General features: G+C 39.8%; 51 protein-coding genes, 1 tRNA gene and 2 pseudogenes. 17 read left to right on the forward strand and 37 right to left on the reverse strand.

Features of this window, described 5'->3' with window-relative positions:
- The first annotated feature begins 132 nt into the window (after positions 1 to 132).
- From OC529_RS05185 to OC529_RS05190, 3 genes and pseudogenes are all read left to right on the forward strand, one after another.
- Positions 133 to 894, forward strand: coding sequence for an IS110 family transposase (locus OC529_RS05185; protein ID WP_164227069.1), 762 nt, complete (start codon positions 133 to 135; stop codon positions 892 to 894).
- Entirely contained in the window at positions 857 to 1,300 is a 444-nt protein-coding gene (locus OC529_RS11825) for a transposase (protein ID WP_410096435.1), read from the forward strand. Before OC529_RS05185 ends, OC529_RS11825 begins: the two co-directional genes overlap by 38 nt.
- A gap of 80 nt (positions 1,301 to 1,380) precedes the next feature.
- Positions 1,381 to 1,505, forward strand: a pseudogene (locus tag OC529_RS05190) (AraC family transcriptional regulator); the annotation flags it as partial.
- A 51-nt stretch (positions 1,506 to 1,556) separates the two neighbouring features.
- On the opposite strand, the gene OC529_RS05195 reads toward OC529_RS05190, so the two are convergent.
- Positions 1,557 to 2,228 carry a CPBP family intramembrane glutamic endopeptidase gene (locus OC529_RS05195; RefSeq protein WP_112443590.1) on the reverse strand — a complete coding sequence of 224 codons (672 nt, stop codon included), beginning with the start codon at positions 2,226 to 2,228 and terminating at the stop codon, positions 1,557 to 1,559.
- 218 nt (positions 2,229 to 2,446) lie between these two features.
- Between OC529_RS05195 and OC529_RS05200 the strand changes: the two genes are divergently transcribed.
- From OC529_RS05200 to OC529_RS05210, 3 genes are all read left to right on the forward strand, one after another.
- A complete protein-coding gene (locus OC529_RS05200) occupies positions 2,447 to 3,256 on the forward strand; it encodes an HAD family hydrolase (protein ID WP_262081649.1) in 810 nt (269 codons plus the stop codon).
- Between the two features lie 141 nt (positions 3,257 to 3,397).
- The gene (locus tag OC529_RS05205) at positions 3,398 to 4,306 is read left to right on the forward strand and encodes an ATP-binding cassette domain-containing protein (protein WP_262081650.1); all 909 of its coding nucleotides are present in this window, start codon (positions 3,398 to 3,400) and stop codon (positions 4,304 to 4,306) included.
- A 10-nt stretch (positions 4,307 to 4,316) separates the two neighbouring features.
- On the forward strand, positions 4,317 to 5,069 hold the full coding sequence (locus OC529_RS05210; RefSeq protein WP_262081651.1) for an ABC transporter permease: 753 nt from the start codon (positions 4,317 to 4,319) through the stop codon (positions 5,067 to 5,069).
- A 39-nt stretch (positions 5,070 to 5,108) separates the two neighbouring features.
- On the opposite strand, the gene OC529_RS05215 is transcribed toward OC529_RS05210, so the two are convergent.
- From OC529_RS05215 to OC529_RS05250, 8 genes are all read right to left on the reverse strand, one after another.
- Positions 5,109 to 5,987 carry a sensor histidine kinase gene (locus OC529_RS05215; protein ID WP_262081652.1) on the reverse strand — a complete coding sequence of 293 codons (879 nt, stop codon included), beginning with the start codon at positions 5,985 to 5,987 and terminating at the stop codon, positions 5,109 to 5,111.
- Positions 5,984 to 6,685, reverse strand: coding sequence for a response regulator transcription factor (locus OC529_RS05220; RefSeq protein ID WP_262081653.1), 702 nt, complete (start codon positions 6,683 to 6,685; stop codon positions 5,984 to 5,986). Before OC529_RS05220 ends, OC529_RS05215 begins: the two co-directional genes overlap by 4 nt.
- A gap of 189 nt (positions 6,686 to 6,874) precedes the next feature.
- Positions 6,875 to 7,750 carry an N-carbamoylputrescine amidase gene (gene aguB / locus OC529_RS05225; RefSeq protein WP_262081654.1) on the reverse strand — a complete coding sequence of 292 codons (876 nt, stop codon included), beginning with the start codon at positions 7,748 to 7,750 and terminating at the stop codon, positions 6,875 to 6,877.
- Between the two features lie 9 nt (positions 7,751 to 7,759).
- The gene (gene aguA / locus OC529_RS05230; protein WP_262081655.1) at positions 7,760 to 8,845 is read right to left on the reverse strand and encodes an agmatine deiminase; all 1,086 of its coding nucleotides are present in this window, start codon (positions 8,843 to 8,845) and stop codon (positions 7,760 to 7,762) included.
- Positions 8,842 to 9,969 (reverse strand): carboxynorspermidine decarboxylase, encoded by a 1,128-nt coding sequence (nspC, locus tag OC529_RS05235; RefSeq protein ID WP_262081656.1) that lies wholly within the window; start codon positions 9,967 to 9,969, stop codon positions 8,842 to 8,844. The genes aguA and nspC overlap by 4 nt, the downstream gene beginning before the upstream one ends.
- Positions 9,969 to 11,228: a saccharopine dehydrogenase family protein gene (locus tag OC529_RS05240; RefSeq protein ID WP_262081657.1), complete on the reverse strand. Its 1,260-nt coding sequence runs from the start codon at positions 11,226 to 11,228 to the stop codon at positions 9,969 to 9,971. Before OC529_RS05240 ends, nspC begins: the two co-directional genes overlap by 1 nt.
- Entirely contained in the window at positions 11,225 to 12,085 is an 861-nt protein-coding gene (gene speE / locus OC529_RS05245; RefSeq protein WP_000366713.1) for a polyamine aminopropyltransferase, read from the reverse strand. The genes OC529_RS05240 and speE overlap by 4 nt, the downstream gene beginning before the upstream one ends.
- The gene (locus tag OC529_RS05250; protein ID WP_262081658.1) at positions 12,086 to 13,546 is read right to left on the reverse strand and encodes an aminotransferase class I/II-fold pyridoxal phosphate-dependent enzyme; all 1,461 of its coding nucleotides are present in this window, start codon (positions 13,544 to 13,546) and stop codon (positions 12,086 to 12,088) included. It lies immediately after the preceding gene.
- 710 nt (positions 13,547 to 14,256) lie between these two features.
- Here OC529_RS05250 and OC529_RS05255 point away from each other — a divergent pair.
- Positions 14,257 to 14,952 carry a VIT family protein gene (locus OC529_RS05255; protein WP_262081659.1) on the forward strand — a complete coding sequence of 232 codons (696 nt, stop codon included), beginning with the start codon at positions 14,257 to 14,259 and terminating at the stop codon, positions 14,950 to 14,952.
- A 34-nt stretch (positions 14,953 to 14,986) separates the two neighbouring features.
- Here OC529_RS05255 and OC529_RS05260 read toward each other — a convergent pair whose 3' ends face one another.
- From OC529_RS05260 to OC529_RS05270, 3 genes are read right to left on the reverse strand one after another with little or no spacing between them, the layout of a single operon-like run.
- Positions 14,987 to 15,139 carry a hypothetical protein gene (locus OC529_RS05260; protein ID WP_262081660.1) on the reverse strand — a complete coding sequence of 51 codons (153 nt, stop codon included), beginning with the start codon at positions 15,137 to 15,139 and terminating at the stop codon, positions 14,987 to 14,989.
- A gap of 51 nt (positions 15,140 to 15,190) precedes the next feature.
- Entirely contained in the window at positions 15,191 to 17,179 is a 1,989-nt protein-coding gene (locus OC529_RS05265; protein WP_262081661.1) for an ABC transporter permease, read from the reverse strand.
- Position 17,180: 1 nt separating this feature from the next.
- Positions 17,181 to 17,939 (reverse strand): ABC transporter ATP-binding protein, encoded by a 759-nt coding sequence (locus OC529_RS05270; RefSeq protein ID WP_000173358.1) that lies wholly within the window; start codon positions 17,937 to 17,939, stop codon positions 17,181 to 17,183.
- Positions 17,940 to 18,366: 427 nt separating this feature from the next.
- On the opposite strand from OC529_RS05270, the gene OC529_RS05275 reads away from it, so the two are divergent.
- Entirely contained in the window at positions 18,367 to 18,564 is a 198-nt protein-coding gene (locus OC529_RS05275) for a hypothetical protein (protein WP_061439469.1), read from the forward strand.
- A gap of 137 nt (positions 18,565 to 18,701) precedes the next feature.
- On the opposite strand, the gene OC529_RS05280 is transcribed toward OC529_RS05275, so the two are convergent.
- From OC529_RS05280 to OC529_RS05290, 3 genes are read right to left on the reverse strand one after another with little or no spacing between them, the layout of a single operon-like run.
- Complete coding sequence (locus OC529_RS05280) at positions 18,702 to 18,974, reverse strand: PspC domain-containing protein (RefSeq protein ID WP_001085044.1); 273 nt, start codon at positions 18,972 to 18,974, stop codon at positions 18,702 to 18,704.
- A gap of 58 nt (positions 18,975 to 19,032) precedes the next feature.
- A complete protein-coding gene (locus OC529_RS05285) occupies positions 19,033 to 19,482 on the reverse strand; it encodes a SprT family protein (RefSeq protein WP_262081760.1) in 450 nt (149 codons plus the stop codon).
- A complete protein-coding gene (locus tag OC529_RS05290) occupies positions 19,469 to 21,598 on the reverse strand; it encodes a Tex family protein (protein WP_262081662.1) in 2,130 nt (709 codons plus the stop codon). The genes OC529_RS05285 and OC529_RS05290 overlap by 14 nt, the downstream gene beginning before the upstream one ends.
- Positions 21,599 to 21,650: 52 nt before the next feature.
- On the opposite strand from OC529_RS05290, the gene OC529_RS05295 reads away from it, so the two are divergent.
- The 4 genes from OC529_RS05295 to OC529_RS05310 all read left to right on the forward strand — a co-directional run bounded on the left by OC529_RS05295 (position 21,651) and on the right by OC529_RS05310 (position 23,772).
- Positions 21,651 to 21,809, forward strand: coding sequence for a hypothetical protein (locus OC529_RS05295; protein ID WP_262081663.1), 159 nt, complete (start codon positions 21,651 to 21,653; stop codon positions 21,807 to 21,809).
- A 113-nt stretch (positions 21,810 to 21,922) separates the two neighbouring features.
- Positions 21,923 to 22,054 carry an SPJ_0845 family protein gene (locus OC529_RS05300; RefSeq protein WP_000268685.1) on the forward strand — a complete coding sequence of 44 codons (132 nt, stop codon included), beginning with the start codon at positions 21,923 to 21,925 and terminating at the stop codon, positions 22,052 to 22,054.
- Complete coding sequence (locus OC529_RS05305) at positions 22,055 to 22,960, forward strand: permease (protein ID WP_173217521.1); 906 nt, start codon at positions 22,055 to 22,057, stop codon at positions 22,958 to 22,960. It abuts the gene before it with no gap.
- The gene (locus tag OC529_RS05310) at positions 22,957 to 23,772 is read left to right on the forward strand and encodes a TIGR03943 family putative permease subunit (protein WP_050224185.1); all 816 of its coding nucleotides are present in this window, start codon (positions 22,957 to 22,959) and stop codon (positions 23,770 to 23,772) included. The genes OC529_RS05305 and OC529_RS05310 overlap by 4 nt, the downstream gene beginning before the upstream one ends.
- Positions 23,773 to 23,900: 128 nt before the next feature.
- Here OC529_RS05310 and OC529_RS05315 read toward each other — a convergent pair whose 3' ends face one another.
- From OC529_RS05315 to OC529_RS05330, 4 genes are all read right to left on the reverse strand, one after another.
- Positions 23,901 to 24,617 (reverse strand): alpha/beta fold hydrolase, encoded by a 717-nt coding sequence (locus tag OC529_RS05315; RefSeq protein WP_262081664.1) that lies wholly within the window; start codon positions 24,615 to 24,617, stop codon positions 23,901 to 23,903.
- A gap of 4 nt (positions 24,618 to 24,621) precedes the next feature.
- Entirely contained in the window at positions 24,622 to 24,933 is a 312-nt protein-coding gene (locus OC529_RS05320) for a hypothetical protein (protein ID WP_262081665.1), read from the reverse strand.
- Between the two features lie 114 nt (positions 24,934 to 25,047).
- The gene (locus tag OC529_RS05325) at positions 25,048 to 25,176 is read right to left on the reverse strand and encodes a hypothetical protein (RefSeq protein ID WP_262081764.1); all 129 of its coding nucleotides are present in this window, start codon (positions 25,174 to 25,176) and stop codon (positions 25,048 to 25,050) included.
- 60 nt (positions 25,177 to 25,236) lie between these two features.
- On the reverse strand, positions 25,237 to 26,109 hold the full coding sequence (locus tag OC529_RS05330; RefSeq protein WP_262081666.1) for a DUF4300 family protein: 873 nt from the start codon (positions 26,107 to 26,109) through the stop codon (positions 25,237 to 25,239).
- A 329-nt stretch (positions 26,110 to 26,438) separates the two neighbouring features.
- On the opposite strand from OC529_RS05330, the pseudogene OC529_RS05335 reads away from it, so the two are divergent.
- Positions 26,439 to 27,098 (forward strand): annotated as a pseudogene (locus tag OC529_RS05335) (S24 family peptidase).
- A 664-nt stretch (positions 27,099 to 27,762) separates the two neighbouring features.
- On the opposite strand, the gene pyk reads toward OC529_RS05335, so the two are convergent.
- The 3 genes from pyk to OC529_RS05350 form a co-directional block, all read right to left on the reverse strand.
- Positions 27,763 to 29,268, reverse strand: a complete 1,506-nt coding sequence (gene pyk / locus OC529_RS05340; RefSeq protein ID WP_050224194.1) for a pyruvate kinase — start codon at positions 29,266 to 29,268, stop codon at positions 27,763 to 27,765.
- Positions 29,269 to 29,326: 58 nt separating this feature from the next.
- Positions 29,327 to 30,334, reverse strand: a complete 1,008-nt coding sequence (gene pfkA / locus OC529_RS05345) for a 6-phosphofructokinase (RefSeq protein WP_000820871.1) — start codon at positions 30,332 to 30,334, stop codon at positions 29,327 to 29,329.
- A gap of 81 nt (positions 30,335 to 30,415) precedes the next feature.
- A complete protein-coding gene (locus OC529_RS05350; protein ID WP_173253396.1) occupies positions 30,416 to 33,517 on the reverse strand; it encodes a DNA polymerase III subunit alpha in 3,102 nt (1,033 codons plus the stop codon).
- A gap of 345 nt (positions 33,518 to 33,862) precedes the next feature.
- Here OC529_RS05350 and OC529_RS05355 point away from each other — a divergent pair, with 345 nt between their 5' ends.
- Positions 33,863 to 36,136 carry a Xaa-Pro dipeptidyl-peptidase gene (locus OC529_RS05355; RefSeq protein ID WP_173212264.1) on the forward strand — a complete coding sequence of 758 codons (2,274 nt, stop codon included), beginning with the start codon at positions 33,863 to 33,865 and terminating at the stop codon, positions 36,134 to 36,136.
- Between the two features lie 18 nt (positions 36,137 to 36,154).
- Complete coding sequence (locus OC529_RS05360; protein ID WP_173253394.1) at positions 36,155 to 36,625, forward strand: arginine repressor; 471 nt, start codon at positions 36,155 to 36,157, stop codon at positions 36,623 to 36,625.
- 116 nt (positions 36,626 to 36,741) lie between these two features.
- Here OC529_RS05360 and OC529_RS05365 read toward each other — a convergent pair whose 3' ends face one another.
- From OC529_RS05365 to OC529_RS05410, 10 genes are all read right to left on the reverse strand, one after another.
- Positions 36,742 to 36,942 carry a hypothetical protein gene (locus tag OC529_RS05365; RefSeq protein ID WP_262081667.1) on the reverse strand — a complete coding sequence of 67 codons (201 nt, stop codon included), beginning with the start codon at positions 36,940 to 36,942 and terminating at the stop codon, positions 36,742 to 36,744.
- A 270-nt stretch (positions 36,943 to 37,212) separates the two neighbouring features.
- Positions 37,213 to 40,563, reverse strand: coding sequence for a DEAD/DEAH box helicase family protein (locus OC529_RS05370; RefSeq protein ID WP_262081668.1), 3,351 nt, complete (start codon positions 40,561 to 40,563; stop codon positions 37,213 to 37,215).
- 29 nt (positions 40,564 to 40,592) lie between these two features.
- Positions 40,593 to 41,696, reverse strand: a complete 1,104-nt coding sequence (locus tag OC529_RS05375; protein ID WP_262081669.1) for a restriction endonuclease subunit S — start codon at positions 41,694 to 41,696, stop codon at positions 40,593 to 40,595.
- A complete protein-coding gene (locus OC529_RS05380) occupies positions 41,693 to 42,235 on the reverse strand; it encodes a restriction endonuclease subunit S (RefSeq protein WP_001826543.1) in 543 nt (180 codons plus the stop codon). The genes OC529_RS05375 and OC529_RS05380 overlap by 4 nt, the downstream gene beginning before the upstream one ends.
- A gap of 12 nt (positions 42,236 to 42,247) precedes the next feature.
- Entirely contained in the window at positions 42,248 to 43,741 is a 1,494-nt protein-coding gene (locus tag OC529_RS05385; RefSeq protein ID WP_262081670.1) for a class I SAM-dependent DNA methyltransferase, read from the reverse strand.
- 355 nt (positions 43,742 to 44,096) lie between these two features.
- Positions 44,097 to 45,263: an acetyl-CoA carboxylase biotin carboxylase subunit family protein gene (locus OC529_RS05390; RefSeq protein WP_262081671.1), complete on the reverse strand. Its 1,167-nt coding sequence runs from the start codon at positions 45,261 to 45,263 to the stop codon at positions 44,097 to 44,099.
- A gap of 12 nt (positions 45,264 to 45,275) precedes the next feature.
- The gene (locus tag OC529_RS05395) at positions 45,276 to 46,016 is read right to left on the reverse strand and encodes an esterase family protein (RefSeq protein ID WP_084926616.1); all 741 of its coding nucleotides are present in this window, start codon (positions 46,014 to 46,016) and stop codon (positions 45,276 to 45,278) included.
- A gap of 21 nt (positions 46,017 to 46,037) precedes the next feature.
- On the reverse strand, positions 46,038 to 46,862 hold the full coding sequence (locus tag OC529_RS05400) for an alpha/beta hydrolase (protein ID WP_031233572.1): 825 nt from the start codon (positions 46,860 to 46,862) through the stop codon (positions 46,038 to 46,040).
- Positions 46,863 to 46,997: 135 nt separating this feature from the next.
- A complete protein-coding gene (thiI, locus tag OC529_RS05405) occupies positions 46,998 to 48,212 on the reverse strand; it encodes a tRNA uracil 4-sulfurtransferase ThiI (protein ID WP_262081672.1) in 1,215 nt (404 codons plus the stop codon).
- A gap of 8 nt (positions 48,213 to 48,220) precedes the next feature.
- Complete coding sequence (locus OC529_RS05410; RefSeq protein ID WP_262081673.1) at positions 48,221 to 49,363, reverse strand: cysteine desulfurase family protein; 1,143 nt, start codon at positions 49,361 to 49,363, stop codon at positions 48,221 to 48,223.
- A gap of 138 nt (positions 49,364 to 49,501) precedes the next feature.
- On the opposite strand from OC529_RS05410, the gene OC529_RS05415 reads away from it, so the two are divergent.
- The gene (locus OC529_RS05415; RefSeq protein WP_262081674.1) at positions 49,502 to 49,939 is read left to right on the forward strand and encodes a DUF6556 family protein; all 438 of its coding nucleotides are present in this window, start codon (positions 49,502 to 49,504) and stop codon (positions 49,937 to 49,939) included.
- A 44-nt stretch (positions 49,940 to 49,983) separates the two neighbouring features.
- Here OC529_RS05415 and OC529_RS05420 read toward each other — a convergent pair whose 3' ends face one another.
- The 4 genes from OC529_RS05420 to OC529_RS05435 all read right to left on the reverse strand — a co-directional run bounded on the left by OC529_RS05420 (position 49,984) and on the right by OC529_RS05435 (position 55,973).
- Complete coding sequence (locus OC529_RS05420) at positions 49,984 to 52,287, reverse strand: DNA translocase FtsK (RefSeq protein WP_316043902.1); 2,304 nt, start codon at positions 52,285 to 52,287, stop codon at positions 49,984 to 49,986.
- Between the two features lie 88 nt (positions 52,288 to 52,375).
- On the reverse strand, positions 52,376 to 54,328 hold the full coding sequence (locus OC529_RS05425) for a fructose-specific PTS transporter subunit EIIC (protein WP_261072565.1): 1,953 nt from the start codon (positions 54,326 to 54,328) through the stop codon (positions 52,376 to 52,378).
- The gene (gene pfkB / locus OC529_RS05430; RefSeq protein ID WP_262081676.1) at positions 54,325 to 55,236 is read right to left on the reverse strand and encodes a 1-phosphofructokinase; all 912 of its coding nucleotides are present in this window, start codon (positions 55,234 to 55,236) and stop codon (positions 54,325 to 54,327) included. Before pfkB ends, OC529_RS05425 begins: the two co-directional genes overlap by 4 nt.
- Positions 55,233 to 55,973 (reverse strand): DeoR/GlpR family DNA-binding transcription regulator, encoded by a 741-nt coding sequence (locus OC529_RS05435; RefSeq protein ID WP_000920656.1) that lies wholly within the window; start codon positions 55,971 to 55,973, stop codon positions 55,233 to 55,235. The genes pfkB and OC529_RS05435 overlap by 4 nt, the downstream gene beginning before the upstream one ends.
- A gap of 161 nt (positions 55,974 to 56,134) precedes the next feature.
- Here OC529_RS05435 and OC529_RS05440 point away from each other — a divergent pair.
- Positions 56,135 to 56,222: transfer RNA gene (locus OC529_RS05440), tRNA-Ser, on the forward strand.
- 78 nt (positions 56,223 to 56,300) lie between these two features.
- Here OC529_RS05440 and OC529_RS05445 read toward each other — a convergent pair.
- Positions 56,301 to 57,635, reverse strand: a complete 1,335-nt coding sequence (locus OC529_RS05445; protein WP_000094599.1) for an Nramp family divalent metal transporter — start codon at positions 57,633 to 57,635, stop codon at positions 56,301 to 56,303.
- Positions 57,636 to 57,671 lie beyond the last annotated feature (36 nt).

Genomic DNA, 57,671 nt, shown 5'->3' on the forward strand with positions numbered 1-57,671 from the left:
CTTTTCCTAGCCTGTTAAAAAAACTGGATGAACAAGAGTCATGAGATAACTCGAATATGCCTTGAGCATGAAAATAAAATTACTAGTAGCCTCTTGTTCTATTGTTCAAATAGTTAACAGGAGGTTTTTATAATGGAAGTCATGATTGAAACGTGTTGTGGTATTGATGTCCACCAAAAATCCATTGTTTGTTGTATTCTAGATGGTCCACTAGATACTAATAAGCCAAAGAAAATTCAGAAGAAATTTGGGACAACTACTGTAGCTCTTCACAATGCCTTAGATTGGTTGGTGGAAAACCATGTCACACATGTCTTTTTTGAAAGTACTGGGCAATATTGGCTCCCTCTCTTTAATATCTTTTCAGATTCTAATCTCGTCTTGGTACTTGCCAATCCTCAACATATCAAGAATGTGCCTGGTCGAAAAACAGACATGAAAGATGCCGAATGGATTGCTCAACTCGGCCGTTGCGGACTAATTGAACCTTCCTATATCCCTGCTCCTGAAGTAGTACAGCTTCGTTTACTGACACGTCGCATGCGTTCTTACAAGCAGCGTCAAACTCAAGTCAAAAATGAAATTCACAATCTCTTACAACGGGCTAATATCAAGCTAACAAGTTATCTTTCTGATATTTTTTCTAAGACAGGGCGATCACTTTTAAAATTATTTATTAACGGAGAAAGCATTAATGTAGAATCTGTTATCCCTTGTATCCAAAAGCGAGTGAAAGCAAGTCCAGAAGAACTTGTTGAAGCGATGGAAGGAAAGTTGTCACTAGAAGATCGCTTCCTCTTAGACCAGAGCTTAGAGGAATATCAGATGTATCAGGAACTCATTGAAAAATTGACCGATGAGATTCAACACTACATCGAAAAGGAGTTTCCCTGAGGAAAATAGGATACTTCAAACCATTCCTGGTGTGAATGAAAACTGTGCTGCCACTATTCTAGCTGAGATTAGACCAACTGTTACAGCCTTTCCATCCGATGCACACTTAGCATCCTGGGCTGGACTATGCCCAGGATCTTATGAGAGTGCTGGCATTAAAAAATCCTCACACATTACGCAAGGAAATCGATATATCAAACAGGCTCTGACCATGTCGGGATTAATTGTAGCACATTCTAAGGATCCAGCTTTTTCTTCTTTTTACAATCGAATTTCCCAAAGAGGAAGCAAGATGAAGGCGATTATTGCTTGTGCTCATAAGATTCTCAGAATCATTTACAAACTACTCTCCACCAAACAGACTTATCAAAAAGAAAAGGCGATAGGACTGAGGAAACAGTTCTAACGCCCAAACTAAAAAAATTTCAATTACAGTATAGCACAGGAAGTGATTTTTTGCGCTTTTTTACTGTCTTTTTTCAAATAAAAGAACATCCTATTCTTCTTAACTATCTTCACTATCTGCCTTTCTCAAGCTAATCTTATTTTCAAAATCAATTCAAAAAATAACTGGATACACACTACTCCAATATCGAAAAGAAAAACGTTGATTATTTGTGAAAAAAGAAAATGCCGGAAAGTTCCGACATTGTTTTAGTAAGCTAACTTCCTGAAAATAGGAGTAACCACACATTCCAGAAAGCAGTGATATTTATGAGAATATGAACTAGTATTGGATAGTAGAGATTTTTTGTCATGCGATACAATAGAGCCAAAATAAGCCCTCCGCTAGCATAAATGAAAAAAGCAAGAGGAGTTAAAGCGAAATTGATATGAATATAACCGAAAATAATAGCAGAAAGCAAGACATCTCCGTACCAAGGTGAGTTTTTGAAAAAGGTTGTCATAAGCACACCGCGATAAATCAATTCCTCAGCAATAGGGCCGATGAAGCAAGCTATGAGCAAGAAATAGGGTAATTCCTGTCTCCCCATCATTTCTATCGTTTCATTCAAAGAGATTTGATTTGAAGTCGAGGGTATGAAATAAGACAAGAAGAAGTCCGACATATACGACATGATGTAGGCCAGTAAAAGGTAGATAAAGTACCTCAGCTGCCACTTGAAATGAAAAGTCTTCTTTCCTGCAAAAACTAGTAGATAGATGACTGCTGACAAAAGAACACCACTTTCCAGCAAAAGTAGAATCTGAAAAAACTCACGACTTGCTGGTAGATAAGGCTTTGCGAGATGATTGAAAAGCCTCCAAAACCAAGTTGAGTTGTAAAAAATTAAGGACAATGCTAGTAAAATCTGAATAATCCGTTTTTTCATATTAAATCCTCTGTTTTCCTTGACTAGACTATTGAATATAATGGTTTGCTTAACTGTATAACAAGTTTAGTATAGCATATCTTTGCAAAATATCCTCTCCAAATCATGAATTGTTATCAAAACATCCTAAACTGTAAAATCAATTAGTCCCAAGCTTTCTATCAATTTCTTCTCCAAAATATGCTATAATAATACCAAAAGATAAAGAAGGAAGACCTATGATTAAACTACTAGCCTTGGATATGGACGGAACCCTCCTCAATGAAGCCAAGGAAATCCCACAAGCTCACATCACAGCCATTCACCAAGCTATTGAAAAAGGTATCAAACTGGTTCTCTGTACGGGTCGCCCGCTTTTCGGTGTCCTCCCATACTACAAAAAACTGGGGCTAGACCTCCAGAATGAATATGTCATTGTCAACAACGGTTGTTCAACTCACCAGACAAGTGACTGGGGACTAGTTGATTGGCAAGAACTCAGTCCAGCAGACATCGAATACCTCTATGACCTAGCTGAAAAAAGTGATGTTCAGTTGACTCTTTTTGATGAGGAGCACTATTTTGTCCTCGGTGGCAAGCCCAATCAAGTCATCCAAAATGATGCCAAGCTAGTCTTTTCAGACCTGACAGAAATTTCCCTTGAGGAAGCAATCAGTGGCAAGTATCGCATGTTCCAAGGGATGTTTTTGGGCACCAGAGAGCAAACAGACGATTTTGAGCAGCGTTTTGCTGAGGAACTCTGCAAACGATTCAGTGGAGTTCGTTCGCAACCTGTCATTTATGAAGCTATGCCACTTGGTACGACAAAGGCTACTGCTCTTTCTCGACTAGCAGATATTTTGAAGATTGATTCCTCAGAGATTATGGCCATGGGCGATGCCAATAACGACATTGAAATGCTCCAGTTTGCAGGGCTTGGTATTGCTATGGGAAATGCCAGCGATTATGTCAAATCTCTTGCGGATGCCGTTACAGCAAGTAACGAAGAAGACGGCGTTGCGCGTGCCATTGAGAAATATATTTTATAGTAAAGAAGCCCAGTTCATATCAACTGGGTTTTGATATTTAAGAATTCCTAAAACTTTAGAAACTCTTTAGAAATGCTTGAGCTTTCTTTGATTTCTATGCTTTATACTAGAATTATCAAAATAAATCAAAAGGAGAGAATCATGAAAACAGTACTTGACATTCATGGATTGTCCAAAAACTTTGACAAACAAGCTATCCTTCAGGATCTTCATCTAACGATAAGAGAGGGAGATATTTATGGACTTATCGGGAAGAACGGAGCTGGGAAAACCACCTTAATCAAAATCATTACGCAACTACTGTTTGCGGATAAAGGGACTGTTTCCCTCTTCTCTAGCCAAACGGAAAATGAGTGGAGCAAGGCTCTATCTCGAGTAGGTTCAGTGATCGAATCACCTGTGGCCCATAATCACTTAACAGCCTACCAAAATCTGAAATATTACTGTATGATTCGCCATATTCCAAATGCTGATCAAGTCATTCGAGAAACGCTGGACTATGTAGGTTTGGCAGATACAGGTAAAAAATTCTTTCGTGATTTCTCTCTTGGAATGAAACAAAGACTTGGTATTGCCATTGCCCTCCTATCCAAACCAGATTTCCTGATTTTAGATGAACCTATCAACGGTCTCGACCCAATCGGTATCAAAGAATTTCGACTCATGATTCAACGGCTCAATCAAGAGAAAGGGATCACCATTCTCATCTCTAGCCATATCTTGTCAGAACTCTACCTCGTAGCTAATCGTTTTGGTATTTTAGATCAAGGCAAGGTTATCCGTGAAATCAGTAAAGCTGAATTTGAAACACTAAGTGAGGATTATATTGTTCTTAAGACAGCTGATAAAGAGAAAGCTTGTCAAGTATTGAAAGAACAAATCCAGCTCCAGTTCAAGGTTGTTAATTCAGAAAACGAAATCCACATTTTTGGTCAGGAACAAGATGTCAAACAGATTCTTAAGGAATTAACCTTGGCAGATGTTGCCATTGACGAGATTTACTATGCCCGTCAAAACCTAGAAGAATACTTCACTCAATTGGTCGAATAGGAGAAAAATCATGATACATACCATTCAAGCAGACTTTTACCGTCTTTTCCGCTCCAAAGGTTTTTGGATTACAGAGTTCATTCTCTTTGTACTCATGTTAATGGGGGCTATTTTTGGAGCTACTGGTCATTTGATGGCAATCCAGACAGAAGAACCAGAAATTCCAACCCATGGTTGGGACGGTGTACAGGCACTTATTAACGCATCTAGTCAAGGTTCAAACCTCGTTTTTCTCTGTATCGTCCTAGCTTGCCTCGTGCTTGGAGTTGATTTAATCGGTAAACTCTATAAAAATAATTTAACAGTGGGTGTTTCTCGTACCGAGTTTTTCCTTGCCAAAGCCTTTGTATTGGCTTGCATTGGACTTTCTCAACTCATCATCGGTCTCGTGATTGCCTTTATTCCAGCAACTATCTTAAATGGATTTGGAACTATGCCTGATGGCTTTATTGGCAATCTACTGATAACCATTTCCCTTCAATTCCTTTGCCTCCTTGCTTGGCTTTCCATTGTTTCCTTCATCCTCTATGTTAGTCATTCTTATCTTGCGGTATTTATTGGTTATTTTGTCAGCTCTATCTTACTTTCTATGCCAATGCTCTTTTTTCCAAATATCAAAATTTTACCATATTTGTCCTTGCAATTTTCCTATGCTATGACTGCTAATAGTGAATCCATTTTCTATACACTTATAGTTACCTTAGCTGTTATTGTAATCTTTAATATAGGTGGACTGACAGTTTTCAAAAAGAAAAGTCTATAAAAAATGACCTCCTCTAGCTACAGAGGAGGTTTCTTTTTGTTAAAAGTAAATAAAAACCGACAACCATTGCCCATCTGTGCTTAGTTTCATCTCTGCACCAAGAAGATGGCATAATTCCTCAGTGATATAAAGGCCTAAACCAGAGGATTCTTCGGTGTCTGATAGATTTTCAGAATAAAAACGGTTGCTGAGATTTTCTATTTTTTTGATGGGTTGTTTGACAAGGTTTGCAATCTCTAAGACAAGCTGTTCCTGTTCCTTTCTCAAAGATAGCCGTGCTTCTTCCTTACCATGTTTGAGGACATTTCCAAGCAAATTTTGTAAAATTCGATCCAGCAAGTCTTCATCGGTCCTCGTTTTTAAACCAGCTTCAACCTTAAAATCAAGCGTGATATTTGCAGCCTGAAAAACATCATAATAAGCCAAAGTCTTCTTGGTAATAAAAGCTGAAAGATCCACTTCTTCCAGTTTTGGTTTAACAGCTCCTTCCATCAACCGACGGTATTCTAGGAGAGCCTCCAAACGTTTGGAAACTAAATCAAGATGCTGGGCGATTTTTTGTAGGGTTTCTGATTTGTCTTCAGGAGACTTTATCAATTGTTGGGTGTAGCCTGACGCGATAGTCAGAGGGGTCCGAATATCATGGGCAATATTGCTGATGGCCATATCCAGAGTCTGTTTTTCCCTTTTCATAACCAATCGAGATTGCTCCACTTCCTGAAATAGATTCTCAATCTGCTGATAGAGATGTAAAAAATGTTTGGAAAAAATGCTGATCCCTACTCTTTTCATACTACCTGTGAGAATCTTGTCTTCAATCTGTTGACTCAAGTTTTTAAGTGCTAGATGGTAGCGAATCAATGCAATTGATAACATAATTAGGAGTACTAGTAGGACAAAAATTATCATGTAGGTCATTGCTTGCCTCCTTTTAATCTTATCCCAACACCCCAAATGGTTTCAATATATTCTTGATTTGGGTCAAGCTGATTTAATTTTTTACGAAGATTACTCAAATGCGTATTGAGGGTATTATCTCCAGGTAGGTAGCTATCCCCCCAGACCAATTCATAAAGTTCTTCCTTGGTGAAGATTTTCTTTGGATGTTTAAGGAGAGTTTGGAGAATTAAGCATTCTTTCTTGGCAAGGCGAATGGTTTCCTGACTATTTTTGATTTCAAAACTTTCTGCATCAAACTGGATATTTTTCAAGTTTTGTGGCAGATTTTCAGTTTTTTCTATTTCCATAGGCTGTTTTTCTATGCTTTGACGTAATTGAACAGTAACTCTGGCAAAGACTTCATCCAAATCAAAAGGTTTGACTATGTAATCATTGGCACCGTCTAAAAGGTATTGACTGATTAACTTCTTATCGCTCAAAGCTGTTAGCATAATGACTGGAGTTTGACTTTGTTCCCTGATGGCTTTTAAAACCTGATCCCCATTTTTCCCAGGAAGCATGATATCTAGCAAAACGAGGTCAATCCCACCTTGGTCAAAACGCATGATTCCTTCTGTACCAGAAAAGGCTTGAATCACCTCATGCTCCTCAGTAAGAAGTGTTCGCAAAATCTCTTGAATGTCACTATTGTCTTCAATAACCAATATCCTAGCCATAAATACCAACCTTTCTGCAACTATTATAGCATGTTTTATTGATAAAGCTTAAACAGAAAAGCTCCTCGCATAAAAGCGCGAGAAAGCCTTAGAGAGTTAAAATATAAAATCCACTTGCTAGATGACCTAGTATCTTATAGTTGCTAGTGAAAACTAATCTAGCAGAATGAATCTCTTATTTCTCCCCTACTAGTCCGTAATGCGTTGATACATTTCGGGTCTTCTATCTCGAAATAAGCCCCAGTTTAGGCGTTCGCTTGCTCCCTTATCTAGGTCATAAGTTGCTAACAGAACAACTTCTTCTTGTCTTTCAGCTCGTTCTAGAATAGCTCCTGTTTCATCCGTCATAAAGGATGAACCGTAAAAGTCAAGACTGGAACTCTGCCCACCATTTTCCTCACTTGGAATGACTTCCTCTAATCCATAACGATTGGCTGCGATGACTGGAACAATATTTGCTGCTGCGTGTCCTTGCATAGTACGTTGCCAGTGCCCACAACTGTCTGTATCCAAAATCGGCTCTGAACCGATGGCTGTAGGATAAAAGAGCAATTCAGCACCATTTAACGCAAGACAGCGCGCTGTTTCAGGGAACCATTGATCCCAACAGATGCCAATACCAATCTTGGCATAGCGAGTATCCCAGACCTTGAAACCAGTGTTGCCAGGTGTAAAATAAAATTTTTCTTGATAATAATGGTCATCTGGTATGTGGGTTTTCCGATAAACGCCCAGCATTTCCCCATCTGCATCAATAACGGCAATAGAGTTATACAAGACATTGCCATCTTTTTCATAGAAACTGATTGGTAAAACGACCTTTAGCTCCTTGGCAATGGTTTTAAAATGCTGAATGGCTGTATTTTCTGCTACAGATTGGGCATGCTGGTAGTAGTCATACTGACGTTCCTGGCAAAAGTATGGACGTTCAAACAACTCGGGCAAGAGAATGATTTGTGCGCCTTGTTCTGCAGCCTGACGTACTAAACGCTCTGCGGTTTGGATATTTGTTGCCACATCCTTGGCACATTGCATCTGAATGGCTGCAACTCTTACATTTCTCATCTTTTTCTCCTATTCTGGGATTTGTTGGGTGATACAGTGGATATTGCCACCACCTAAAAGAATATCTCTGGCTGGTATTCCGACAACTTTACGGTCTGGGAAACACTTACTGAGGATATCTAAGGCCACTTGGTCATTGACATCCTCGAACTGTGGAACCAAGACTGCCTTGTTGGCGATATAAAAGTTTACGTAGGAAGCTGCTAGTCGTTCACCTGCGTATCGCTCTTCTTCTCCTTCTTCATAGATGTAGCCTGGCAGATCCTCTTCGGTTACAACTTGATGAAGAGCTGGAATTGGAAGTTTATGAATGGTAAACTTCCGTCCTTTTGCATCTGTCTCTTGCTCTAAGAGTTCGAGATCTGCTTTTGACATGGCATACTGGGGATCATTTTGATCATCTGTCCAAGCCAAGACAAGCTCTGCAGGACCAACAAAGGCAGCAACATTATCAACGTGTTCATTGGTTTCATCTTGATAAATACCATACGGAAGCCAAATAACTTTTTCAGCTCCAAGGCTCTCTAATAGGGTATTCTCGATTTTCTCTTTAGTCAGGTGAGGATTACGCCCAGGACTAAGCAAGCAACTTTCAGTTACGAGAATGGTTCCTTGTCCATCACTATGGATTGCGCCTCCTTCCAGTACAAAAGGTTTGGCATCGTAAACGGGCATTTCCAAGACCTCAGCAAAAAGACTGGCTACTTGGTCATCATCTTGATAGTCTTGGTAGAGACCATCAACAGCTCCACCCCACGCATTGAAAGACCAATCCACGGCTAATTTCTGGCCTTTATCATTGACAAGAATAGTCGGACCTGTATCACGCGCCCAGGCATCATTTGTCTGAATATCTAGATAAACAACCTTGTCTCCAAGATAAGATTGGGCTTCAGATAGATAGCCCTGCTCCACCAAGAGATAAACGGTTTCCCCTTCTTCTATGGTTTTTATAATCTGGCTAAAAGCCTTTTTAGCTGCCTTACCTTGATAAGGCCAAGATCCTGGTCTTGTTGGCCAGATCATCAAGGTTCCGTGATGGGGTTCGTACTCTGCTGGCATGCGATAGCCTAATTTTTGGGGACTGTCCATCATGATAATCTCCCTTTAAAATCTTGATAGCCAAAGGCTTTGACTAAGCTACAGTCTCCCTGTTCGTCCATGAGATAGAGACTTGGTAATCCAATACCGTTAAAGGTATTATTTTTGACAAAAGAATAAATGGCCATGTCTTCGAAATAAAGTCTATCTCCAATCTCAACAGGATTTTCAAAACTATAATCACCAATCACATCGCCCGTCAGACAGGTATTGGAAGAAAGTCTGTAGGTATGGAATTTTTCCTGTGCCTCAAAGCCATTTCTCAAAGGTGGACGATAGGGCATCTCAAGTACATCAGGCATATGGCAGGTTGCGGAAGCATCTAAAACCAAGATTTCCATACCGTTTTCTACAATATCTAATACCTCAGTTGCTAGATAACCTGCATTGAGCGCAATGGCTTCACCCGGCTCGATATAGACTTCAAGATTGTAAGTTTCTCGGATACGCTTGATTTCTGAAATCAGCAAATCCACATCGTAACCTTCTCTTGTGATGTGGTGACCACCACCCATATTGAGCCATTTGACCTCATGTAAGTACGAACCAAACTGCGCTTCTACTGCTTTCAAAGTTGTCTCTAAATCATCCGAGCCTTGCTCGCAAAGGGTGTGAAAATGAAGGCCGTCAACCAAATCCAGCAAATCACTAGGAATTTTATCTAGTGTAACACCAAAACGAGAACCAGGTGCACAAGGGTCATAGAGCGCGTGGTCACCCTGTGTTGAACATTGAGGATTGAGACGTAAACCCACGCTTACACCAGCCTCCCGACAACGGGCCCCATGTTTACGCAATTGTCTCTCAGAGTTAAAAACGATATGGTCCGTTATCTCTAGCAATTCCTCCATGTCCTCATCCTTGAAAGCAGGCGAAAATACATGGACTTCCCCCGGGAATTCTTCTCTAGCTAGCTTGGCCTCGTATAGACCACTTGCAGTTGTACCAGATAAATACTGGCTAATCAAGGGATAGGTTTTGTAGAGGGAATATGCCTTCTGGGCAAGCAAAACCTTACAGCCAGCTTCTTCTTGAACATATTGTAGGATACGGCAGTTGGCTTCTAACTTGGCCAAGTCAATAATATAAGCTGGTGTTGGTACTTGTTCTAACTTCATTAGTCCACCATTTGTGGATTTTCAACCACAACCCAAGGTAAACCATACTCATTCAAAGCTTCCATGAATGGATCTGGATCCAATTCTTCAAGGTTATACACTCCAGCTTGTTTCCAAGTACCGTTCATAACCAATTTTGTTCCAATCATGGCTGGAACGCCTGTCGTGTAAGAAATAGCTTGCGAACCAACCTCTGCATAACATTCCTGATGGTCGCAAACATTGTAGATGTAGATAGTCTTTTCAACGCCATCTTTGACACCTGTAAAGATACAGCCAATATTGGTTTTTCCGACTGTACGTGGGCCAAGGCTGGCAGGATCAGGAAGCAAGGCTTTCAAAAATTGAATCGGAACAATTTCTTGGCCGTTAAAGTTAATGGTATCTGTACGAAGGAGACCGACATTTTCCAAGCATTTCATGTGCGTTAGATAAGATTGACCAAAAGTCATAAAGAAGCGAATGCGTTTGACACCTGGAATATTTTTAGCTAAAGATTCAATTTCTTCGTGGTGGAGGAGATACATGTCTTTTTGTCCAACTTGAGGGAAATCGTACTCGCGCTTGATAGACATAGCTTCCACTTCGACCCATTTTCCATCTTCCCAGTAAGAACCTGGCGCAGAAACCTCGCGTAGATTGATTTCTGGGTTGAAGTTGGTCGCAAACGGATAACCGTGGTCACCACCATTACAGTCTAGAATGTCGATATAGTGGATTTCATCAAAATAGTGTTTGAGGGCATAGGCTGAAAAGACACTAGTCACACCTGGGTCAAAGCCAGATCCAAGCAGAGCAGTCAAGCCTGCTTGTTTGAATTTTTCCTGATAAGCCCATTGCCATGAGTAGTCAAAGTAGGCTGTAAATCCAAGTTCCTTACAACGTTTCTCATAGATGGCACGCCATTCTGGATCTTCCGTATCCTCTGCCTCGTAGTTAGCTGTATCGATATAGTGAACACCTGTTGCCAAACAAGCGTCCATAATGGTTAAATCTTGATATGGTAAAGCTACATTCAAAACAGCTTCTGGTTTGTAGCTTTCAATCAGGGCAATCACTTCTTCTACCTTGTCAGCATCAAGAGCAGCTGTCTCAATCTTTGTACTTGTTTTGCCTTCCAGTTTAGCTTTCAAGTCATCACATTTTGACTTGGTACGACTGGCAATCATAATTTCTGTAAAGGTTTCGCTATCTTGGCAAATCTTTGAAATAGCAACTTGGGCAACTCCCCCACATCCAATAACTAGTAAACGACTCATTTTTTTCCTTCCTCTTCTTCTAAAATGTCCTCAACATACTTGGGCAACATAAAGGCCCCTACATGTAAGTTTGCAGTGTAGTATTCTGTGAAAAGCTGGCGTTTTTTCCAGCCTTCCTTGTCAAAATCTTTGACAGGGTGGTATTTTTTAGATGCAAATCCAAACAACCAATAGCCAGCAGGGCTAGTTGGGATATGGGCCTGATAGACCCGACTGATTGGAAAGGCTTGATTGACCTTGCGGTGCATGCTTCGACAAGCTGACTCATCTTCGTCAAAGAAAGGACTCCCATGCTGGTAAATCATGATACCGTCTTCTTTCAAGGCTCTGTAACTGTTACCGTAAAATTCCTTGGTAAAGAGCCCTTCCGTATGGCCAAATGGATCTGTCGCATCGTTGATGATAATATCATAGTCATCTTCACAGTTTCGCAAAAAGCGTAGCCCATTTTGGTAGTAAATGGTAACACGAGGATCATCTAGCCCTGCAGCAAAGTCTGGGAAATACTCACGACAGACTTCAACCAACATCTCATCTGGTTCCACAATATCGATTTGTTCAAGCTCAGGATAGAGAGTTAATACTTGGGCAACACCGCCGTCGCCACCCCCAATAACCAAGACTTTCTTTGGATTGGGATGCACAGCCATGGGAACGTGGACGGTCATTTCATTGTAGACAAAATCATCCGCATCTGAGAACAAAACATGCCCATTTAAAATCAAAATCTTTCCAAAAGCTGGGGTATCCAAGACTTCGATATCCTGCCATTCACTTTTACCAGCGTAGAGTTGCTTGGCTGTTCTCAGGGACAATTTGACATCTGGAGTATGAACTTCAGAAAACCATAAATCCATCTAGATCTCCTTTCTCTTAATGACGTTGATGTGATTGACCTCAGGATCTTCCGTCCCTTGGAGGGAGCAACCACGTTCCTTGGCAAATTGGATATAGTCGACAATTTCTCGTGTAATGCGTTCTCCAGGAGCCAAGATAGGAATTCCTGGAGGATAGCACATGACAAATTCTCCACAGATCTGTCTAACAGATTCATCCAAGGTCAAACTTTTTCTCTCTGAATAGAAGGCTTCCTGAGGAGATAACACTAACTCGGGCTGGATATATTCTCCAGCTATCAAGTCTTTCCCATCTCGTGAATAGAGTCTCTTGATATCAGCCAAAGCACCGACTAAGCGCTCGATGTCTTGGATGCGGTCACCAATCGAAATATAAGCCAAGATATTGCCAATATCACCAAATTCGATCTGAATGTCGTATTCATCGCGCAGGAGGTCATAAACCTCAATACCTGTTAAGCCAATACCCTGAGTATAAACTGACAGCTTGGTTACATCAAAATCACAGACCGACATACCATCTATTAACTCTTTTGAGTAGGCATAGTAACCGCCAATGGCATTGATTTCACGACGAGCGTACTCGGATAGCTCAATGACTTTCTCAAAGGATTCTTTACCGCGTAGGGCCAAGTTGCGACGCGAAATATCCAAACTAGCCATCAATAAGTAAGAGGCGGATGTTGACTGGGTCAGGTTGATGATCTGACGAACGTACTCAGGATTCATCTGCTCCCCGATTAAAAGAAGCGAACTTTGTGTCAAACTCCCACCAGACTTATGCATAGAAACTGCTGCCATATCAGCACCTGCATCCATAGCAGATACCGGCAATTTATCAGTAAAATGCAAATGCGCTCCGTGGGCCTCATCTACTAAAACCATCATGCCAGCTTCATGAGCCATTTCTGTCAACCCTTTTAGGTCTGAACAGATGCCGTAGTAAGTAGGATTGTTAATCAAAATGGCCTTGGCATCTGGATGGTCCTTTATGGCCTGTGCTACTCGGTCATTTTCAAAACCTAAAGCGATACCAATCTTAGGATCTACACTCATCTCTATATAGATGGGAATTGCACCACATAGAACCAGCGCATTGATAGCAGATTTATGGACATTTCGTGGCAGAATAATCTTATCTCCAGCCTTGCAGGTTGACAGAATCATAGTCTGTACCGATGAAGTTGTTCCTCCAATCATGAGAAAAGCATGGCTAGCTCCAAAAGCATCTGCAGCCAGCTCCTCTGCATCTCGAATAATCGAAATGGGATGACCTAAATTATCCAAGGGTTTCATAGAATTGACATCAATGCCAACACATTTTTCTCCTAAGAGTTCGACAAGTTCTGGATTTCCTCGTCCACGCTTGTGACCTGGAACATCAAAGGGAACAATTCTTTTCTTGCGCAACTTCACCAAAGCCTCATAAATTGGGGCTTGGTTTTGATCTAACTTCTTCAAGACTTACTCCTTTACCGTATTTTTAGTGCCTCAAGAAGATAAAGGCGACTAAAGGTTGACTCATGAAAAAAGAGCAGGTTTTCACCTGCTCTGCAATCTTCTGACGTGTTTATTTTGGTTTCTGTTGAGTATGTCTGTTCCTGATGTTTCCTAACTCTCTAGTAGCAAATATTACGTACTTTATTGATCGTTTCACAAGATGACGTGTGCTTTCACCACACTAAAAATTTATGAATTAGGACAAGTGTCCTAACATCAACTTATAAAAGTAGGCTTTTAACCCTATCAATAATGTGGTTTTTCAACCACGCTTCGGCATTCAACCCTGCCTGTCCGTAGGCATTTTTTACTCGGGTTTATATTTGCTAGAAAACATCATCTCATTTTCTAAGCTTTATTACTATATCATGTTTCCAAGAACTTGTAAAGCCTTTTACGAAAAAAATATAAAAAAGTTCGCAAAATATTTGGATTTTATTTGATTTAATACTAATTATTCTCTTGTAAACGATTATAAAGTGAACAAAATGTTTATCATATTTAATTTTAAATTTTTTATGCTATTCTATACTCTTTACCTTCGGTGTTTGATCTATCAGAAAAAATGCTGAAATTTCTACATCATTAGAATCGTGCAACTTTTTTCAGATACTTTTAAAAGATTGATTTCCCTATATTTTTCCTTTATACTGGACAAAAAGGAGAATAATATGTCAGAAACAAATCACGAAATCGATTCAAATTTTGCAGGTCGTTTAAATATCCTGCGTGCGGGTGTTCTTGGTGCCAATGATGGAATTATTTCCATTGCTGGTGTGGTTATTGGGGTTGCCAGTGCTACGAGCAATATCTGGATTATCTTTTTATCAGGATTTGCGGCTATTTTGGCCGGTGCCTTTTCAATGGCTGGTGGAGAATATGTATCCGTTTCAACTCAAAAAGATACTGAGGAAGCGGCCGTTGCGCGTGAGCAGCTCTTGCTAGACCAAGATATGGAACTAGCCAAAAAATCCCTCTATGCTGCCTATATCCAAAATGGAGAATGTGAAACCTCTGCCCAGCTCTTGACCAACAAAGCATTTTTAAATAATCTGCTCAAGGCTTTGGTAGAGGAAAAATATGGGATTGAGTATGAAGAGTTTACAAATCCTTGGCATGCTGCTATCTCTAGCTTTATTTCTTTTTTCCTTGGTAGCTTACCACCAATGCTGTCAGTAACTATTTTCCCAAGTGAATACCGCATTCCTGCTACTGTCCTTATCGTCGGTGTGGCCCTTCTTCTCACTGGTTACACTAGTGCCAAACTTGGAAAAGCCCCAACCAAAACAGCTATGATTCGGAACCTAGCTATTGGTCTTTTAACCATGGGAGTTACCTTTCTGCTAGGACAACTTTTCAGCATTTAATACTCTTCGAAAATCTCTTCAAACCACGTCAGCTTCACCTTGCCGTATATATGTTACTGACTTCGTCAGTTCTATCTGCAACCTCAAAACGGTGTTTTGAGCTGACTTCGTCAGTTCTATCTACAACCTCAAAGCAGTGCTTTGAGCAACCTGCGGCTAGCTTCCTAGTTTGCTTTTTGATTTTCATTGAGTATAAAATACAAGAAATACCTCGATTTTGAAGTCGAGGTATCTTTTTTTACATTTGCACAATCTTACGATAACTTCTTGAAGTAATCATAAAAATCAGCACATAGGCGATGAGGAAGATAGCGCAGATAGACAAGGTCACAATCAACATCATATTCGTATCTATTACACCAATCACTTTTAAAATCAAGCTAAGCATATGGTAGGCAAAGGCTAGATGTATGAAGGCAAAAAGCAAAGGAAGGAAGAAAACAGTTAAAACCTGTTTGTTGATGGTTTGCTTGATTTGCTTTTGATCTAAACCGACTTTCTGCAAGATAATAAAACGCTCACGGTCTTCATAGCCTTCAGAAATTTGTTTGTAATAGATGACCAGAACGGTTCCGACCATAAAGATAATGGATAGGAAAATACCGATAAAGAAGACACCACCAAAGAGGGCACTCATCTGAGCACTAGCATCTGATAAATTACTACCATAAACATAGCTACCTTCCGTGTTTAATTGAGCATTAAATTGATCGAGGTATTTATCATATTCTTCAGCGACCTTGAGTTGTTCTTCTTCACTGGCATTTACATTTATGCCACCGTAAAACTGATTATAGATAGCCGAATCTGGGAATTGATCCAAAAAGGCTTGTAAATCAGGTACAACAAGGTAATTGTAATCAGCAGTCAAAATATTAAACTGATTTGGAACGTGGTTCACAATGAAATCTTTATTAAATTCTTCTTTGACAGAAAATTGATGATCATTCAGAATTAGAGTTTTCTGTTCTTTAACTCCCTCATTCTTGGCAAAGAGTCCAACCTCATTTCCTGATAGAGACAGTTTTTGACCAGTCATATTTTCATAATCTTTTTGGTCAAACACCATGAAAACTGTTGTGGGTTGGACACGATTTTGTCCTTTTTCAAAAAGTGTTAACTTATTTCCTTCTTGGTTCGCAACACCGAAGTAAGTGTAACGAAACACTTCTTTTTCTTTAATCTTATAACCTTTGTCACTTGCAAACTGGCTCAAGAGTTTGTCCAAGTCTTCTTTTTCAACATTTTGCCCTGAAACTCCAAAATCATGAGGATTTAGAACTTTTTTAAAGGATTCTGCGGAATTGAAAATGCTTGTCGCTGCTGACATGGTTACCAAAACCATTGTTGACAAGATAGCGATGGTTGCTAGTCCAACCGCATTTTTCTTCATACGGAAAATCAAGTTAGACACTGAGATAAGGTTATTTGGTTGGTAATAGTATTTCTTGTTTTTCTTTAAGACTTGAAGGAAGACTGTAATTCCTGCATTAAACAAGAGATAAGTACCAAAGATAACCAGCAAAACAGCTATGAAGAAGGTTGTTAAGGCTGTAAGAGGATCTTTTACAGTAAGGGCAAGATAGTAGCCAATCCCTAAACTTATGGAACCAAGAATCGTTTGGAGAGGTAGGAAGCGACCTTTTTTCTCACCACTAGCTTTTTCACGAGAAAGCTGGAGGGCATTCATACGGGCGATTCGAAGGGCATTCAGGAACATGAGGCCTAGAAAAATCAGACCAAAGACAAGAAGTACTGTAATGACAACTTTCATCTGGAAGGTAGCGACCAGCTCAACCTTCAATTTCATCAGTTTGAGCAAGAAAGCGAAAATCAACTTGTCAAACAAGGCTCCAATACCGATACCCGCTCCAACAGTTAGAATCCCAAATAGCACTAACTCCTTAAAGGTCATACTGATTAGATGACGCTTCTCCAAACCCAGCATGCCATAAATTCCTAGTTCCTTGGAACGGTTTTTCATAACAAAACTATTGGCATAGAGGACGATAATGGCTGACGCAAGTGTGACGACAAACATACCAAATCCAAGAGTAGCTTGAATGGTTGATCCTCCACGGATTTCCGCAATCTTGGGATTGAAAGTTAGAGAGTAAAAGAGATAGGTGACAGTGACTGCCAAGAGAACAGCCAGCGCAAAGGGATAGTAGAGTTTGCGGTTTTTAATCAAGTTCGATACCGCTAACTTATTGGTTAATCGAAACATACTAATTCACCTCGCTTGCCATGACAGTCAAGGTATCAGAGATTTCTTGGAACATCTGACGCTCTGTTTTCTCTCCACGGTAGATTTGGTTGTAAAGAATGCCGTCTTTGATAAAGAGTACACGTTTAGCTCTGCTAGCTGCTGCCGTTGAGTGGGTTACCATGAGGATGGTTTGGCCGCGCTCATTGATTTCATCAAACACATCAAGTAAGGCTGCAGATGACTTGGAGTCAAGAGCTCCTGTCGGTTCGTCCGCAAGGAGAATTTCAGGTTCTGTGATGATGGCGCGGGCTACTGCTACACGCTGTTTCTGACCTCCTGAAATCTCGTAAGGGTACTTCTCTTGCAATTGGTTGATTCCCAGATTCTCAGCTGTCACCACCAATTTCTTCATCATCTCCGTAATAGGTCTCCTTGACAAGACAAGCGGAAGCAAGATATTGTCCTTAACAGACAGAGTATCTAGCAAGTTAAAATCTTGAAAGACAAAGCCCAATTTTTCACGACGGAAGCTAGAAGCTTGTGAATTTTTAATGGTTGCTGTGTCAGTTCCATTTAAGTAAACCTGCCCACGACTTGGTTTATCCAGCATAGCTAGAATATTGAGAAGAGTGGATTTACCAGAACCAGACTCACCCATGATGGCAACGTAGTCACCCTTTTCTACGGTAAAGTGAATGTCCTTGAGGGCTTCTACTTGGTTGCCCTGAAAACGAGTTTTATAAATTTTTTGAACGTGTTTTACATCTAAAAGTGTCATGAGAATCTCCTTTCTTAATATCCCATTAAATGAAATGTAGCTTGCATCATAGCGCATCCCAGCTGAACGCGCTCGATTTCTTTGTGGCTTGGTTTTCTTGTTTTCTTATGTAAGATTTGTTTCATGATGTTACTCCTTTGTTCTTTATGAGTCTAGTTTACATCAAAAAAAGACCGCTTGCCATAACCTAACCTTACAAAAGAGACTTTAATCTTACATTTTTGTAAGATTGGAGGAAATGTAAGTAAAATTACTTATAAAATGATTTGATTTCCTATTTTTAAAGTTGTAAAATATAAGTGTGAAAAGGCTTACTTTAGAAAGGAGGAAGCGGGAACTAACATTTGAGTAAGCTTACCTAGATAACATACCATTAAATTTAACACTTGCAAGTCGTTCAACCTATAAGGAAAGAAGGTGCTCCTTAATGAAACACAAAGAACATATACTCATCGGACTTCTCTATCTCCTCTCTCCATTCATCGGTCAGCTCTTAGTTGAAAAGACATACTTTATCGGTACACAATCTACAGCTACTGCTTATGCTATTTGCTGGCTATCAGTTGTTATCAGTATCCATCATTTATCAAAAAATGTATTGTCTCAGCATGAAAAATCAGATTAGAAATCTAAGTTCAAAATAATATTTTTAGTTTGTAGATGAATCTGGAAAAATATTATTAAAAGTAAAAAAGCTTTAAATCAAGTAATTTAGACTATTGATTTAAAGCTTTTTGCGTATTCCAGATCTTTTGTAGAACCTCACCAAAACCAGCCTTCATTATCGTCAATGGCTTGGGCTTCTTTGCGTTTTCGTGGGCCTGTTCCGTACATTTCTGCTTCGATTTCTTCCTTGGTAGGCATGATAGAAGCTAGGATGATATAGATAATCACACCAAGCCCAAAGTTTGCAACTGTAAAAATGGCAAACAAGAAACGAACAAGGGTAACATCAAAGTTCCACTTGTCTGACAGACCCGCCAAAACTCCTGAAATCATGCGATTTCGTCTCATTTTATAAAATTTACTGTTCATGATATTTCCTCTTTCTGCTAGGTTAGACATAGTATAACACGGGTAGGCTCGGCTTTCATCAGTCCTCAGGCTGATTTATCAGTAGCAATTTACCTCTACAAACTCCACAGCGATAGCGTATAGTATCAATCCTTCTCTTGCGATGATAAGTTTGCTGGCAGGATTGACAACGATAAAGCTTGATTGGCTTGGAGTTGTTATTGTGCAAGGAGGGCACAAAGCGTAATCCATCCACTGCTTTCAAAAGTTCCTTAAAATCTCGATCCTTGTGTTGATATCCCTTCCCTTGAAAATAGAGGTGATAATGACAGAGTTCATGTCGGACAATTTTCCTAAAAACGTCCAACCCCAGTTCCTGATAAACCTTGGGATTAAAATCCAGATGCCCATCTTTTGGGAAAAATCGTCCACCTGTCGAACGTAGACGCCTATTCCACTGAGATTGATGGATAAAAGGTCTGCCGAAGTCTTCTAGTGAAACCTGCTTAACGTAATCAGTTAGATTCATCTGGAGCGAGGAGCGACAGATTGACTTTTTCACGTTCAGTATCAATTTTCTTGACCCAAACGGTCACCAAATCTCCGACGGACACCACTTGACTAGGGTGTTTTATAAACTTGCGACTCATGTGGGAAATATGGATCAAACCGTCCTCATGAATCCCAATGTCAACGAAGGCACCGAAGTCAACGACATTACGTACTACACCCTCTAGCTTCTGACCAACCACTAAATCCTTGATATCTAGGACATCTTGGCGAAGTACAGGTGTGTCAAAGGAATCACGGAAATCTCGACCTGGTTTGAGAAGATCTGCAATGATATCTTTAAGAGTTTCTGGACCAAGGTCTAGTTCTTGCGCCATTTCCTTGACTGAAAGCGACTTGAGTTTACTTTGGGCTTCTTCATTTAGGTCCTTGATGTCCAAACGTTTGAAGAGCTCCTTAACGGCAGTGTAATTTTCTGGGTGAACTCCTGTATTATCAAGAATATTGCTACTTTCAGGGATACGGAGGAAACCAGCTGCCTGTTCAAAAGCCTTGGCCCCCAGACGCGGAACTTTCTTAATTTGAGCTCGTGAAGTGATTTTTCCTTCTTCTTCACGGTATTTGACGATATTTTCAGAGATGGTTTTATTGAGTCCAGCTACGTGTGAAAGAAGAGCAGGACTGGCTGTATTGATGTTGACACCGACTTGGTTAACTACCGTATCCACGACAAAATCCAGACTTTCAGACAGCTTCTTCTGACTGACATCGTGCTGGTATTGACCGACACCGATTGACTTAGGATCGATTTTGACCAATTCAGCAAGCGGATCTTGCAAACGACGGGCGATAGAGATAGCCGAACGCTTTTCAACGGTCAAGTCTGGAAACTCCTGACGAGCAAGTTCGCTGGCAGAATAGACCGAAGCACCACTTTCATTTACAATGACATAACTAACCTCAGGAAAATCTTTCAGAACTTCCGCCACAAAGGCTTCACTTTCACGACTGGCCGTTCCATTTCCGATAGCAATAATTTCCACGCCATACTGGCCAATCAAATCTGCCAAATCTTTCTTGGCTTCTTCGATTTGACGAGCAGAGGCTGGTTTGACAGGATAAATAACCTGAGTTGTCAGCATTTTTCCTGTTGTATCAACGACTGCTAGCTTGGCACCTGTACGAAAGGCAGGGTCAAATCCTAGAACCACGCGCCCTTTCAGCGGAGCAACTAAGAGCAGATTGCGCAGGTTGTCAGAAAAGAGTTGGATAGCTCCTTCTTCTGCTTTCTCAGTTAATTCTGTCCGAATGCGTCGCTCAATAGCAGGCAAGACTTTTTTCTTAACAGATTGCTGAACGACTTCATCAATATAGGAATTTTTCACCTTGAAACGAGCAGCAAAGAAAGCTAGAATACGGTCCGTCGCATGTTCAAAACCGACCTTCAAGACACCTAGCTTCTCCCCACGATTGAGAGCCAAGGTACGATAACCCTGCATATTTCCAACCGTCTCTGAAAAATCATAATAAATCTGAAAAACCTGCTTTTCATCAAGACTTTCATCCTTGACTTGAGAAGTGAGTTTAGAGTGTCTCAGCACCTCTTGATAAGTCATGGAACGCAAGGTCACATCTTCCGATAAGGCTTCAACCAAAATATCAACTGCACCAGACAATGCTTCCTTACCAGTCGCAAATCCTTCACAGACAAACTTTTCAGCCTCTTTCTCTAAGTCCGCTACATTCTGCAAGATTAAGCGAGCAAGCGGAAAGAGACCAGCTTCACGAGCAATAGTTGCCTTGGTCCGACGCTTTTCCTTGTATGGAAGATAGAGTTCTTCTACATCTGCTAATTTTTCAGCAGCTAAGATAGCCTCTTCCAACTCCTTGGTCAGCTTGCCTTGTTCTTGAATTTTAGCCAAGACAGCTTCCTTACGGTCGTTGAGATTTGTCAGACTTTTATCCATGTCGATAATAGCCTTAATCGCCACCTCATCCAGACTACCAGTCATGTCCTTGCGATAACGCGCAATAAAGGGAATAGTCGCCCCTTCAGCTGTCAAACTTAGAACAGTATCAATTTGCTTTAGCGTCACTCCCAAATCCTGGGAGATTTTTTCATATTTTTTATCCATGAATCTATTATACCACAAGCTGGAAGGCTTGCTCCAATCCTTTTCATACTCAATGAAAATCAAAAAGCAAACTAGGAAGCTAGCCGCAGGCTGCTCAAAATACTGTTTTGAGGTTGTAGATAAGACTGACGAAGTCAGCTCAAAACACTGTTTTGAGGTTGTGGATAGAACTGACGAAGTCAGTAACCGTACTACGGAAAGGCGAAGCTGACGTGGTTTGAAGAGATTTTCGAAGAGTATCAACTATCGAAAACAAATTAAAAAACTCCCTTTTCCTTAAAATAATAGTATAATAGAGGTAGAATTTAGAATCGAGGTACACCTATGGCTGTAAAATTTACAAAACGAGACGACTTGGACAAGATGTTTGAAGAGTTTGCTAAACTCCCAGATTTGAAACAAGTCACTTTCCCTGATGACAAAGAGAAAAAAGCCAAAGCAGAAAAGAAAAACTAGATGACTGCTTTCCAACAACTCCCATCTAGTGTGCTTCAAACTGGAGCCATTTTTCTCTCCATTATCATTGAAGCCCTTCCCTTCGTTCTGATAGGAAGCATTGTCTCAGGGCTGATTGAGGTTTATATCACACCTAACAAGGTTTATCATTTTCTCCCTCGAAATCGTTGGGGGAGAATCTTTTTTGGGACCTTTGTCGGTATACTTTTCCCTTCTTGTGAATGTGGAATCGTCCCCATTATCAATCGTTTTCTGGAAAAGAAAGTTCCCAGTTACACGGCTGTTCCCTTTCTCGTAACAGCACCTGTCATCAATCCCATTGTTCTTTTTGCGACCTATTCTGCCTTTGGTAATTCCTTCCACATCGCCCTGTTACGAGCTCTGGGTTCCATCGTTGTGGCTGTAATACTAGGAATTTTTCTGGGATTTTTCTGGCAAGAACCGATTCAGAAAGAAAATCGGTTGGCCTGTCATGAGCATGATTTTTCTCACTTAAGCCCTGCAAAAAAGGTTTTTCAGGTTTTTGTGCAAGCAATTGATGAATTTTTTGATACGGGACGTTATTTGGTATTCGGCTGTCTCTTTGCCTCTGTTATACAGGTCTATGTTCCGACACGGATTCTGACCTCTATCAGTGCGACCCCTCTTTTTGCCATCTTGCTCTTGATGCTTTTGGCCTTTCTTCTGTCGCTCTGTAGTGAGGCGGATGCCTTTATCGGTGCTTCTCTTCTCTCGAGTTTCGGTTTGGCACCAGTTCTGGCCTTTCTGGTGATTGGCCCAATGCTGGATATCAAAAATATTCTCATGATGAAAAATTACTTGAAAGCACGATTTATCAGTCACTTCATAACGATTGTAACTCTTGTCGTCTTAGTCTATTCTCTCTTGATTGGAGTCATCCTATGATTCGATTTTTAGTTTTAGCTGGCTATTTTGAACTGACTATTTACCTCCATTTGTCGGGCAAATTAAACCAGTACATCAACATGCACTATTCCTATCTGGCCTATATCTCCATGGTGCTTTCCTTTATTTTGGCAATTGTTCAACTGTATATCTGGATGAAGCAAGTCAAAACCCACAGTCATCTGAACAGCCGATTGGCCAAGATGACGAGTATTTCTCTTCTGGCTATTCCACTTGTCATCGGCTTAACTTTCCCAACTGTTAGCTTGGATTCTCAGACCGTTTCTGCTAAAGGTTATCATTTCCCCCTATCGGAAGGAACGGATCTGGCCATTCAGACAAGCGAAGGGACGACAAGCCAATATTTGAAACCAGATACCAGTTCTTATTTTTCAAAATCAGCCTATGAAAAGGAAATGCGAACGGCGGCGGATAAATACTTATCCCAAGATAGTATTCAGATCACTAATGAAAACTATATGGAGGTCATGGAAGCTATCTACGACTATCCAGATGAGTTTGAAGGCAAGACAATCCAGTTTACAGGCTTTGTCTATAACGACCCCAGTCATGCCAATAGTCAATTTCTGTTCCGCTTCGGCATTATCCACTGTATCGCGGATTCAGGTGTCTATGGATTGCTGACCAAGGGAAATACCCGGCAATATGAAAACAACACCTGGATAACAGCCAAAGGAAAACTGGTCAATCACTACCATAAAGAACTCAAACAAAACCTCCCAACCTTGGAAATCGAAAGCTTTACCAAAGTCGATAAACCAGAAAATCCCTATGTTTATCGAGCTTTTTAAGGAAAGTAAGATAAAAACGAACAGGCTCTCTTCTGAATGACAGAAAAGAGCCTGTTCGTTTTTTGGTTATATGAAAATTAGTGACTTGTAGATTTTCATCTTATACCATTTCCAGCAATACAAGTAGCTCATAGAAAATAAGCGAGCCACTCATTCATTAGACTAGCGATTTCTTTAGGTGCTTGAGTATAAAGCTCGTGGTCAAAGTTTTCTAAAAAAATAGTATCAAAATAATCTGGCAATTCTTTTAGAGCTTCCTCTCTCCATGTAGCTTCATTAGAATAGCGAGGACTGATAAACAAGGTATCTCCCACTTCTCTCTTAAAAGCTTGTATCTTCCTCCGTAGGCGGAGTATCGCTTCTATATTTTCATAATTTATAACTAACTCATATCTATTATACTGCGCATTCCAGTGATAGGACTGTCTTACAGCTTCCTCCATATTTTCTGACCAATACTTTGCTTCGGATTTTTCTTTAGAAATAAGAACATCTAAGTCCGAAACAACTTGAGATTCAATATAGTTTTTAGTTTCCTCTAACTCTGTATCTAAAGGCAAAATCTTATCTAAATCTAGATAGCCACCATCCAAAAGAATTAGTTTTTTCACTTCATAAAATTCCGATGCAAGATAACGAGCCAAATCTCCTCCAAGAGAATGGCCTATCAGACAAATAGATTCTTCATCTACAATCTCATTTTTAAACCATGATTTCAATTCTGTTTCATCTCGAAGATGCTTTTCATATGGATCTAGAAAATAAATCTGCGAATTTAGTTCTTGAAAAAAATCCTTGCTATGATAGACATTGCTTCCCAAACCGCCAATAAAAAATGTCTTCATTCAGTTACTTAATACTATGCTTATTCATCTTTTGTTCAAAGATAGTCGTGATAATTTGACGCAATTCTTCGCGTTCTTTTTCTGGAATTTCACCACTTGTTTGAGCTGCAACGTAGAGTTCAGGGTGTTCAATTGAAATGCGTTTAATCGTACGTGTTGTAGCATGTTTTCTGACGAAAAATGGGATTCGCTTAATCAAGTCTTGTGGGACTAGTGCAAGAATCTTCTCAGCAGTTTCCTTGTCACTAATCTTAGACGTCGTCAGCCCATTCTTAATCATTTCCTGTTCTTTTTCTGTAAAATCTTTTAATTCCATCTGATTGATCCTCCTATTTTCTCTACCTTAAATTATATATCAATCTGGATAAAACTACAAATGGACTGTCTGGAAATAGGTGCAATACTAAAAAGAAGACGCTGTTTTTACTTCTTAATCTTCCTCCTCAGTCACTTCCCATACTTCTGATTGATAGCCTTCCCCATCAATATCGTATCTTTGGATATAACCAATAAATGTTTCATTTTTTCGTGGTTTTCGACTGTTAATTATCGTACTCACCCATATACCTATAAAGAATAAACATAAAATGCCTAATACTATATCCATGTTAGATTACCTCTAGATATTAACCCACTTATCATTATCCATGATAAAAGGCCGAGCCAGTCCCTCGCCTGTATAGTCCGCATACTTAGTGCCTAAATACTTGTAACAATCTTCCTTGCTGGCAAATTTAATCGCTTGGTAGGGCTCTTCGAAAGTCAATTTCTCTACAAATAAGAAACCGTCATCAGCAGGTACTAAGACGCCAACGTGTCCAATAAACAGATACTCGCCATCCAGATTGTCGTGCAAGACTACAGACAGCATTCGAGCTTTGTCGTTGAATTGAAATTGTGAGAAGAATGTTTCCATCTTTTCAGCGTGAACCTTGACATCTGTAGTTGCTTCAGTTGGAACTCTTGAAAATAGAATATCAAACTCTTCCTTATCTTGTGAATCAAAGACCTTTCCCTTATCAATCGCATCATTATCTAGGAAAAGCAATTGGTCATTCTTTTCAAGCTTGGGAATGGTGACTGAATTTTTCAAAAGACAATAACTATTGATACGGCAGTTGGTCCCAACGAAATCGCCCTTCTTTTGATTCCAAAGGTTACTAATTTTCTCAACATCGTATTCGGTGTGAGTAAAGGAAGTAAAATCTCCCGATAAGCCAGTTGACCCGACAATGGTATTGTAATCATTAACGAGATTAAAAAATGCATCAACACTATTTGGATCCAAATGGGCTGATAAGAGAGATTTGACCTCTTCTGTACTTACCTGATTGTTTAGGTTGGTGTATGAAGCTTTCCATGGCACTTTCGTTGAACTACTTTGCCTTTGACTCGTCTCATTCGAAATTGTAGCATCTTGTTGACAAGCAGCCAAGCCTAAAAACAAGGCAGAACAGATTCCTAATGTGGCTAATTTTCTTGATTTCTTCATCTTTTTCTCCTAAATGTCTTGGATTAAAGTTTCTTTAACTACTGCTTTACAGATATTGATTACTTTCTCATTTAATGTGTTCATCGTCTTTCCCTCCGATTTGTTTTTTTGTTATTTCCTTAAGCTTGATTCAATTATAGTAGGCGTTTCGTGCTCTGTCAACAAATTTTTTACGAAAACACAACAAAGTTTTCATTTTCGTGGATTTCGTGTTATGCTTTACTTACAAAAATAGAAAACGATTTCATCTGTGGATAAAGAAGAGATTGCGATTGTTACAGGCGAAAAATAAAACAATATAGACTAGTAATGGTTAGACTCAATAAGAATTGGGTACTAAGATAGGTATAAGTAAAAACACCATTGGAAATTATGAAAAAAGGGTTAGGTCTACTAAGAAAAATACTATATTTGACTTAGCTAAAGTATTCAGTAGCTTGATTGATGCCCTCTTTCCTCTAGTTCAAAAGGATTCTCCTAGCGATATCCAATCTATCTACAACCAACGGGCACCACCCAGACAAGGTAAATTCCTGACCTATGCCAAGAGGCAACTGTATGAGCAGAAAAACGAAGATAAACGAAGTATCGTAAAAATCATCAGACTGGACGACTACAGACAGACTACTTACTCTCGTGTTAGGTAGTTTATCTCTGCAGGTGGCCACTCGATGCAGGACGACGATTTAGATATGGAGTTTCTATTCTATGAGGATGAAATCCCAGACGACTACGACGCAATCGCTTATGTCGTCAGCAGATCCATGGAGCCAAATATAAGAAACGGCGACTACCTATTTATCAAGAATCCCCCACAGATTGACTATAATACCATCGGCATCTTCCAAGTAGACGGTGCTAACTATGTCAAGAAACTCCGCCAAGGCTACCTCAAAAAACTCAATCCCGAATACCCCGACATCCACCTAGACGAAAGCACCCATATTCGTACCATAGGGAAAGTTGTCAGGCTGTATAGGGAGAATTAAAAAAGGGGGAGAATGGCGATATAAAACAAACAGATTTTAAAAGATTCGAAAAAGTTCATTCTACATTTCAAAAAAAGAATAAGTGAGCTAAAGCAGATTAGATTTTGTGAAACAATAGTGATATGTCAATTTAGAGAAAGGCATTTAAGATCACTTTGCAAAAGGCAAATACTAAACTAGCGAAACCGATAAATCAGCCCCTTAGTTCCCATATTTTCAGGCACACACTCCTTAGTACACTAGCTATAGTGGTTAGAGTGGAACACAAAGACGCTAAAACAATAAATAATATCTGCACTCACGTAAGTAAAAGAATGGAGCAAGCTGCTTTGGAGGTTTTAAATACCATATCATTAAATCGAAAATATATCAGATCGAATCTAGACAAGTAGATTGCGATTGCTAAAACATTTGTAGAAATTCATTTGACTTTCCTAATCAATTTGTGCATATCTTATTTCATACTCAATGAAAATCAAAGAGCAAACTAGGAACCTAGCCGCAAGCTGTACTTGAGTACGGTAAGGCGACGCTGACGTGGTTTGAAGAGATTTTCGAAGAGTATCAATCCATTATGAAAGTTTTGCCTCTTTCTTACCCTCTATACAAAAAAAGCCTATCACACAAGCTCTAAAGCTGGATATGATAGGTTTTTATATTTTTCTTAACGTACTGTGCGGATACGCATTGTGTTTGTGCGAACAGCTTCTCCTACTGGTACACCAGCAACGATAACAATATCGTCACCAGATTCTACAAGACCTGCTTCAACTGCTTTACGTTCAGCAATTTCGAACATATCGTCAGTTGAAGATGGAGCATCTGTTAACATTGGGATAACACCCCAGTTCAACATCAAACCACGTTCTGTCAATTCGTCAAATGTCAATGCTAAGATGTCAGCATTTGGACGGTATTTAGAAATCAAACGTGCAGTGTGACCTGTCTTAGTAAGAGTTACAACCAATTTAATGTCCATTGAGTTAGTCGCATCTTTAACAGCTGAAGCCATTACTTCTGTCTTAGAGTTACGTTCGAATGAATCTGAATCCAAACGTCCGTATTCATTAAGAAGAGTTTGAGCATTCTTGTCGATTGTAGCCATTGTAGTTACTGACTCGAGTGGGTATTTACCGTTTGCAGACTCGCCTGATAGCATTGTAGCGTCAGTACCGTCGATAACAGCATTAAATACGTCTGATACTTCTGAACGAGTTGCACGTGGTTTTTCAGTCATTGTTTCAAGCATGTTTGTTGCAGTGATAACAACTTTACCTGCAGCATTGACTTTCTTGATAATCATTTTTTGGTAAACTGGAACCATTTCGAATGGTACTTCGATACCCATGTCACCACGAGCGATCATGATACCATCAGCTGCTTCGATGATTTCATCCAAGTTATCGATACCTTGTTGGTTTTCGATTTTAGCGAACAATTGAACATGTCCGTTTCCAGTTTCTTCACAGATTGCACGAACTTCGTTCACATCTTTTGCAGTACGTACGAATGAAATCGCGATGAAGTTGATACCTTGTTCAAGACCGAAACGGATATCGTCGTTATCGCGTTCAGCAAGAGCTGGGAAAGGAATTTTAGTGTTAGGGATGTTCACACCTTTTTGTTTAGCAATTACGCCATCATTTTCAACTTCAACTTCAAACTCACGAGTTGCGTCATCTTTAGCAACAACACGAAGACCAAGTTTACCATCGTCAACCAAAACTTGACGACCAACTTCAACATCATCATAAATATCAAGAGCACCAGCAACGTTCAATGCAATCACTTCACGAGTTGATTTGATTCCTTGTTTAGTTGCAACACGGATTTTTTCACCAGTTTTGTATGAATATTCTTTAGCTTCACCTTCGAACAATTCTGTACGGATTTCTGGTCCTTTTGTATCAAGAAGGAAACCAACTTTTTTACCTGCAAGTTTTTCAGCAAGTTTAACAGTTGCCATACGCTCACCTTGTTCTTGGTGGTCACCGTGTGAGAAGTTGAAACGGAATGTGTTAGCACCAGCTTCAATCAATTTAGCAATGTTTTTAGCTGAAGCTTCAACATCAAGTTTTTCACCCCAGTATCCGTCATCACCGAATTTTTTACCACCACGGATTTCTACCGCAGGACCCAAAGTTGCAACGATTTTTACACGTTTGTTCATGATTTTTTGTGACTCCTTTATATATATGACCTTTTGGTCTTATTAACTAAATTATGAATTATGACAAGCAATTGTTCAATTGTGACAGGTCAAGATCAGCTTTGTGTGGATTATTTACAATAATCTTACCGTCTGCTGCCAAACTAAACAATGCTCCTTCTTCTGCAGTACCAAGAATTGGGTTTTCAACCATTTTTTCGTTACGAATACCTACCGCAACACCACCGATACCTTTTTTAAGAAGTTTAACGGCATGGGCACCCATACGTGACGCCAATACACGGTCACGCGCAGTTGGAGAACCACCACGTTGAATATGTCCAAGTTCTGTCACACGAAGATCGGTCGTATCTCCTGCTTCTTTCAGTTTTTGAGCAAATTCATCTGCTGACATAACACCCTCTGCCAAAACGATGATATTGTGTCTTTTACCACATTCATAGCCAGCTTTGATACTTGCTACGATATCTTCAATTTTGAAGTCTTCTTCAGGGATGATAATTTCATCAGCACCAGTTGCGATACCAGCCCAAAGAGCGATATCACCAGCGTTACGCCCCATAACTTCGATGACAAAAGTACGACGGTGACTTAATGATGTATCACGAATCTTATCGATAGCGTCCATAGCAGTCGTAACCGCTGTGTCAAAACCGATTGTGAAGTCAGTACCAACGATATCGTTATCAATTGTACCTGGAAGACCGATAGCTGGGAAACCATGCTCAGTCAAACGCATAGCACCGTGGTAAGATCCGTCACCACCGATAACAACTACACCTTCAATGCCGTGTTTTTTCAATTGCTCAATCCCTTTAAGTTGCCCTTCAAGTTGAGCGAACTCTGGGTAACGAGCTGAGTGAAGGAAAGTACCACCACGAGAAATGATGTTTCCTACTGAAGCCGCATTTAAGGGATGAATTTCACCGGCAACCATACCAGCATATCCGTCATAGATACCAAACACTTCCATTCCTTCTGAAATTGCTTGACGAACAACTGCACGGATAGCAGCGTTCATACCAGGGGCGTCTCCACCACTAGTCAAAACAGCAATACGTTTCATATTGGTTATGCTCCTTTTTCTTTTAACATTCTTATTGATTATACCACATTTGATTTTAAAATTCTTCTATTTTCCGTATTTTTAGCGATAAATCGTTTTCATAACGATTTCATTCAACTTCGCTTCTAATTCATTGGATTTAGCTACAAAATGATGGGGAGAAACGATTGTTTTCTGTTCCTCTTCATACCTGATGATGACTGGGATTTGGCCTTTATATTGGTCTAAAATACGTGAAATTTCTTGATCCGAATCATGATTCTTCACCTGTATCCAAAAGCGTTCAGCAACTGCTTCTCTTATTTCTTGTGCAATCATTTGCAGACGGCCATCACGTGACTGGATTTTTCCTTTTATATAGTAGAAGGCTCCCTCTTTTATTTCCTGCCCAACTTGACGATATAAGTCTGAAAAGAGAGTGACATCCAATTTTTTCTTACTGTCATCTACCTGTAAGAAAGCCATATTTTCACCCTTTTTGGTACGAATTACTTTTATTTTCTGAACTTCAACCAAAATAATAGCGTAGCTATTTTCTGATAAATTTCCGATTGGGGTAATCGGGTAAATAGCTTTACTTGCGATAGTTTGTAGGGGATGTTTGCTAACACCTATCCCTAAAAGCTCTTGTTCCATATAGAATTTTTCTTGCTCTGTCCAATCTTCCGATTCCTGCCAACTATAAATAGTATCTCCAAACAAACTTCCTAACTCTTTCACAAATTCAAATAGATTAACTAAATTATTGAATACTTTTTGACGATTTCTTTCAAATAAATCGAAAAGACCAACTTTTACCAAAGGTTCTAGCAGAGGAAGTTTCAGATAATTCTCAGGTAATTTAGCTATAAAATCTTCAATGTTAGAATAGGGTCTGTTTTCAAGAATCCAAAGTGCCAAATCCTTGCTGACTCCCTTAATCGATTTCAATCCTAGATAGATGGACTTGTTGGCAATTTTATCGTGATAGGGAATGGTGTTGATGGACAGAGGCGCCACTTCAAAGCCTGCTTCTAAGGCATCTGTTAAGTAATCACTGTTGGCAGAATTCAACATGACCTGATAAAAAATGGCTGGATAATGCGTTTTGAAATAAGCCAACTGGAAAGCCAAGGCTGAGTATGCATAGGCATGAGATCGGTTAAAACCATAACCTGCAAACTTCTCCATGACATCAAAGACCTGCTCTGCCTTTTCCACAGTATGACCAGCTTCTAATGAACCTTGAATAAAGGAAGCCCTCATCTCATGCATGGCAGAGGCATCCTTTTTCCCCATAGCCCGACGCAAAATATCGGCTTTCCCAAGACTAAATCCAGCAAATCGCTGAGCAACCTGCATAACCTGCTCCTGATAAAGCATGATACCATAGGTTGGAGCCAAAATATCCTCCAGTACTGGATCCAGAACAGTCACTTCTTCCTGCCCATGCTTTCTTGCCACAAAATTATTGATGTAGTCACTAGCACCTGGTCGATTTAGGGAAGTAGTTGCTACGACATCTTCAAAACAAACTGGTTGGACACGCTTGAGCAAGCGAATGGCACCCGGTTGCTCAAATTGAAAGATACCTTTTGTATTTCCAGAGGCAAATAAAGCTAACGTTTCGTTGTCTTCCAAATCTATTTCTTCTATTTTCAGATGAATATCTTCTGTTTCAGCAAGCAATTCTTGCATTTTCTGGACAAAGGTCAAATTTCGTAGTCCCAGAAAGTCCATTTTCAAAAGCCCACTAGCTTCAACTCCATGAGCATCATACTGAGTCAGTGGAATTTCATCACCATGCTTTAGAGGAATGTAGTTGGTCAAATCTTGGTCACTGATTACAACACCAGCTGCATGGACAGAGGTTTGTCTTGGATAGCCCTCAATCTTGCAGGCAATGTCAAAGGCTTTTTGGTATTCTAACTTACTATTGATTTGCTGACGAAACTGGAGATTGCCCTCATAGGCCGACTTAAGATTGTCCCGAAAACTGATTTTCTTGGTAATTGCAGATAATTCATACTCGGGCACACCATAGCGTTTCAAAACATCTCGCAAGGCCTGCTTGGCGCCAAAGGTAGAAAAAGTAACGATTTGCGCCGCATGTTTACTACCGTATTTATTGCCAACATACCTGATAAAATCTGGACGATAAATATCAGGAATATCAATATCAATATCAGGCATGGTATAGCGTTCACGATTGAGGAAACGTTCAAAAATCAGATTTTTCTCTACTGGGTCAATTCCTGTAATGTCCAAGGCATAGGAAACCAAGCTACCAACTGCGGAACCCCGTCCCATGCCCATATAATAACCATTCAAGCGTCCAAAACGCAGCAAATCCCAGACAACCAAGAAATAATCATCAAAACCCATATCATGAATAACAGCCAATTCTTGGTCTAGTCGATCTTGATATTCTTTACTAGACAATCCCTTCTGGGCAAGCCCAAGCTCAGCACGTTCTCTCAACTCTTCTACTGCTGGTCTAGCTGGGTTAAAACGAGGCAGTTTCAAACTAGTATCCAAATCGTAAGAAATACCTGAAATAAGCTTTTCTAAGTTTTCCAAGGCTTGCGGAAATCGTTCTAGGAATAATTTCTCTAAAGAATTTGCTGATATAAAGACATCTTGTCGTGAACGCAAGGGAACTTCTCTGAGCGGTAGGTTTTCTTTAATTGCTGTTAAGACTTGCAGAACTTCTCTATCCCTACTTTCAAAGACATTGACCCGATAGAGGGGTAAGATAGGACGATAAAATTCGCTTACCAGTGTTTCCGGATAAACCCCTATATAGTAATCACAGCCTAGATTTAGTGATTCAAGCTCTTCAAAATAAGGCACAATTACCGCGATATCCTCTAGGTACTGAGACAGGACTGACCAAGTTTTCTCCCCCTGCATCTTGGCTGTTGAAAGCTTCATCAACTGCTGATAGCCCACACTAGATAGAGCTAAAAAGCGCAGATTCACTTCCTGAGCATCCACAAATACAGTCATTTCAAGCCCTAATAAAGGATGAATGCCATATTTTTTTGTAACCTCTAGAAAGTCAAAAGCACCATAAAGATTATCAATATCCATTATAGCCAGATGAGTGTAGCCGAATTCTTTAGCTGCTCTCACATACTTGGTGATTGAAATGACACTCTCCATAAAACTATAGACTGTTTTTGTATCTAGTTGTGCGATCAATTTACACTTCTCCTCTATCCTTCTCACTATATTATACCATTTTCACCTATAAAAGGCTTCTCTTGAGAAAAATTTCATCAGCGTACTAATTTACTTTTTATTCATTTGTGTTTTTGTCATTATTTTTTATATTTATACTATATTATATATAAAATAGAAAACATACAATATAAATCTCCTAGAATTTTTATATTATACCCATTACGTCTATTATTACACTGTTCTCTATATTGAATTTAGCACTTTATTCATTTTTATTGGATTATTTCCTTTTGCAGTTAACAATTCCCTTTCTGCTTTTTTTTTGATATAATAACCTTAACTATCATTCTATATGGAGGTTCTATGCGTTTTAATCAATATAGTTATATCACTTTTCCAAAAGAAAATATCTTATCTGAACTAAAAAAATGTGGCTTTGATTTACAAAACACAGCCAATCCCAAGGAATTACTGGAAACTTTTTTACGTCGCTTCTTTTTCACTTATGAGAACACCGACTATCCACTCTCCTGCTTGGCTATAGACAAAGAAACTAACATATTAACTTTTTTCAAATCTGATAAAGACTTGACAGCAGATATTTTTTATACTGTTACTTTTCAACTTTTAGGCTTTTCTTATTTGGTTGACTTCGAAGACAGTGAAGCTTTTCGTAAAGAGACTGGATTTCCTATTGTATACGATGACTTGATTGAAAATCTCTATCAGTTACTCAATACTCGCACCAAAAAAGGGAATACCCTGATTCATCAACTGGTAAGCGACGGTCTTATCTCTGAGGATAATGACTATCACTACTTTAACGGCAAAAGTTTAGCAACTTTTTCCAGCCATGATGTCATTCGTGAAGTCGTTTACGTTGAGTCTCGTGTCGATACTGACCAAAAAGGTCTTCCAGACTTAGTCAAGGTCAGCATTATTCGTCCTCGTTTTGATGGAAAAATCCCTGCCATCATGACAGCCAGCCCTTATCATCAGGGAACAAATGACAAGGCAAGCGATAAGGCTCTCTACAAGATGGAGGGCGAGCTTGAGGTAAAGCCTGCTCATAAGATTGAACTAGAGGAACCTCAACTCAATCTCGTCCAACCCCAAGGCCAAGCTGAGCTTGTGTCGGAAGCTGAGGAAAAGCTAAGCCACATCAACTCTAGCTATACTCTTAATGACTATTTCCTTCCACGAGGTTTTGCCAATCTCTATGTGTCAGGTATTGGTACCAAAGACTCTACTGGTTTCATGACTAATGGAGACTACCAGCAAATCGAGGCTTATAAAAATGTCATCGATTGGCTTAATGGCCGTTGCCGTGCCTTTACTGACCACACGCGCCAACGTCAAGTCAAAGCTGACTGGTCAAACGGAAAAGTTGCCACAACTGGACTTTCCTATCTTGGAACTATGTCCAATGGGCTTGCGACTACAGGCGTCGATGGTTTAGAAGTAATCATTGCTGAGGCTGGCATTTCTTCATGGTACAACTACTACCGTGAAAACGGTCTGGTAACTAGTCCAGGCGGTTATCCCGGTGAGGACTTTGACTCCCTTGCTGAGTTAACCTATTCTCGTAATCTCTTGGCTGGCGACTATATCCGTGGCAATGAAGCTCACCAAGCTGACTTAGAAAAAGTAAAGGAACAACTAGATCGCAAGACCGGCGACTATAACCAGTTTTGGCATGATCGCAACTATCTGCTCAATGCCCATAATGTAAAAGCAGAGGTTGTCTTTACCCACGGTTCACAGGATTGGAATGTCAAACCACTTCATGTTTACCAGATGTTCCATGCCCTTCCTAATCATATAAACAAGCACCTCTTTTTCCATAATGGTGCCCATGTTTATATGAATAACTGGCAGTCCATTGATTTCCGTGAAGCCATGAATGCCTTATTGACTAAAAAATTACTGGGACAAGATACAGATTTCCAACTTCCTACTCTTATCTGGCAGGACAATACAGCTCCACAGACTTGGCTATCACTTGATAACTTCGGTGGGCAAGAAAACTTTGAAACCTTCTCACTTGGGCAAGAAGAGCAAGCTATTCAAAACCAGTACCCAGATAAGGATTTTGAGCGTTATGGTAAGACCTACCAGACCTTCAATACGGAACTCTATCAAGGGAAAGCCAATCAGATTACTATTGACCTGCCTGTGACTAAAGATCTCCACCTGAACGGTCGCGCTCAGCTTAATCTTCGTATCAAATCCAGCACAAACAAGGGGTTCTTATCTGCTCAACTACTGGAACTTGGTCAAAAGAAATACCTACAACCTTATCCAGCTATTTTAAGTGCTAAAACCATTGATAATGGACGCTACCACATGTTGGAAAATCTCTGTGAATTACCATTTAGGCCAGATGCACAACGAGTCGTGACAAAAGGCTACCTTAATTTACAAAATAGAACTGATCTACTGTTAGTAGAGGATATTACTGCAGATGAATGGATGGATGTGCAATTTGAACTGCAACCAACTATTTATAAGCTAAAAGAAGGAGATACTCTTCGTTTAGTCCTCTATACTACTGACTTTGAAATCACAATCCGTGACAATACCGACTACCACTTGACTGTCGACCTCACTCAGTCCACACTTACAATACCTTACTAAAAAAGGAGTTAAATTATTATGAATAAATCTGAACACCGCCACCAACTCATACGCGCTCTTGTTGCAAAAAACAAGATTCATACACAGGCTGAGTTGCAAGCCCTTCTTGCTGATAACGACATTCAAGTTACCCAGGCAACTCTCTCACGCGACATCAAAAATATGAACCTGTCAAAAGTCCGCGAAGAAGATAACGCTTATTATGTTCTTAATAATGGTTCCATCTCAAAATGGGAAAAACGTTTGGAAAACTATATGGAAGATGCCCTCATCATGTTGCGACCTATTCAGCACCAAGTCCTACTCAAAACTCTTCCTGGTCTAGCACAATCGTTCGCGACAATTATTGATGCTCTTGATTTCCAATATATTATCGCAACCCTTTGTGGTGATGATGTTTGCCTTATCATCTGTGAAGATACAGATGCTGCTCAAAAGTGCTTTGAAGAACTGAAAAAATTCGCCCCACCATTTTTCTTTGAAGAATAATAAATGACTACAACTAACAATTATGCTTTAAAAAAACCTGGTAGAAAGTCTTTAACATCAGAAAACGCATAGTATCAAGTGTTGAAAACCCTTGATACTATGCGTTTTGCTTTATCCTAGGAAGATTTATACTCTTCGAAAATCTCTTCAATCTCCGTCAACATCGCCTTGCCGTGGGTATGGTTACTGACTTCGTCAGTCTTATCTACAACCTCAAAACAGTGTTTTGAGCTGACTTCGTCAGTCTTATCTACAACCTCAAAACAGTGTTTTAAGCAGCCTGCAGCTAGTTTCCTAGTTTGCTCTTTGATTTTCACTGAGTATTACTTCATTTTCTCCTGCAATTGAATTCTTGCTCGGCTTTTTGTTTTCTATTTCTTTAAAATCAAAGTAGCTCTTTTGTTAATAACTCGATCAACAAACATCGTGGTACAAGTATCTACTTTGAAATTTATCAGCCACTTAACAACTGATACTGTATTCTAGGAAAACGATGACATTCTTCCTAATAAAACTTCTCATATATAACATAAATTTCTACTCTTTTTAATTTTAAATGAGTCTCAGCATGGCAATCACTTTAGAATTTAAGCCACTTCTCCAGCTCGATTATTGATAAGTTCAATGGTTTGAACAATATTACGAAGTACTGGTAGTTGGTGTTGAAAGAGTAGCTGAACAGATCCATGAGATTTAAACGGCTCTTGCGTTAACACTTTCATCTCTAAGCAACCATTTTCTACAATGTAGTCTACAATCAATTTCACAAATGAAATCTGCCTAGCATTAAGATTCTCATCCGACAAAAATTTAGAAAAAATACGATTAGCAGACTTTCTATCTAAGCCAATAATCTCACGCACCAATCTCGGAATTGCCTTATTTTCATAATGATGTTGGTAGTCTGCTTTACTACCTAATTTTTCCCAGAGCAATTTTTCAAGTGCAAGCATATCATCAGATGTCAACTTTTTATTATGGTATAGCTTAGAAATGGACTCCTCATCCAGATGAGTTTTCAAATAATGCTCAACTTTTTCATTATAAGATCGAAGATCGTTGACCTGCAAAAATGCTGTGGTCTCGTGAACAGTAGAGAGTATACGATCTTCAAAGTTAACATAGTAGGGTTTACGGTCTGTTTTATCCAAAAACTGTAATAAATCTCGAATAGCAAGACGAATTTTTTCCAAATCAGACAAGCTAACTTCTTTCCAAAATTCAGGCTCCTGTACTTTCCTGATAATTTCAGCCTGCTCAAAAACCTGCGGAATATTACCAATAGCAGAAAGAGCTCTAGCCGTCTTCATCACTTGGGAAATATGAACAGTGGAAGATTTAGCTGTCAGTTGCCCCAACTGAATATGAAGTAAGCACAAATCAAATCTCCTCGCCATCTCATCTTCTTTATCTTCATCAAATAAAAGCGGAGAGAGATTGTTTTGAATGGTTTCACTTGTAACAGCAGTTAGATTCTGCCAACTTTCCAATTTCCTATAGCTATAAACTGTATCTAAAACCATACGAACCCTGAAGTCCAACTCATTTAAGCTCTCTATACGACCTTGAAGTTCTGAAACAAGCTCCTGACGGTATGCTCTCGCAAACTGATCTTCTTGGTATTGGAGTCCCTGAAGTTCTCGAATCAAGTCCACTTTGATATTAAATAAACGCTGAGTCAGCGAAACAATGTGACGACCCTCTCCATCTCTTGGATCTGCACGAAAATAATCAAAATTGTCCCCATAATCAAATACCAAGAAGTTTTCCTTATCCTGCTCAGGTCCAAATAAATCTTTACATAGACGGGTTCCTCGACCAATCATCTGCCAAAACTTAGTTTTAGAGCGTACTTTCTTGAAGAAGACTAAATTAACAACCTCTGGTACATCAATACCTGTATCTAACATATCGACAGAAATCGCAATTTGAGGATACTTCTCCTTAATTTTAAAATCATCAATCACGGTCTGATAATGCTTAATACTATAATCAATTACCTGAGCATAATCGCTCCCTTTTTCAGGATAGCGGTTGTAAAAAATACCTCTGATATATTCCGCATGATCATGATTTTTAGCAAAAATAATAGTTTTACCAATTTCGTCACCCGAGGCTGTCTGAATTCCTCTTGTCATGAGTTCATTTAAAACAATTTCTACTGTACTTTTATTGAAAATAAAGGAATTAAACACACTCCCATCAATATCTTTTTCACAGCTATCGTCTTCAAATTTGCTATCAAAATGTTCCTTTTCTTCTTCAGACAAATCATCATAATGTAGACCATCCGTAGGTAGTTTCAGTTTGGTTTCGATAGAATGATAGGCTACTAAATATCCGTCTTTAACAGCCTCTTCCAAATCATATGCATATGTTGGAACCCCATTCTCCAAATTAAAGAATCCATAGGTGTTTTTATCTAAATCTTGACGCGGAGTAGCTGTTAAGCCTACAATCCTTGCATCAAAATAATCAAAAATGGACTTGTATTTCTGATAAATAGAACGGTGAGATTCGTCAATTATGATAAGGTCAAAATGCCCAACAGTGAAAGGGCGTTGATTTACTTCTTCTTGACCACTAATCGCTCCAATCATGGTCGGATAAGTTGAAAAGACCATGCGACTTGATTGAGCTCCTTCTTTATCTTCTAAGAAGTTACAAACGGAAAGATCCGGGAGTAATTTTCTAAACGAATCATATGCTTGCTTAACCAAGGAAGTTCTATCGGCTAAGAAGAGAACGTTTTTCACCCAGTTATGACGTGATAAGATATCAACTAGAGAAACTGCTGTACGAGTTTTCCCAGCCCCAGTTGCCATAACCAAAAGTGCCTGTCTACGATGATTAGAGAAAGCTTCACAAACGCTTGCAATCGCATGTTTTTGGTAGTGACGCCCGGAAATATCGTCCCTAATTTTACTAGAAATATCCTCAAGTGGTTTTTGAAGATGACGTCTATCCATCACTAATTGCAACTCTTCTTGAGAGTAAAAGCCTGCAATCTGGCGGCGGTTCGGACCATCAAGTATATAGTGCTTCAACCCATTTGTAATAAAACAAATTGGCTGATAGCCGATATGTTTCTCCAGAGCTTCAGCATATTCTTTGACCTGTACTTCCCCTACTTCTGGATTGACAGAGGCTTTTTTAGCCTCCACAATCGCTAAAATTTTCCCATTTTTACCATAAAGTACATAGTCACAATAACCAATTCCTGAACCGTGCTTGAGACCATCAACGGCTATCTCAACACGACAGTTTTCTTCAAATATCCATCCTGCTAAACGGAGATCGATATCAATAAAGAGCTTTCTTGTCTCTGCCTCAGATAATTGATCAATATGGAAAGGCACATCTTGCCGTTGCGCTGCAGTCTCACGTTTTTCAGTATAAGTCTCTTGAACTTCTACGGACTGAGCAGCCATCTGTTCATGAAAATCAGGCAGTTCTGGTAAACTGTCTTGTAACTTTATCATAGATTGTGGAGTTTCTCGGTATTTGATGTTTGCTGAAAGTGGTAAGCACTTCTCATCAAAATAACGCTCCACAAACTCATTGCTGTAACAATAATCGATAAAATTAACAAACTGATACAAATGATGCAAAGCTAAAATCGCTTCTCGTTCCTTAATTTCACCACCATGAGCAGCATGGTTTCCCCACCGAATCAACAGAACTATCTGCTTGTGGAGTTCAGAATCTACGATATCCCTAAAATCATCATCCCATACTAAAGAAGATAGAGTAGCACGATAGGGAGCTTCTAAATATGAATCGTGACTATATATCCAATGGACAGCCTGCTCTAAAGCACGACGCGCCATAAAGGCAGTAGCCACAGTTGATGTAGCAATCATATTCTCAGCTTCAATGCAAGGTTTTGAAAAAGATTCATATTCGTCATTTTTTAAAAGAAAGCTAAAATTTCCCATTTTTTTCTCACTTTAAACAAATAGTTTAGCTATATTATACTAAATTTCAAGCTATTTCTCCACACTTTTATAGCTATCTCACAAGCAAATTGTGATTTGTCGACCTGGGCTACAAAGTCTGCGAACTCATTTTGGAGGGAAAGAGGGGGGAGAATATATTTCTGATTTTCTAATGGTTTTTGAGTTATCTTTGGTTGACCTGAGAAATCAGCAAATTTACTAAAATCAATTACTTTCATTAATTCTAATAAAAATACAAGATTAAAATCGGAATTCTTAAATTCTTTTATATATATAGCATTATCACTTATCCATACCTTACCGTAGGTAGTTCTTACATTACCACAATATGCACCTACACGACCAATGATGATAGTAGGATTATCAATTAAATATTTTCGACTTTTCCAAGCAATGCCATTTCCACCATAGGCAGGATAACCTTCAAAAACTCTATCATGTTTATCAAGAAATTTTCCACTTGAAAATTTAAAACACTGTTGTCCCGTTTTTACTGCAAATTTCTTGTTATTATTTAAAGGATCCCCAAACATCTCGTTAAATCGGGATTTTACAAGGTTTGAGAGTTCACTAAGCTGCTTATTTCTATTTATTATTTGATACTCTAACCTATCCAATATATCTACTATTGTATTTTGATTTTCTATAGTTTCAATATTAACTTTGGTTTTATTTAAATAGTCAGCTAACTTTAAATTAATAATTCCAGTTGTTTGATTTTGAAATTTTAACACCTTCTTTGTGTCATAAAGATACTTCATTAAATAAAATATATATTTAGAATTATATCCTGGTTTAACTCTTAAAATACTAGTAAAGTTATTTGTGAAATAATCTTGATCTGTAACATCAAAATATACAACACGTCCAACCGGTTGATTTGGACTACCTCCTGATTTTTCAATTATAATATCACCAGTTCGTAGAATTTTGTCGCTGTTTTTATCTTTATCAATTTCACGACATACAATATTATCTAGATTTAGTCTTCCAGAATTTAGAAAATTTGAGGTTCTAATTACTGCTGTCGCCTCTCCTTTGCCACTATCTTCATTACCCCATTCACCATTTATAGATTTTTCAAATATATTCTGTAAAAAAATGATTGTCATGCAACCACCTCCTCGGAATATCGGGATTTGACGAGCAAGTTTAGTTCATCTAACTGCAATTTTCTTTTAGTAATAAGCCTTTTAATCGTATTAAGAATACAAATAATGTTCTCTTGTTCTTCGATACCTAGCAATTCTAATTGTAAATCAAGTAATATATTCTTGTTTAAATGAGGAATTGTTGCACCTGTTGAATGATCTCGTAAATACTGCGATTTACTTTCCAAAAAGACTCCCAAGTAATCTGATATAATTTTTTCTTTGTATCGCTCATTCTTTTTTAAGACCGTAATTGTACTACCAACAGCTCCCGATAACCCATAGCCAACTGTTCCTGCATTAGCACCATCCCATGCTATCAGAATATCATCTGGAAGTGCTTCAGTCATATTTAAACTTTCAGTGAATTTTAAATTATTATTATTTCTTAAATCATCTATTTGAATATAACGTTGGCTTAGAGTTGTTTGTTCAGCAAGTACAGTGGCTTTCTTGCCTTTTTTTAGAGATAAGACTTCCCCCAACTTCACTTTTTTCATACAGCCACCTCCCTACTTGAGTAATTTTTCTAATTCAGCCAAGCCAGCTTGAATTTCTTTTTCTAAATCATTGATTTTCTTTAAGATGACTTCTGTTGGTTCATACTCAACTTTTTCATACTCAATCTCTTTATATTTATTGATAGACAAATCATAATCATTTTCCTTTATCTCATCAACTGGAACAAAGAAAGATTGATCCGTTCTCTGACGTTCTGCTTCTTTTTCAAGATGATGAAAGCGTTCGATAATATCTGGAATATCATTGTCGCTAATCGGTTGTCGCTTATCATCCAAACTTAAACCATCCGCTTTCATATCGTAAAACCAGACCTTGTCAGTACCACCATTGCCAGTTTTTGTAAAGATGAGAATGGCAGTTGAAACTCCAGCATAAGGCTTGAAAACACCACTAGGAATTGAGATTACAGCATCAAGCTTATGGTTCTCTACAATTTCCTGACGAATTCCTTTATGAGCTTTCGACGAACCAAAAAGGACACCATCAGGTACGATAACTGCTGCTCGTCCACCTGGTTTTAAAGTTCGCAAGAAAAGAGAAAGAAAGAGTAATTCTGTTTTTTTGGTTTTTACGGTTGCAAGAAGGTCATTAGAGGTTGAATTGTAGTCAAGTGAGCCCTTAAAAGGAGGATTTGCTAAAACCAAAGTATATTTATCGGCTTCTTCATTATCTTGAGACAGCGAGTCAAGGTAACTGATTTGTGGATTTTCTACTCCATGTAGCATCATGTTCATCGCCCCAAGTCTCAACATAGTCGTATCCGTATCATTTCCATGAAACATCTGATTATGAAAATGATTGATATTATCTGTATTGGTTTCCCATTCATCTTTCTTACGCTTTAAGTAACGGCTAGCAGATACTAAGAAGCCAGCAGAACCCATAGCGGGATCTGAGATGATATCTTTAATGGTCGGTTGCATCAACTCAACCATCATATCGATGATGTGACGAGGTGTACGGAACTGTCCATTTTTACCTGCGGTCGACAATTTTGATAACAGATATTCATAGATATCTCCGATATCAGTAATACTTTGTTTGTCATTATCAAAATCTACATCTAATCCCCTAGTTGGAAAAACATCTAAGATAGAAATTGCCTTTTGAAGCGTAGCAGGTTTATTTATTTGAAAAATAGCTTCTCGCATATATCGTGAAAAGGCTGTATCATCTGTATCCCCCTTGAGATTTTTAATAAACGGAAAAATCTCCTGAGTCATTAAACGATAAACTTCCTGAGCATCTCCTATATTTTTAAAAGTTGACCAACGGTATTCAGGTTTATCTTTTGGAAAAACTCCCTCATAAGGAATCCCTAAAAATTCAGCATCACTTTCACGTCCAAGCTCGACACTATCCAAATCTTTCATAAATAAGAGATAAGTCAACTGTTCAATATTTGTTAAAGGATTTGCATTTCCTTCTGTCCAAAGAATTTCCCACAACTGATCGATTTTATTTTTTAATTCGCCTGTAATCATATCTTCCCTTTTCTTTAGTTTTTAAAACTTAGTAATATCATTATTTTATCAGATTTCAAACAAAGCTTCAATTAACTATATCTATGCGTCACCTGAATATTTTAATAGACTTGTTTAGTATCTTGAAAACTATATCGTATAGGTGTCGTCATGGATCCTTTTAGCTGATTTAAGGATACGAAAGCACAATACTATGACTCAATTGAAATGTTAAAATTCAATTTCCGACCACCTAATCCTGCTTCAAATAATTATCGAACAGGTTTTATGATAGCTACCTTGTTAGGATGCTCTTATTTTTTACCAGATAAAACAAAAGGATTAAGGGAGTAAATTTCCTTAATCCGATAGTCTCTTAAGCCTGACGCTGACCAAAGTCCTTAATCATCTGATCCATTTCTTGTCGACTCGGAGTTGTCAGCATATAAAGGTAATCTCCTTGAAGTTCCGCAAAGGCAGCTGGCATGATTTTTTTAACCTTGAACTGCTGGCTATATTTGGCAAGCAAATCCTCCTCAGAATAGACATAGTGAACATTTGCACGGCGAGATGTAGCCAAACAATACTGCGGCTCAAACTCTGACACTGGGAACTCTTCTCCTGCGACAATGGCTGCATATCCACGATAGAGATCCAAGGAATGAGCAAAATTATAAACATCGATAGTGAAACCACCTGCAGGACGGTTATTGTACTCGATGGCAATGTAATCATCCCCTTCACGGAAGAACTCAATATGGAAAAAACGTTCTTTCATACCAAATTCTTTGACAATTGCCTCACCATATTTACGTAATTTAGGATCCATATCCTTGAGAACGTAATAAGAATTGTCCATCTTGTAAATCATGAGATCAAGCGGTGTATAGGCGTAGTCAAAGGTTGTTGAGAAGACAATCTTTCCATCCTTATCCACGAGCCCGTCAAAGGTACAGATTTCGCTGGAAGTGACAAATTTTTCAAAGAAATAAAGGGTTGAATGGTCCCATTCTTGCTTGAAGTGATTGATATCGTCTTCTGTCTCAAGTTTAAAGGTGGCGGCCGCTCCCACTCCATTGTCAGGTTTGGCAATCATTGGAAGACCGATTTCGTTCACAGCTTGATCAACATCTGCTTCCGTCTTGATAACAGCTCCAGGAACCACAGGGACACCTGCTTTTTTGAAAAATTTCTTCATTTCAGACTTAAATTTCGTCTTTTTGAGATCCTCTGGTTTAGCACCAAAAACATTGAATTGCTCACGAAGACTTGCGTCCAACTCTAGCCAATATTCATTGTGGGATTCAATGCGGTCAATTGGGCCGTGTTTATAAAAGAGAAAAGCAACTGCACGTTTGACTTCGTCTATGTTCTCAAGATTATCAACACGAAAATACTCGGTCAAGCTATTGCGTAAGGGCTCATCCAATTGCTCGTAAGGCTCTTGACCAATTCCCAAGACGGTTATGCCTTTATTGGCTAGTTCTATGGTAAACTGTTGAAAGTTTTGTGGATAGTAGGGAGAAATAACAAGGTAATTCATAGGTAACTCCTTTTATAAATAGAGATTGCCGAGGAAATAAGGCATTTGTTTACGCCACCATTCCCAGTCGTGGGCGACATCATGTCCCCATTCAGCAAACCAGGCTGGAATTTGTTTCTGGTCAAAGGCTTCTTTAAGCTTGTAGAAGGATGGCAAGCCATCTTGTTCCCAGGCACCAAGACCCGTACACAGCACAATCTCTGCCTGACGATAACGGTCAATAAACCAGCCGTCGTTCTGATTCCAGATATAATCTACTGGCGAGTTTTGGTAAATAGCATCGTCATTGTAGTAATCGCCGACAAAGAAACGTGCGTCGTAAACACCACTAAGAGCTATCACCTTGGTAAAGACATCTGGATGCTGGAGGAAGAAATTGAGTGCATGGTAGGCGCCCATGGAGCAACCTGTCGTCATCATGCCATCAAACCAACCTGTCTTGTGCTTGATAAAAGGAATGGCCTCCTCAATCACATAGCGCTCATAGACACGATGCATCTCCGCTTGGTCGTGACCGTTTTTCCAAGTGGCCAACCAGCTCTCACTGTCTACACTGGATAGGGTAAAGAACTGAACACGGCCTTCCTCGATAAAAGAGGCACAGGCATCAATCATGCCAAAATCATAGTATTCATTGTGACTACCACCTGATGAAGCAAAGACCACAACTGGAATACCAGCATGTCCATAACGGTTGAGGTACATTTCACGGTTGAGATGGCCACTCCAGTGGCTAAGATGTTCAATATGCATTTCGTTTTTTCCTTTCTTAACTTACCATTTTTCTGCAAAAAATCTCAGACAATCTGGTAGATTTTCTGACCAAGGGATTTCACTATGGATGGCACCAGACTGAACCTTCAGCACAAGATTATCCAGATGTACTCCCCCTGCTATCAAATCATGGTAATAGCGAAGCGACGAGTCGATATAGGCTTGTTTGATATTGCCGGCCATCAAGGTCTTGTCTGTATCATCTGCTTCTTCTGTTCCTACATAGATAAAGATACGCTGGTCAGGCGATAGTTGCTGACGCTCGATATAGCGGTTAAAGGCTTCTTGGTGGAGCCAGTTTGCAGATGAAAAGACGCCCAGGCAACCAATTTGGTCTTGGTATTCCAAACCGATAAACTGGGTAATATTGCCGCCTAGTGAGGAACCAATCATAGCCGTATGCTGGCGGTCTGCTTTTGTACGATAGGTCTCATCGATAAAAGGTTTGACTACCTCCATGACAAACTCGGCATACTCCACACCCTTACCGCCAAACTGCTGCCCTGGGATAGGAGATTCTTGGAACTTCCAAGCCGCATACTCATTCATCCGCCCCATACCATCATTGTCAATAGCAACGACAATCATGCGACTGATATCAGGATTACGCTTAATAGCTGGGATAATCTTCCATGAATGACCAATGAAAGACTCTTTGCTATAAAAAACATTTTGCCCATCATGAAAGTAAACAACAGGATAGGAACGATTCGTGTCTTTCTCATAATCTTTAGGCAGAAGAACACGCACACGGCGCTCCTTACCTGTATAAGGAACCTTGAGTTTGTGTTCTTTCATTTTTAGATAAAAGTAGGATTGATTCATTGTCAGAAAACTCTCTATATTCAAAATTTATTCTTATTATATCACAGTTTAAGAAAAAAAGTCAGTTTTTCTTCCATTTTTGGATTAAAAACTAACTTTTTCATTTAATGTTCTAAATTCTTTTGGATTTTCTGATTAGAGCAGATTGTCAATCAAGTCATCGACTTCATCTTTTTCAGCCTGCGGTGTGATCTCAGTAATCATAATTCCAGCCACTGCTCGCTCAACCAAGCCTTCAACATCCATACGCGCTTCGTACTGCTCCGCATTCTTAATCTTAGGATTTGTTTTTGGACGGTCAGGTGCAAAAATCGTACAGCAGTCCTCAAACGGTTGGATTGAAATGTCAAAGGTATCAATTTCTTGTGCAATATCAATGATTTCCAACTTGTCCATGGTCACAACTGGACGAATGATGGGAGTGTTGGTAACAGCATTGATAGCCTGCATACTTTCAAGGGTTTGGCTGGCTACTTGACCTAGACTTTCCCCATTGATAATGACCAAACCATTTCGTACCTCACGAATACGGTCAGTAATACGCATCATAAAACGACGCGTCAAGGTCATAAGGTAAGCTTCTGGCGCTTTGGCTTTGATTTCTTCTTGAATCTCTGTGAAAGGTACTTCGATAAACTGGATATTGCCTCCAAACTTGGTCAATTTACGAGTCAAATCTTGGGCTTTTTTAAGGGCACCGGGACTAGTATATGGTGGACTAGCAAAGTGAACAGCCTCAATATCCACCCCACGTTTCAAAGCTAGATAACCAGCTACAGGTGAATCAATCCCTCCTGACAACATAAGCATCCCTTTACCTGAAGTTCCAACTGGCAAACCACCAGCCCCACGAATGGTTTCATAAGAAAGATAGGCTGCTTCTTCACGGATTTCCACCTGAAGATTGATGTCAGGACTTTTCATTCGAGCTTGCACATTTGGAATGGCTTCGAAAACAGCTCCTCCAAGTGTTTGATTGAGTTGACGACTATCCAACTCAAAGTTGTGGTCGCTACGCTTGCTAGAAATCTTAAAGGTCATACCTTCCTTGTAGATGTCCTGCATAATCTCTTGGACAGCAGACTTCAAAACTTCTACAGATTTTTCAATCTTATAAACAGGGGAAAAGTTTTGAATCCCAAATACTTGTTTGAGTGATTCTGCAACTGCCGTGTAATCTGCTCCATTGAGGTAAGCGTGGGCGCGGTCACGATCTGCCGTTACCTTAACTTGGGGATAGATAGACAAAACGTCTGAAATATTATTGCGAAGTTTATTGATGAAACGCATACGATTTTTACCCTTGGTTGACAACTCTCCGTAGCGAATCATAATTTCTGAATACTGCATGAATGCTCCTATCTTACTTTTCTAGTTTGATTGTAAATCAATTTTAACTTGGTCAAAAACTGCTCGACCTGACTCATATCATTTTCAAGGTCTAGACTAAGACGCACAGCTGACTGGGCCTTATCCTTGTCCGCTCCCATGGCAATCAAGGTACCTGCAGGTTTCCCTGCCTTGGACGAACAAGCAGAGGTCGTTGAGATGAAAATATCATAGTCTTCAAAAGCGTGAACGATGACTTCACCTCGAACACCTTTGATTCCAAAAGTCAGAATATGAGGTGCAAAGTCTTCTTCATCTGAAAAGACAAAAATCTCTGGATAGTCCAGAAGAGCTTGGCGAATCACTGCCTTCATCTGGCCAGTCTTGCTCCTAAAGATATCTAGCTTTTCCATAGATAAACGGAGAGCTTTGGCTGTCGCTGCAATTCCTGCCACATTTTCAGTTGTCGAACGGTAATCACCTTCCTGACCACCACCAGTCAACAGTGGCGTAATCTTCTTGCCAAACTTGATATAGACAAAACCAACACCACGAACTCCGTGGAACTTGTGACCAGAGAAAGTCGCGAAATCCACTCGTTCTGTCAGATACTTTTCAGTTGGAATCTTAGCAAGTGATTGAACCGCATCAACATGGAAGGAAATAGTCGGCTTATCTGCCAACAGTTCTGAAATAGCTTGAATAGGTTGAATCGAGCCAATTTCATTGTTAACTGCCATGATGGAAACGAGGATCGTATCAGGTCTTATCAAATCTGCTAGCGCCTCAACATCCACAAATCCTTTCTCATCTACTGGAGCAAAATCCACTTCAAAACCTTGAGATTTCAACCAAAGAGCTGATTCTTTGACTGCTGGATGTTCAATGGCTGATACGATGATGTGCTTACCAAACTGGGCTTTTTCAAATGCTACTCCCTTGATAACCCAGTTATCCCCTTCTGTTCCACCAGAAGTAAAGAAAATCTCATCGCTTTTCTTACCAATTAAATCTGCAATCTGTTGCCGAGAAGCATCTAAGATTCGTGTTGCCTGGTCTCCCAAACGATGGAGACTAGATGGATTTCCTAAAATTTTTGAAGCCACCTGCATATAGGTTTCAAGGGCTTCAGGATAGGGCTTGGTCGTCGCCGAATTATCAAAGTAAATCATGTTTTCTCACGCTTTCTAAAATCACTCCTTCTATTGTATCATGAAACGGAGCCTGCGACAAGAAAGGGCAATTCCTCTTTTTTTAAGATTTTTTTAAAGAAATGCGGTATAATAAATTTTAATTAAAGGAGAGAATGTATGTCTAATTATCGTAGAACTTCAAAACCAAAAACAGAACACATCAAAAAAGGCTTTACAGTCTTTCAAAAAATCGTTGCGACTATCGCTAGTATCCTTGGCTTAATTACCGCAAGTATCACTATCATGAACGCCTTGGATAATAACAAAAATACTAAAAAAGAACCTACGACAACCCAGACGACAACCATTGTCAAAGAAATTCAAAAAGAATCCCCTAAGGAAAACACTAGTCCCAATAAGGAAAATAAGACTTCTCAAGAAAAAACACAGCAAGAGGAAACACCAAAAGCCAGCGTCAAGGAAGAGAAAAAAGAAGAGCAGAAAACATCAACTCAGGATTCTTCTACTCCTGCTCCTGATCCAAGTAAACCTGCTACTGAAAATGAAAAACAGTCCAATAATACACCAACTTCGGAAAATAAAACTAATCAATAATCACTAAAATAGCTTCCCTCCAAACTTGGAAAGAAGCTATTTTTTTATTGTTGCAATACTTTTCTTGGTTTGGTACCTTCAGCTGGACCGATGACACCTGCCATCTCAAGCTCTTCCATGAGGCGGGTCGCACGGTTAAATCCAACTGACAAACGACGCTGAATCATAGACGCACTGGCTTTCTGCGTCTCGATAACCAAAGCCTTGGCTTCTTCAAAGAGCGGATCACCACCAGATTCACCATCTGAAAATTCTCCATCATTTTCAGAAACCTCACCTGGATCAAAACTCTCATCGTAGTCTGCATCCGCCTGAGCCTTGATGAAGTTTACGATGCGTTCAACATCATCATCCGAGATAAAGGATCCTTGCAGACGAACTGGATGATTTTCATCGATTGGTTTAAAGAGCATATCTCCACGTCCAAGCAGTTTCTCAGCTCCATTTTCATCCAAGATGGTGCGCGAGTCTATACCTGATGATACCGCAAAAGCCACTCGAGATGGGACATTGGCCTTGATCAGACCAGAGATGACATCAACGGATGGACGCTGGGTTGCAAGAATCATGTGGATACCTGCAGCACGCGCTTTCTGTCCAAGACGGATGATAGCATCTTCTACTTCCTTGCTGGCTACCATCATAAGGTCAGCCAACTCATCCACAATCACGACAATGAGAGGTAGCGGAATCTGCTTGTATTCAGACTGGGCATTAAACTCTTCTACCTTGGCATTAAAGCCTGCAATATTACGGACTCCTACCTTGGCAAAGAGTTCATAACGGTTTTCCATTTCATCCACAACCTTTTGCAGGGCCTTGCTAGCCTTACGTGGATTGGTCACAACTGGAATCAAGAGATGGGGAATGTCATTGTAAACAGACAACTCAACCATCTTAGGGTCCACCATCATAAACTTGACCTGGTCTGGTCTCGCCTTCATGAGAATGCTAGCAATAATGCCATTAACAGCTACTGACTTCCCTGAACCCGTTGAACCTGCGACTAGCAAGTGGGGCATTTTAGAAAGGTCAAAAGCTCTTGCGGTGCCATTAACCGCCTTTCCTAGAGGAATTTCCAAGAGATTTTCCGCTTTCGTTTGAGATTGTTCCCACAGTTCGCGGAAAGATACAGTGGCAATCTCAGAGTTAGGTACTTCGATTCCAACTAGTGATTTCCCAGGAATAGGGGCTTCGATTCGGACATCCTTAGCTGCCAAGGCTAGAGCGAGGTCATCTGCTAGATTGGAAATGCGGTTGACCCGTACACCAACTGCTGGCTTGACTTCATACTTGGTCACTGATGGCCCAATTTCAGCCCGTTCAACTGTTACCTTGATACCAAAGCTAGCAAAGGTTTCTTCTAGGATTTTGATATTTTCTCGGACGATTTTCTTCTCTTTAGACTGGTCCTTTGGTTTATCTGGGGCAAAGAGTTGTAAGCTTGGAAGTTTGTATTCAAGGGCTTCCTTGGCTGAAAAATCGACCTGAACATCTTCATCATCATAGCCATCTTCCTGTTCAGGGAATTCAAGTTCAGCTTGAGGCAGGATGATTTCTGGTTCAATCCAATCTTCTTCTGGAATAGGTGGAACATCAAGCACAACACCTTCTGTCAGAATTTCACCCGTTTCCATATCAACAGGAGGAAAATCAAGTAAGGCTTTTTCAGCCTTTTCTTGTTCTAATCTAGCCTCTTCCTCAGCCTTTTGACGAGCTTTTTCTTCTTGTTTGACAAAGCGTTCCTCTTTTCGACGCTCATGTCCTTCCCGCCATTTGGCAAAGTTTTTACTGCAAAATTCAGCAATATCGTAAACAGACCAAGGACTGACTAGGAGGGATCCAGCTAAAATCAAGATAGAACCAATAAAGTAAGTACCGATATTTGAAAAGAGAAAGGCGATTGGAATATAAAGAGCGACTCCAATCAAGCCACCTCCAGCAAAACTGGTCGTTCGAAAAGCAGTCAAATCCGTCACAACCTGAGCCATGGTCCCTTTTAATACCGACTTGTCCAAACCATATTTCCAAACCAAATAGGTCTCAAAAATCAAGAGCAAGCCAGCAAATATGGTGAAAAAGCCTAATAGGAGCCCTTCCTGTTTTCGTATCCACTTGAAAAAGAAGAGGTAGAGCAGAATACCAAATATTGCTAGATATGCTAGGCTCCCCACCAGCAAGCGAATTAAATTGTACAGGGTTATACCTGCAGCCCCTAATTTAAAGGCTGCGAAAATCAATAAAAGGGCGATTCCCAACGAAATCAACATTCGTTGAATCGCTTCTTTTCTTTCGAGTTCTGCTTTAGACGGTCTCCGTCTTGTTTTACTTGTATTCTTGTTTGCCATTCTTCTATTATACCATATTTCACAGGCATTTCGGAAAGAGAAAAAGACTGCACCAAACGGTCCAATCTTTTCATTTTCTATCTAAGTTTTATGCTTGTGGTTTGCGTAGGTAACCATAGACCACACCACTTACGATTGCTCCTACTAAGACAGAAACGAGGTAAAGGAGAGCATTTGAAGTAAGGGCAATTACGAAGATTCCTCCGTGTGGCGCCATGAGTTTGATACCAGTAAGACCAACGAGGCCACCTGCTACTGCTGAACCAAGGATGAAACTTGGGATCGCACGAGCTGGGTCAGCGGCACCAAATGGAATTGCTCCCTCAGTGATAAATGACAAGCCCATGATGATGTTTGTTAAACCAGAGTTGCGTTCTTCCTTAGTAAATTTATCTTTGAAAAGAAGAGTTGCGACAAAGATAGCAAGTGGTGGCACCATTCCTCCAGCCATAACTGCTGCCATGGCTACAGAACCACCTGAAGAAACAGTAGCTGCAAGCGTACCTGTACCAAAGACATAAGCCGCTTTGTTAACTGGTCCACCCATGTCAACAGCCATCATTCCACCAAGGACGATACCAAGAAGGACAGCTGAACCTCCTCCAAGACCGCCTAGGAAGTCATTCATAGCAGTGTTGATTGCTGCCATTGGGATGTTAACAGCTAGCATGACAAATCCAGTCAAGATTGTTCCAAGAAGTGGCAAGAGAAGGATTGACTTAGCACCTTCAAGTGAACGAGGAACTTTGACATATTTCTTGATAGCAAGAACCAAAGCACCTGCGATAAATCCACCAACAAGGGCACCTAGGAAACCAGATGAGACACCTGCAAGAGTTGAAGTTGCTTCACCACCTGCAGCATAAGGAATTTTACCAAAGGCAAAACCTTCTTTAGCAATAGCACCAGCCACGAAACCTGCTACCAAACCTGGTTTTTCAGCGATAGAGTAGGCAACATAACCTGCAAAGACTGGAAGCATCAAGCCAAAGGCTGCACCACCAATTTTCATGAACATAGAAGCTAACTCATGGTAAGAACCAAGATTGCCAAGGTTTTCATTTGGCACACCCAAAGCACCGTCAATCAAGAAGGCAAGGGCAATCATGATACCACCACCGATAACGAATGGTAACATTTGAGATACACCACTCATCAAGTGTTTGTAGAAGGCACCACCAAGGCTTTGTTTTTCGTTAGAGGCTGTTGCAGCTTTTGCACCATTAGCGGCATTGTAGACTTCAGCATCTCCTGAAAGAGCCAAGTTAATCAATTCTTCCGTCTTACGGATACCGTCAGCAACTGGACGATTGATCAATGGTTTGCCATCAAAACGATCCATTTCAACTGCTTTGTCTGCTGCGATGATAACAGCTTTAGCCTTACGAATGTCTTCCGCAGTTAGTTGGTTACCAACACCACTAGCACCGTTGGTTTCGACCTTAATTCCAACACCCATTTCAGCAGCCACTTTTTGAAGAGCTTCTTGAGCCATGTAAGTGTGGGCAATACCTGTCGTACAAGCTGTAACAGCCACGATAAAGTCACCAGATTCATTGGCAGGTGCTTGAACAGGCTCTTCAGTTTTTTCTGAAGCTTTGTCAAAAAGTTCGATAACCTGGTCAGCTGATGTTGCTTGACGAAGTTTGTCAGCGAAACCATCTTTCATCAAGTATTGAGACAATTCTGCCAAGGCTGCCAAGTGAGTATCATTGGCACCTTCTGGAGCCGCAATCATAAAGAAGAGGTCAGTTGCTTGTCCATCCAAGCTCTCGTAGTCAACTCCCTTGTTTGACTTAGCAAAGAGAACAGTCGCTTCTTTGACAGCAGCGTTTTTGCTGTGAGGCATTGCGATACCGTCTCCTAAACCAGTAGAAGTCAAAGCTTCACGCGCCAAAATGCCTTCTTTAAAGGTTTCAAAATCTGTTACATAACCGTGATCTGTCAAGCTTTTAATCATCTCGTCGATGACAGCTGTTTTTTCAGTTGCCTGCAAATCCAGCAACATGACATCTTTTCTCAATAAGTCTTGAATTTTCATCGTTTTTCTACCTCAACTTTTTCATATGTTTCTTTAATAAATTCTGCCGTTGCCAAGTCATCTGAGAAGGTAGTTGCCGTTCCGCAAGCCACTCCCCATTTGAAGGCTTCTACTGCATCTTTTGATTTGACAAATTCACCTGTAAATCCAGCGACCATAGAATCACCAGCCCCAACTGAATTTTTCACTGTTCCCTTGATTGGTTTAGCAAAATATGATCCCTCAGATGTTACCAGAAGGGCACCATCCCCAGCCATAGAGATAATGACGTTTTGAGCACCTTTAGCCAGTAACTCACGAGCATATTTCTCAATTTGCTCTAAACTTTCGAGTTCAACTCCAAAGATAGCTCCCAGTTCATGATTGTTTGGTTTGACCAAAAGTGGCTGGTTATCCAAACTATCAATTAAGGTCTGTCCTTCAAAATCGCAAACCACTTGCGCACCCGTCTGACGCGTCAAGGCAATCAAATCCTTGTAGATAACATTGCCTAGATTTTTAGCACTTGAACCAGCAAACACCACTGTATCTTCTTCAGTCAAACTAGACAAAATAGCTTTCAATTCTTCTAACTGATCCGGTTCAACATTTGGGCCCGTTCCGTTGATTTCTGTTTCTTGGTCTACTTTAATCTTGACATTGATACGAGTATCTTCTGCCACTTGGACAAAACGTGTCTCGATTTCTTCCTCTGCCAGAGTATCTGTGATAAATTTACCAGTAAAACCTCCGATAAATCCAGTCGCAGTATTAGGAATATCCAAGCGTTTCAAGACACGACTGACATTGATTCCTTTCCCACCAGCAAACTTATCATCACTGTCCATACGATTGACACTACCGACTTGGACTTGATCCAAGCGCACGATATAGTCAATGGATGGATTGAGTGTGACTGTATAAATCATACTTCTATTACCTCCGTTTTTTCCTTAATTGTCTGCAAGAGCTCATGCCCTTGACTTGTGATAACAATTGCTCTTTTGAGTGGTGCTACCTTGGCAAAGCAAGTTTGTCCAATTTTTGATGAATCCACCAAGACATATGTCTGTTTGGCATTCTCCAAAATAGCTCGTTTCACAGCTCCCTCTTCCATATCAGGAGTCGTATAATAGCCATCGTCCACACCATTCATTCCGATAAAGGCACGGTCAAAGTGTAATTGGTTAATCTGGTTAAGAGCAACGCCCCCGATACTAGCATCCGTCGCTGTCTTGACGCTTCCTCCAACCATGACAGTCGGAATCTGCTTTTCAACCAACTGAGCTGCATGGTGAATAGAGTTGGTCACAACTGTGACATTCTTATTAACCAATTCATGAATCAAAAAGGCTGTCGTTGTTCCAGCATCGATAAAGATGACATCTTGTTCCTTAATCAGAGAGGCTGCCTTCTGAGCAAGCAACTTCTTCTCTTGAAGGTTTTTGACAGATTTTTCTTGAATGGTTTCTTCTTCCTGTAAGGAATGGGGGAGTTCTGCTCCACCATGCACGCGACGAAGCTTGTTTTCTGCTTCCAACTCATCCAAGTCTCTTCGAACCGTTGATTCTGACGTTTCTAGCAAACTAACTAATTTTTCTAGAGAAACTACATGATGTTGATTTAACTCCTCTAAAATCAGCTGCTTACGCTCTGTTTTTAACACCGAATCACCTCCTGTTATCGTTTACACTATTCATTCTATCACACTTTCTTTCAAAGTCAAGCACTTTTTGTCATTTTCTTTCAAAATCTATCATTTTTCTTATTTTCAGAATTTTTATTGCAAGATAAGAGCCTTTATGGTAGACTATTTGAGTAGGTATTGGAAGATTACTCAAGAGGCTTAAGAGACCGTGTTGGAAACGCGGTAGGCGTGTAACAGCGTGCGTGGGTTCGAATCCCATGTCTTCCGTTTGTTTTAAAAAAGATACCCAAGAAATCTTGGGTATCTTTTTTCTTATATGCTTGTTTTATAACTCGGGTGAATTTCTTAGAAAATATCAAATAACAATTTCACATTGAGAATTGTTAAGATAATGGAAACGATATAGCCAAGGATGGTATTCCATTTGGCATTGGTAAATTCTCCCATCAGTGATTTCTTAGAAGTTAGATAAATCAGTGGGAAGATTGAAAATGGAAGAGCAATCGAAAGAAAGACTTGTGAATAAACCAATAACTGATCTAATGTTTTTTCCTGATGACCAAACAGAACCGCTACAATCATGACAGGCAACAAGGCAAAGAGACGAGTTGCCAAACGAATGAACCATTGAGGTAATCTCATATGCAAGAAACCTTCCATAACGATTTGTCCAGTCAAGGTACCCGTAATTGTCGAATTTTGACCACTGGCTAATAAAGCCAAGGCAAACAAGGTTGATAAGGTCGAGCTAGCTATAGCTCCTGCAATAGTAGAATCCTGCAAGGCATTATACATTTGAGAGAAGGCAGAAATCTCAGATGCATGGCCGAAAAAGAGAGCCGCCCCGAGAATTAATAGAAGGGAGTTAACCACAAAGGCCAAGGATAATTGGAGATTTGAATCCCAGGTCATAAAGCGCACCGCTTTTCGAACATCATCCTTGTCCTTGTGATTGATTTTCCGAGTTTGAGACAAGGAAGAATGCAAATAGAGGTTATGAGGCATAACCGTCGCACCTACAATCCCCAGAGCTAAAGTTAATTGACTTTCATGACCTGGCAAAGGACTCTCAAATAAGGTCGAATTGGGTAAATAACCCTCAACGATTCCTTGGAAGCTTGGATGTGACAAAGCTACCAGATAGGTAAAAATTGCTAGAATGGTTAAAATCAGTGTTGTCACAATAGCTTCAATCTTCTTAAAGCCAAATTTCATCAGAAGCAATAAGAGAAAAACATCCAACACGGTCAAGAGAATTGCTATCATAATCGGAATCTTAAAGAGAAGATTGAGAGCAATCGCTGAACCTAGAACTTCTGCCAGATCTGTCGCCATCAAGGCTAATTCTAAAATCACCCATAGACTATAACGAAGCCATTTAGGTGAATGATGAGCCGTTGCTTGAGCCAGGTCCATCTGGGTTACAATACCAAGCTTTCCTGCCATCTGCTGAAGTTGCATGGCAATGAGAGATGAAATCAAGATAACAAACAAGAGACTATACTTATAGGATGCACCTCCAACCACACTGGTTATCCAGTTTCCTGGATCCATATAACCAACTGCGACAAGGGCACCTGGACCCAAGAAGGCCTTTAAATTTTGCCAGAAATGATTGTTATTTGGAGTATCGATAGATTGATTAATCTCAGAGAGTGACACTTTTTTATGAGAAGACATAGATACTTACCTCTTTCTAAACCTACTTTTTCATTA

It is taken from the genome of Streptococcus sp. Marseille-Q5855 (assembly GCF_946901985.1).
In the GTDB taxonomy this organism is placed as follows: Bacteria; Bacillota; Bacilli; order Lactobacillales; family Streptococcaceae; genus Streptococcus.

Bases quoted from the DNA above. Each gene is read 5' to 3' on its own strand.
- OC529_RS05240 (WP_262081657.1), bottom strand. From the start codon at position 11,228: ATGAGTCGTTTACTAGTTATTGGATGTGGGGGAGTTGCCCAAGTTGCT.
- OC529_RS05210 (WP_262081651.1), top strand. From the start codon at position 4,317: ATGATACATACCATTCAAGCAGACTTTTACCGTCTTTTCCGCTCCAAA.
- OC529_RS05200 (WP_262081649.1), top strand. From the start codon at position 2,447: ATGATTAAACTACTAGCCTTGGATATGGACGGAACCCTCCTCAATGAA.
- OC529_RS05400 (WP_031233572.1), bottom strand. From the start codon at position 46,862: ATGAATCAATCCTACTTTTATCTAAAAATGAAAGAACACAAACTCAAG.
- OC529_RS05220 (WP_262081653.1), bottom strand. From the start codon at position 6,685: ATGGCTAGGATATTGGTTATTGAAGACAATAGTGACATTCAAGAGATT.
- aguA (WP_262081655.1), bottom strand. From the start codon at position 8,845: ATGATGGACAGTCCCCAAAAATTAGGCTATCGCATGCCAGCAGAGTAC.
- OC529_RS11825 (WP_410096435.1), top strand. From the start codon at position 857: ATGAGATTCAACACTACATCGAAAAGGAGTTTCCCTGAGGAAAATAGG.
- aguB (WP_262081654.1), bottom strand. From the start codon at position 7,750: ATGAGAAATGTAAGAGTTGCAGCCATTCAGATGCAATGTGCCAAGGAT.
- OC529_RS05315 (WP_262081664.1), bottom strand. From the start codon at position 24,617: ATGAAGACATTTTTTATTGGCGGTTTGGGAAGCAATGTCTATCATAGC.
- OC529_RS05275 (WP_061439469.1), top strand. From the start codon at position 18,367: ATGAAACACAAAGAACATATACTCATCGGACTTCTCTATCTCCTCTCT.
- OC529_RS05410 (WP_262081673.1), bottom strand. From the start codon at position 49,363: ATGATTTACTTTGATAATTCGGCGACGACCAAGCCCTATCCTGAAGCC.
- OC529_RS05395 (WP_084926616.1), bottom strand. From the start codon at position 46,016: ATGCATATTGAACATCTTAGCCACTGGAGTGGCCATCTCAACCGTGAA.
- OC529_RS05260 (WP_262081660.1), bottom strand. From the start codon at position 15,139: ATGAAAATCAAAAAGCAAACTAGGAAGCTAGCCGCAGGTTGCTCAAAG.
- nspC (WP_262081656.1), bottom strand. From the start codon at position 9,969: ATGAAGTTAGAACAAGTACCAACACCAGCTTATATTATTGACTTGGCC.
- OC529_RS05185 (WP_164227069.1), top strand. From the start codon at position 133: ATGGAAGTCATGATTGAAACGTGTTGTGGTATTGATGTCCACCAAAAA.
- OC529_RS05300 (WP_000268685.1), top strand. From the start codon at position 21,923: ATGGCTGTAAAATTTACAAAACGAGACGACTTGGACAAGATGTTTGAA.
- OC529_RS05355 (WP_173212264.1), top strand. From the start codon at position 33,863: ATGCGTTTTAATCAATATAGTTATATCACTTTTCCAAAAGAAAATATC.
- OC529_RS05195 (WP_112443590.1), bottom strand. From the start codon at position 2,228: ATGAAAAAACGGATTATTCAGATTTTACTAGCATTGTCCTTAATTTTT.
- OC529_RS05285 (WP_262081760.1), bottom strand. From the start codon at position 19,482: ATGAATCTAACTGATTACGTTAAGCAGGTTTCACTAGAAGACTTCGGC.
- speE (WP_000366713.1), bottom strand. From the start codon at position 12,085: ATGGATTTATGGTTTTCTGAAGTTCATACTCCAGATGTCAAATTGTCC.
- OC529_RS05305 (WP_173217521.1), top strand. From the start codon at position 22,055: ATGACTGCTTTCCAACAACTCCCATCTAGTGTGCTTCAAACTGGAGCC.
- OC529_RS05375 (WP_262081669.1), bottom strand. From the start codon at position 41,696: ATGACAATCATTTTTTTACAGAATATATTTGAAAAATCTATAAATGGT.
- OC529_RS05425 (WP_261072565.1), bottom strand. From the start codon at position 54,328: ATGAAAATTCAAGACTTATTGAGAAAAGATGTCATGTTGCTGGATTTG.
- OC529_RS05265 (WP_262081661.1), bottom strand. From the start codon at position 17,179: ATGTTTCGATTAACCAATAAGTTAGCGGTATCGAACTTGATTAAAAAC.
- OC529_RS05310 (WP_050224185.1), top strand. From the start codon at position 22,957: ATGATTCGATTTTTAGTTTTAGCTGGCTATTTTGAACTGACTATTTAC.
- OC529_RS05270 (WP_000173358.1), bottom strand. From the start codon at position 17,939: ATGACACTTTTAGATGTAAAACACGTTCAAAAAATTTATAAAACTCGT.
- OC529_RS05290 (WP_262081662.1), bottom strand. From the start codon at position 21,598: ATGGATAAAAAATATGAAAAAATCTCCCAGGATTTGGGAGTGACGCTA.
- pfkA (WP_000820871.1), bottom strand. From the start codon at position 30,334: ATGAAACGTATTGCTGTTTTGACTAGTGGTGGAGACGCCCCTGGTATG.
- OC529_RS05390 (WP_262081671.1), bottom strand. From the start codon at position 45,263: ATGAATTACCTTGTTATTTCTCCCTACTATCCACAAAACTTTCAACAG.
- thiI (WP_262081672.1), bottom strand. From the start codon at position 48,212: ATGCAGTATTCAGAAATTATGATTCGCTACGGAGAGTTGTCAACCAAG.
- OC529_RS05445 (WP_000094599.1), bottom strand. From the start codon at position 57,635: ATGTCTTCTCATAAAAAAGTGTCACTCTCTGAGATTAATCAATCTATC.
- OC529_RS05420 (WP_316043902.1), bottom strand. From the start codon at position 52,287: ATGGCAAACAAGAATACAAGTAAAACAAGACGGAGACCGTCTAAAGCA.
- OC529_RS05380 (WP_001826543.1), bottom strand. From the start codon at position 42,235: ATGAAAAAAGTGAAGTTGGGGGAAGTCTTATCTCTAAAAAAAGGCAAG.
- OC529_RS05255 (WP_262081659.1), top strand. From the start codon at position 14,257: ATGTCAGAAACAAATCACGAAATCGATTCAAATTTTGCAGGTCGTTTA.
- OC529_RS05415 (WP_262081674.1), top strand. From the start codon at position 49,502: ATGTCTAATTATCGTAGAACTTCAAAACCAAAAACAGAACACATCAAA.
- OC529_RS05215 (WP_262081652.1), bottom strand. From the start codon at position 5,987: ATGACCTACATGATAATTTTTGTCCTACTAGTACTCCTAATTATGTTA.
- OC529_RS05330 (WP_262081666.1), bottom strand. From the start codon at position 26,109: ATGAAGAAATCAAGAAAATTAGCCACATTAGGAATCTGTTCTGCCTTG.
- OC529_RS05370 (WP_262081668.1), bottom strand. From the start codon at position 40,563: ATGGGAAATTTTAGCTTTCTTTTAAAAAATGACGAATATGAATCTTTT.
- OC529_RS05295 (WP_262081663.1), top strand. From the start codon at position 21,651: ATGAAAATCAAAAAGCAAACTAGGAAGCTAGCCGCAGGCTGCTCAAAA.
- pyk (WP_050224194.1), bottom strand. From the start codon at position 29,268: ATGAACAAACGTGTAAAAATCGTTGCAACTTTGGGTCCTGCGGTAGAA.
- OC529_RS05385 (WP_262081670.1), bottom strand. From the start codon at position 43,741: ATGATTACAGGCGAATTAAAAAATAAAATCGATCAGTTGTGGGAAATT.
- OC529_RS05320 (WP_262081665.1), bottom strand. From the start codon at position 24,933: ATGGAATTAAAAGATTTTACAGAAAAAGAACAGGAAATGATTAAGAAT.
- OC529_RS05280 (WP_001085044.1), bottom strand. From the start codon at position 18,974: ATGAACAGTAAATTTTATAAAATGAGACGAAATCGCATGATTTCAGGA.
- pfkB (WP_262081676.1), bottom strand. From the start codon at position 55,236: ATGATTTATACAGTCACACTCAATCCATCCATTGACTATATCGTGCGC.
- OC529_RS05360 (WP_173253394.1), top strand. From the start codon at position 36,155: ATGAATAAATCTGAACACCGCCACCAACTCATACGCGCTCTTGTTGCA.
- OC529_RS05205 (WP_262081650.1), top strand. From the start codon at position 3,398: ATGAAAACAGTACTTGACATTCATGGATTGTCCAAAAACTTTGACAAA.